Below are 56,226 nucleotides of genomic sequence, written 5' to 3' on the forward strand. Positions count from 1 at the left end.
TCTCGGGGTTTTTGTGTATATCTCCCCCCCCCCCCCGCTCCCGCGCCCCCCCCCCCCCCCGCGCCCCCCCCCCCCCCCCCGGCGGGGCCCCCCCCCCCCCGGGGGGGGCCCCCCCCGACGCGAGCACTCCTCTCGGGCCTTTCCGCCGCTCGGGCGAGATTCAGTCGGCGGGCCTGCCGAACCAGCGGGAGAGGTGGTCGTCCAGGTCCTGCTGATCGTCGCCGATCCAGGCGACGTGACCGTCGGGACGCAGCAGGACGCACGGGACGTCCAGCTCCGCGGTGGGATCCGCGAGGTGATCGACCCGGTCTGACCAGCCACCGACGGTGAGGCGTTCGGTGCGATCCAGCAGCAGGCCACGGCCACGATGCAGCAGCCCGTAGAGGTGGCCCTGTCGCACGTCGATGTCGTGCATGCGGCGGCCGAGCAGGTCGGGGCCTTCGCCGAAGTCGTAGCGGATGCCGGTCGCGGTGATCTTTTCGGTCAGGTGGCGGTTCACCTCGTCGAAGTCCATCAGTTCGGTGAGCAGCCTGCGCACGGCCTGCGGGCCCGGTTCGCCGGACAGCAGTTCCGTCTGGGCGCGGGTGTTGTCCAGCACGTCCTCGGCGACCGGGCGACGTTCGGCCTGGTAGCTGTCCAGCAGCGCCTGCGGGGCCCAGCCGCGGATCTGTGCGGCCAGTTTCCAGCCGAGGTTGAACGCGTCCTGAACGCCCAGGTTGAGGCCCTGCCCGCCGATGGGTGGATGGATGTGCGCCGCATCGCCGGCCAACAGCACCCGCCCGACCCGATACCGTTCGGCCAGCCGGGTGGCATCCCCGAAGCGGGACGTCCAGCGCGGGGAGTGCACGCCGAAATCGGTTCCGGCGACGGCGCGTAACCCTTGTTTGAAATCCTCAAGGGTGGGCGGCTGCGCGCGGTCGCCGACTCCCGGCGCGGGGACCACGACGCTGTAGATCCCTTCGCCGAAGGGCCGGAGCCAGAACGGCCGATGGGTCTCGCGGACTTCGGTCACCCTGGCGGCGATCTCCGCCTGCGACATGCCCACTCCCATCTCGCCCATCAGCGTCTCGGTCCGTGAGGGCTCGCCGGGGAAGCCGACACCGAGCAGTTTGCGCACCGTGCTGCGCCCGCCGTCACAGCCGACGAGGTAGCGCGAACGCAGCCGCGTGCCGTCGGCCAGCTCGACGGTCACCCCCTCGTCGTCCTGCTCGAAACCGGCGACCGCGCACCCGCGCCGGACCCGCGCGCCCAGTTCGATCGCGTGCTCTGCGAACAGGCGCTCGATGACCGGCTGTGGGATACCCAGCAGATAGGCGTACGCGGAATCCAGGCCCTTGGGCACGGGTTTGGGGATGGCGGCGAAGAGACCGCCGGCCGGACGTCGTCTTCCGTGCTGGAGCAGGCGCTCCAGCAGTCCGCGCATCGCCATCAACTCGAGACTGCGAATATGCAGGGCGACTATGCGGACGAACGACGTGGGCTCGATCTCCTTCTCCAGAACGAGTACCCGCACGTCGTGCAGTCGCAGTTCGGCGGCGAGCATCGCGCCGGTCGGCCCGCACCCGGCAATGATCACATCGAAGACGAGGGGCGCGCGATCGGCGCCGGAGACCGGTGACCGGAGAACTCCGGGGACGTCGCCCGCGGTGGAGCCGCGCTCGCCCTCGTCGTTCGACGGCGGCTCGGCGGTGGCCTGCTGAGAGTGCATAGGTGTTGCCTTTCGGGAGTGCCTTGTCAAAGAGGCGCTCCCGGCGACACCTACCTCGATCGCCCGGCCGTGACGGGAAGGGGGAGCACCCACGTCGATACAGCGTTCATGGGTCTCACCTCCTCGGGCGGTGTCACGGTCAGCCGCAAACTACAAGCCCGAGCGTCATCCCGTCCATTCCTTTTCCTCACCACCTCACCGTCGCCGCCCCACAGGGGAAAGCCGGGTCAGAAGCAGTGCGACGACCGCGGCGGACGAGAGGACGGCACCGAAACCGATCATCGTCACCTGCGGTGCGAAGGACCGCAGGGCGAGGCTGAACAGGATGGCGGGCAGCCCCATGCCGACGTACGAGATCACGAAGAAGACCGCCAGCACCCCCGCGCGAGAATGCGGCGCCGCGACGGCTGCGGCCCATCCGACGGCGACCTTGAACAGCAGGCCCGCACCCGCCCCGGACATAACCAGGGCGACCAGGTAGAGCCAGAGGACGGGACGGTGGAGCGACAGCGCGACCAGGGCGAGTCCCGAGGGGAAGGACAGCAGGCCCAGCAGGGATAGCCGCCCCTGTGGCTGGGAGCCGAGGAGGATCTGGGCCGTCGCCGCCGCGCCGAACATCAGGAACGGCGCGATCCCCGAGACGAGAGGAGAGGTGACGCCCAACTGGTCCCTGAGCATGATCGCGCCGAGCGAGGAGATGAGGCCGAACACGGCGAACGACACGAAACCCAGGGCGGCGGACGCGGCGAAGCCCGCCTCGCCTCCCGTCCTCAGCGCGAACCTGGCGGGCCGGTCGCGGGCACGTCTCGCGACGTCGACGGTCTCCGGCATGAAAAGCACCAGGATCGCCATCACGGTCATGGTGACCGCGAAGACGGCCTGCGCGGTGACCAGCGGCGTGGGCCCCCACTCCGCGACGACCCCGGCGATCAGCGGGCCCAGCGCCAGTCCGCCCAGATTCGCCGCGGTGGCGACCACGCCGGGCATGGCCGAGGTCCGGCCGGGATGCGCCCGGTCGTACAGCTCGTGCAGGTACGCGGTCGCCGTCGAGGCCATCAGCCCGACGGCCACACCGGTCAGCAGGCGGCCGAGAAGCAGTCCCGGCAGGGCGGGCCAGGCCGTCAGGACGACGGCGGCGAGGACCGCCACGAGCAGGGCGGGCACGATGGCACGGCGGCGGCCGAACCGGTCCGACAGGTGGCCTATGGCCAGAAAGCTCACGGCGGAGCCGACGACCATGATCGCGAAGGCGACGGTGACCGTGGTCGGGCCGAACCCGTCCCTGGCCTGGTAGAGCGGCCACAGCGGGGTCGGCGCGGTACCGAATCCCATCTGGGCCGCGAACGCGGCGGCCGCCAGCCAGAATCCCGTGGCGGCGGAGACCCGGCGCCGCGGCGCCGCCGGCGCCTCCCTGGGAGGCGCCGGTGATCGGACGGGCATGCTCGGCTCCTGGTCACGGTCGTCGGGCGTCGGGAAGGACACCTGGTCACGGTCGTCGAGTGTCGCGCAAGACATCCGCGTGCCATGGGACACGCTCCCCGGGCCTGCCCATCAGGCACCGTCGTATTCGCGATCACCCAGGCGAAACACGAACCGCCTTCGTAATCATTCCGGGACGGCGAACCCCACGGGCCGCGCGCCCACGCATCGGGAGGATCACCTGCCGCACGCCGCGAGAGGCCGCTCAGAGCGCCCTGACCGAGCCGTGGGACACCTGACTCCGAAAGGCACGATCGAACTGATCCTCGACCTGGTGAACGCACCCGATTCGACGTCTACCCCACGCTCAAGTGACGGGCTCCGCGACGCGTCTCGTCACCGGGACCACCTGAAGACGATCGGTGACTCTCATTGGATAGCTTAATCGGGGCAGGGTGAAGAGGTACCAACCGATCCCCAAGAAGGAGCTCCCATGCAGACACGCCGCATCGGCGATGTCCAGGTCAGCGAGATCGGTCTCGGCGGAATGCCGATGTCGATCGAGGGGCGCCCCGACGAGCAGCGTTCGATCGCGACGATCCACGCCGCGCTGGAGGCGGGCGTGACGCTGATCGACACCGCGGACGCCTATCACATGGGCGCGGACGAGGTCGGCCACAACGAGTCCCTGATCGCCCGCGCGGTCGCCGGTTACGGGGGTGACACGTCCGACGTGCTGATCGCCACCAAGGGCGGCCATGTGCGCCCCGGCGACGGCTCGTGGACCCTGGACGGTTCGCCCGACCACCTGAAGAAGGCCTGCGACGCGTCGCTCGCGCGCCTCGGCGTCGAGGCCATCGGGCTCTACCAGTTCCACCGCCCCGACCCGAAGGTTCCGTACGCGGAGTCGGTCGGGGCGATCCGCGACCTGCTGGACGCGGGCAAGATCCGTTTCGCGGGCGTCTCGAACGCCGACCCGGACCAGATCCGGCTCGCCAACGAGATCCTCGGCGGGCGGCTGGTGAGCGTGCAGAACCAGTTCTCGCCGTCGTTCCGCTCCAGCGAGCCCGAGCTGGAGCTGTGCGCGGAGCTGGGTATCGCGTTCCTGCCGTGGAGCCCGCTGGGCGGGATCTCGCAGGCCGGAGAGCTGGGCTCGCGGTTCGCCGTGTTCGCGGACGTCGCACGGGCGCACGGGGTGAGCCCGCAGCGGGTGTGCCTGGCGTGGATGCTCGCCAAGGCGCCGGTGGTGATCCCGATCCCGGGTTCCTCTCGTCCCGAGACCATCCGTGACTCGGTCGGCGCGGCCGACGTGAAACTGTCCGCCGAGGAGACGGCCCGCCTCGACGCGGCCTGACGAGACGCGCTCGGGCATGGGGAGCGGCCCCCGCGATGGTGCCGCTCCCCATGCCCGTCCGATGGACCCGCGCCGCTGCGGTACCGCTCCTGCCAGGCGCGTCCGGCGTACACTCACCCGCTCGTGTCCGTCAGGCCGGTCGGCACGAACCGTCGTCCCGACCGGCCTCACGCGTTCTCGATCATTGAACGCGTACGGCGGGCCACTAGGAGGAATAGACCTCGAAGGCGGAGATCTGCCCGGCGGGCCAGCCGGTGTTCCCTGTGATGTTCAGCCGTACGTACCTCTTCGCCGTCGCCGGGAAGGTGATGGTTACGGTGTTGCCGGTGGCCGGGTCGAAGACGTGGCCCCGCGACGGCACGACCGTCTCGAAGTCGCCGCCGGACGAGGCCTGCACCGACAGCGTCTGGGTACGCGTTCCCCAGGCCGCGGACGGCGGCAGCCTCAGCACCAGGCGCCCGACGGAGGCCTGGGCGCAGAGGTCAACGGTGATCGACTGAGGGAAGGTGTGGTTGGCGCTCTCCCAGTAGGTGTTCGCGTCGCCGTCGACCGCGTTCGCCGCCACGTAGTTCTGGGTGACGCTGCTCGCGCTGACCACCTTGTTCCTGGCGAGGTCTCCGGTGCCGGGAGAGCACCCGGGTGGGGGCCCGGTCGCCGCGGTCACCGTTCCTGAGGGCGGCGAGGTGTTCTGCGCGGCGTCCCTGGCGACCACGTAGAAGCTGTAGGAGGTCGACGGAGTGAGACCGGTGACGGTGAACGACGTTCCCGCGGTGCTGCCCACCTTGACGTCGGTGGCGCCCGCCTCGCGGTAGACGTCGTAGCCGGTCACCCCGACGTTGTCGGTGGCCGCGGTCCAGCCCACCGTGATGCTCGTGCTGGAGGCCGGGACGGCGCGCGCGGCACCCGGCGCGGTCGGGGGCTGGGTGTCTCGCGTGCCGCCGGTCCTGCGGGTCTCGAACTCCGTCGCCCAGTACTTCGTCCGGTCCAGGTAGGCGGTCTCCGCCGCGGTCCCCGTCCTGCCGTAGGCACCCTCGAAGGTCTGGTAGCCGAACCCGGCGGGCGGGGTGGAGTCTGCGGGCTCGATGGAACTACCCTCGTGCCACTCGTTGAACGAGGTGATGGAGACCCAGGTCGGCAGGCCGCCCTTGGCCGGGTCGAGGGCGTTGGACCACTCCAGGTCGTAGGTGGCACCGTTGGCGCGGCCCAGGGTCGGGGTGGTGTTGCCCGGCACCGCGCGGTCGTCGATATAGCCGGGAGCCACCGAGGGCGCCCAGATCAGGTTGTTCTGCTTGGCGTACGCGCTCGCGTTGGCCCAACCGGGCGCGGTGGCACCGGCGATCCCGTCGTAGGTGTACATACCGGAGAAGTGCGCGATCTTCGACGTGTCGGTGGTCTGGGCGAGCACGATGTTGCCCGCGGTGACCTGGTCGAGCGCGGCCCAGTCGGTGATCCTCAGGCTCTCGAAGACGTAGAACGCCGCCCGATCGCCGTGCTCGGCGTCACGGTAGAAGGCCGGGTGGGAGCCGTAGCGGGTGTTGATGTAGCGGATGTCCTCGACGGTGGAGGCCGCCGTGCGCCCCTCGTACGGCTCCAGGTGCCAGGCGACCTTGACGCCGTACCGCGCGGCGGCGTCCATCACGCCCCGGGTGAGCCTGTCCTCGAAGCTGTCGCGGCCCCACCAACTGTAGACGATGACGCCGACCCCGGCCTGCTTGATCCACTGCATGTGCCTGGTGACGGCGCCCGCGTAGTCGCCGGAGTCGTAGGCACCCAGGCTGGGGTACAGGTCGGCGCCCACGTCGTTGGGTGGGGTGCGTCCCCCCTGCTGCCAGTGCCGCCACTCCCCGCTCGTCTGGGGGTTGCCGTACCAGGAGTAGTAGAAGAGATGGACGTTGGAGGACTGTTCGGGCACGGCCGCGCCCCGCGCCGGGAGCGGTGCCTGGGCTCCGGCCCAGCACAGGGTGGCCAGCAGGAGCGCGAGGACCATCTGGGCGCATCGCCCGGTATGGCGTAAGCGACTGACAGATTGATCGGATGTCTTCATCGGCTGACCCTTCGTCACGCGGGGCCGGATCGCCGCGGTCGACGGGACATGTGGTCGCCGCGATCCAGCCGGTGGGGGGCGGAGAGACTGCCACCGTCACCGACGGAGATCGGCGAGCGGCGCTGCGAACACCATAGGATGACAGGCAGATGTCTGCAATGTTTCTACTTCTTTTCGCAAAAATACGCCCGAAGAGTGGCTTTATATGACGCGACAACCGACAGGGGGAGATGAGGACGCGTGGAGCAAAACACCGACCTGGAACGGTCCGATGTTTCACCTTCCCGAATCGCCGCCGGAAGACAGCCGGAAGGAACGGGGAGAGCGCAGAGCCACAGCCCCGGGTGTCGGGAACCTGTGGTTTTTCGCAGGTGAACCCGGCGGAATCTCCCAGTGGTCCGGACGAGGCAACGTACGTAGCGTCGACCGGTGCCCGAATTTAAGATCATCAACAGCCCTGTCCCCCGACATCTCCCGACGGCCCGCGCCGTCACGCTCGCGGTGCTCCTCCTGACGGCGGTGACGACCTTCGCAGGTACGAGCGCCACCGGGGAGACCGGAGAGAGCCGGAAGACCCGCGAGGCCGAGCAGATCGGTCCCGCGTCCGTCGACCGTTTCGTGAACGCCTACCGGGAGGCGACCGGCCTGCCGGGGGTCGCGGTCGCCGTCACCAAGGGGGACGAGGTCGTCCACGTCGCCGGTTACGGCCATACCGCCTCCGGTGATCCCGTCACGGCGGACACCCCCATGGCGATCGCGTCACTCAGCAAGTCCTTCACCTCCCTGGCCGTCATGCAGCTGGTGGAGAAGGGAGTGGTCAGGCTCGACGAGCCGGTACGCGTCCGGCTCCCCGAGTTCGTGATGGCCGATCCGCGGGCGGCGCGCATCACCGTCCGCCAGCTGCTGGACCAGACCTCGGGCATGGCCGACGAGGCCTTTCCGGAAAGAAGCCTGCCCCAGCCCCGCTCGCTCCGCGAGGCCGTCGCGCGGCTGGGAGACGCGAGGCTGGCCGCCGCCCCCGGAACCCGGTGGAGCTATCACAACACCAACGCCCAGGTCGCCGCTCGGCTGGTCGAGGTGGCGAGCGGCATGACCTTCGCCGGTTACCTGCGAGAGCACGTGTTCGGCCCGCTCGGCATGCGGAACAGCACCACGATCGACACCGAGCGCGACCTCCCCGCGAGCGCGCGGGGCCATCTTCACCTGCTGGGCGCCACGCTCGCCGTTGCCGAGCCCCCGGGGTTCGGCAACGGCTCCGGCGGGGTGATCAGCAGCGCGAGGGACATGGCCCGGTGGATGATCACGCAGAGTGGCGAGGGGACAGGCCCCGGCGGCGTCCGTGTCGTCTCCGCCGCGAGCGTCGCGGAGATGCGCACCCCGTCCAGGATCAACGACTCCTACGCCCTGGGCTGGTCGCTCGGCACGACCGCGAAGGGCTCACCGGTCGTCGGACACGGCGGCGACCTGCTCACCGCGACGGCCCAGCAGACGCTCCTGCCCCGGTCCGGGTACGGCATCGTGGTCATGTCCAACACCGGTACGGCGTACGGCGACAGCGACGCCGTCGCGGACGCGCTGGTCGCCATGGCCGAGGGAGAGGAGCCCGAGGCGCCCCCCTCGGTCTCCCCCTTCCTCGTCATCGATCTCGCCATGGCGCTGACCGCCGTCGCGACGCTTCTCATGGCGGGACATGGGCTGGCCCGTTCCCGCCGGTGGGCCGGCCGGTACTCCGGTCGCCCGGTGTGGCGCGCGGCGGCGCGGCTGCTGCCGTACGCGGCGCCGGGGGTGCTGTGCCTCACGATCACCGATGTCTTCGGAGTGCTGGCCAGGGGAAAGGACATCACCTGGATGCAGGTGACCTATCTCTACCTGTCCTTCATGATCTGGCTCGTTCTCGCCACCGGGGCCTGCGCGATCCTGGTCCTCGTACGGATCGGCCATCTGCTGCGGACACGCCGCACGCCCTCGCCCGGCTCCGGGGAAGGCGATCACAGCTCCGCTCAGCCGTCCAGACCTTCCAGATAGCGCAGGATGGCCAGGACGCGCCGGCTGTAGCCGGGGGTTCGCGACAGCCCGAGCTTGTCAAAGATCGCGTTGATGTGCTTCTCCACCGCGCTCTGGGACACGTGCAGACGCTCGGCGATCGCGCCGTTGACAAGGCCCTGGGCCAGTTGCTCCAGTACCTGGGTCTCCCGCCGGGTGAGCCTGCTCAGCGGGTCGGCCCGAGTGGTGCGGACGAGCAGCCGCCTGACCACCTCCGGATCGAAGACCGCCCCGCCCGCGCGGACCCGCTCCAAGGACTCCAGGAACTCGCCCACCTCGGTCACCCGGTCCTTGAGCAGATATCCCAGCCCTTCCGGGGTTCCGGCGAGCAGCCGGGCGGCGTAGGCCGTCTCGACGTACTGCGACAGCACGAGCACGCCGACGTCCGGCCACCGCTCCCGGATCGTCAGTGAGGCCCGCAGCCCTTCGCCCGCCTGTCCCGGCGGCATGCGCACGTCCACGATCGCCACGTCGGGGCGGTGCTCGTCCACGGCCCCGAGCAGCCCCGCCGAGTCGCCGACCGCCGCTACCACCACGTGCCCCGCCTCCTCCAGGAGGCGGATCAGGCCCTCGCGGAACAGCACGGAATCATCGGCGAGGATCAGGCGCATGACCGCTCCGGGCGTTCGGCCCCATTGCGGGGCAGGGTCGCCGTGATCCTGGTCGGGCCACCCGAAGGGCTGTCCACCTCCAAGGCGCCGTCCAGCGCCAGAACCCGCCGCTCCAGCCCGGACAGCCCGCCACCCGCGGGATCGGCCCCGCCCCTGCCGTCGTCGGTGATCTCCACGGTCACCGTGTGCTCGTCCTCGCTCAGAACCACCAGGACGCCTTGGGCGCCCGCGTGCTTCGCGGCGTTGGCGATGGCCTCGCGGGTTACGAAGTAGACGGCCGTCTCGATCTCGGAGACCGGGCGTTCCGCGAGGCCGTAGTGGACGGTCACCGGCACGCCCGCTCGTTCCGCCACCCCGGCCAGGGCCGCGCGCAGGCCCAGCTCGTCCAGAGCGGCCGGGTAAACACTCCAGGCCACGTCGCGCAGTTCGTCCAGGAGGCGGCGCGATTCCACGTATGCCTGGTCCACGAGGGCGGCGACCGCGGCCGGGTCGGCGCCGTGCCGCGCCCTGCCCAGCAGCATTCCCAGGGCCACGCCCCTCTGCTGGACGCCGTCGTGCAGGTCGCGCTCGATGCGGCGGCGCTCGTCGTCGACGGCCCGTACGATGCCGCTACGGGTGACGGTCAGTTCCTCGATGCGGCGGCGCATCGCCTCCCGCTCCCCAGGACCGGCGAAGTACGCGGCCAACCGCCGCTCCGCTGTCACCGTCGCGGCGCCCCACAGCGCGGACAGCCCCAGCAGGACCAACCCGTAGACGGTGCCCAGCGGCCCGCTGTCGACCGTCAGACGCACGCCGGGGTATCGCAGCGAGACCGGGGACGACGCGCCGGAGAGTAGTTCCCCGACGCCGCCATACAGGAAGAGCAGGCCGACGAAGAGGCCGGCGAAGGTCAGATAGCTCGCGAACGTGCCGAACGTCGCCCGCAGCGCGAGGTAGCCGACGCCACTCCCGACCGGCACCCCACCGGTGTCGTATCCGAACCACGCCGCCAGCCGGGCGCGTTCCAACGCGACCAGCCATGCCATCCCCACCTCCGCGAACCGCCGGGCGGCGCGTCGGCCCCCGGACCACGCGGCCAGGATCACGAACAGAACGGCCGCGACGCACAGGAAACCCAGCTCGGCGAGGCCCGTCACGGCCCCTGCGGCCAGACCGGTGACGCGCCGGGCCGCCCTTGTGGCCGGTGTCCCCGACCGGGCGGGACGAGGCAGCGGCCGCGGCATGGCGTTCGTCATCGGCGTCGTCGACATCAGACGAATTGTATTGACCTTCCTTTGAGCCCTTCGGAGCCCGAGCCCCACGCGGGCGATCATCACAGGATCCAATACCTACACAAAACGACCGAAAGGCCCCACCAGCACGAATTCGCGTTGACCGGCCACCGGGGATTGGCCATATTTGCGCAATGATTCATCTACGTCCCCTCGCGGGAGCGATCCTCGCGTCCGTCCTGCTGACCGGCTCCCTCGCCGCCCCCGCCTCGGCCCAGGAGACCATCACCGTCTCCTCCACCGAGGCGGCCGCGCGACCGGGTAACGGCAAGATCCTCTACAACCGCATCAGCGGCGGCCGGGGCAAGCTGAAGGTGAAGAACGGCAACAGCAGGGACGCCGTCATCACACTGGTCCGCGGCAGGTCCAAGGCGATCAGCGTCTACGTCCGCGCCCGGTCCACCGCCACCGCCACCGGTGTGCGGGACGGCAACTACACCATCTTCTTCACCTCCGGCCACCGGTTCGACACCTCCCGGGGCAGGTTCGCCCAGTCCCCCTCCTACCAGCGCTTCACCAGCCGGCTGAGGTTCACCACGACCAGGACCAGCTCGACCGTCTGGACCCTCACCCTCAACCCGGTCAGGGGCGGCAACGCCAGGACGACCGGTGTCAACCCGAACGACTTCCCGTCCTGATCCGCCCCGACCCCATCCGCCCCTGTCCCGTCCTCACGGACTCGGTCGGATACAGCGGGCTCAGGTCCCCGCTCCCCCACCCGTACTCCATCACCACGGCAACACCCGCAGCGTCGCCGGCCACAACCGCAGGGCCGCCTTCCCCTGAGGGAAGGCGGCCCTGCGGTTGTTCGGAGGCGGAACGGGACCCAGCACCTGTAGGCGGCGGAGCCGATCAGCTCCCGGCGAAGGACGCGACGGCGAGCCAGGCGACGCAGCACACCGTCGCGGGACGTACCTTGAACTGCACAGGTTGTTGTATCCGACCAGACCTGGGGAAGGTGTGAACGCCATGGAAGCCGCTACCGTGGAAGGCACCGTTGAGGTTGTCGAGGCCGAAGAAGAGCTCGTTCTGACCGACGACGACGAGGCGCCCGCAGCCCTGGAAGCGAGCGTCGGAGCCAGCACCGACCCCGTCAAGGACTATCTCAAGCAGATCGGCAGGATCTCCCTGCTCAACGCCGAGCAGGAGGTCGAGCTCGCCCGGCGCATCGAGGCGGGGCTGTTCGCCACCGAGCGGCTCAACGAGGGTGCCCGGCTCCAGCCCGACGTGCGCGCGGAGCTCGAATGGCTCGCGGAAGACGGCCACCGGGCCAAGAACCACCTGCTGGAGGCCAACCTGCGCCTGGTGGTGTCGCTGGCCAAGCGCCACACCGGCCGGGGCATGCTGTTCCTGGACCTGATCCAGGAGGGCAACCTGGGGCTGATCCGCGCCGTGGAGAAGTTCGACTACACCAAGGGATTCAAGTTCTCCACGTACGCCACCTGGTGGATCAAGCAGGCGATCACCCGGGCGCTCGCCGACCAGGCCCGCACCATCCGCATCCCCGTTCACATGGTCGAAGTGATCAACAAGCTGGCGCGTGTGCACCGGCAGATGACGACCGACCTGGGCCGCGAGCCCACTCCGGAGGAGCTGGCCGTGGAGCTGGAGATGACCCCCGAGCGGGTCGTCGAGGTCCAGGGATACGGGCGGGAGCCGATCTCCCTGCACAGCCCGCTGGGCACCGAGGGCGACAGTGAGTTCGGCGACCTCATCGAGGACTCCGAGGCGATCACCCCCGAGGACGCGGTGGCCTCCGCGCTGCTGCAGGAGCAGTTGCACACGATCCTGGAGGCGCTGTCGGAGCGTGAGGCCGGGGTGGTGGCGATGCGGTTCGGGCTCGGTGACGGGCGGCCCAAGACCCTTGAGGAGATCGGACGCGCCTACGGGGTGACCCGCGAGCGCATCCGGCAGATCGAGTCCAAGACCATGACGAAGCTGCGCCACCCCTCGCGCTCGCGGGCCCTGCGTGACTATCTGACCTGACCGCTCCCCGGCCGTCCCGCGTCCACACAGGCAGGTGACGCTCAGCCGGCCGTACGGGCGACGAGGGCGGTGACCGTCTCCTCCAGGCCCGACGGCGGTCGCCCCAGCAGGCGCGCGAGGTCGGAGCCGGTCGCGGCGAGGGCACCGGCGCGTACCGCGGGGAACACGCCCCCCAGCCAGCCGGCCTCCGCGTCGGTGATCTCCCGATGCTCGATCGGCCTGCCCAGAACGCGGGTGAGAACCTCGGCGAGCTCCGGATAGGTCCACAGCGGACCGAGCAACTCGTAGGTCGCGTTCTCGTGCCCGGAACCGGTGAGGGCGGCACTCGCGGCCAGCGCCAGGTCACGGAACCTCGCGGTGTTGAGCGGCCGGCCAGCGGTGGAGGAGGTGATCTCACCCTCTTTTCCCGCCTGGGCCAGCGCGGCGCCCAGGAACGCCTCGGAGTAGAGGGCGTTGCGCAGCACGGTGTAGGCCGGACCCGCCTCGCGGAGCGCCCTCTCCGTCGCCGTGTGGTCGGCGACGGGGCCACGGCCGTCCTCCGCGCCCACGGCGCTGGTGTAGACGACGCGGAGCACCCCCGCCCTGACGGCGGCGTCGACGACGGTGCGGTGCTGTCGCACGCGGACTCCGGGCGTCATGTCCGGCCCGGACACCAAGAGCAGCACCTCGATCCCGGCGAGCGCGGCGTCGACGGACGCGGCGTCGTCATGATCACAGTGCCGCACCTCGACACCGCTGCCGAGCAGGTCCTCCGCCTTCTTCGGGGTACGGGCGAGCGCGACGAGGTCTCGGGCGGGGACCCTGGCGAGCAGGTCCTCTATGACGAGCCTTCCGAGATTTCCCGTGACACCGGTCACAGCGATCATGGTCAACGGCGTTTCCTCTCCTCTTCCGCGGCTTCCCTGCGGCCTTTCCACGGGTTTCCCGCGCCCCCTCCCGGAGTCCGCACCGGTTCCGCGCGGACGGTCCCGTCGACGGCCCGCTGACGGCCGGGAGATGCCCGGGGAGCGTACCGGCGAAGGCGCACCGGCCGCCTCGGATTTAATTCCCGCCACGACGAGCCCCGCGGCACGAAGGATCGCCGAACCGAACGGACACGCTGTCTCGCGGGAACGGGCCGCCACCCGCGCCCGACGAAGGGAACTGCCGTCTCCCGCCGTGGCGCGCCGTTCAGGCCTCCCGGGCACCCGAGGGAACGACCTTGCCGAGCCCCCAGGCGACGAGGCCGGTGATCGCTCCGACGATCACCCCGGTGAAGACACTGCTCACCGCGGCGAAGAGGCGGAGGATGAGGGACTGTACCGCCGGGTCGACGTCGCCCAGGTTTCCACCGAGTACGGGCGGGTTGTCGCCGAAGGCGGCCTCCCAGAGCACCTGATGTCCCACGGCCAGGAAGACGCCGTAGAACAGGCCCACGACAAGGAGGGTGAGGAAGGGGTTGGGTACTCGTTTCCAGAGGACGACCGCGATCCAGACGATCGGAGGCACGAAGACGAACAGGGCGTTCACGAAGGTGCCCTCGTGGATGATGTCCAGGTCGTGAAGCACGACCCGGGGCGCGGCGAGAAGAGCGAGGCCGATCACGGCGATCAAGGGCAGCCCGAGCGCCGGGCGCCTTCGGGCGAGCGGCCCACGCGGCGAGGTGTTGTGAGAGGTCATGGCCTCAAACTAGAAAGCGTGAGGGGCGCGGCACATCCGTGTCCGATCTCGACACCCGTACGTCGGAAGGCGACTTTCCGTGTCGCCTCACGTGGACTGCGGAGCGTCGCGACGGCGCCGTAGGGTGGCTGCGTGGTCGAAGAACAGCGTGTTCAGGCACGAACGAGACTCCCGCCCTGGGCGGTCGACGCCCTGATCGGCGTGGGTGTCACCCTCGTGCTGTCGATCGTCATCTCCTCCGGCCAGGGCGGACGGCAGAGCCCGGACCCGATCGCCCATCTGTGGGCCGTGGGCCTGGGGGCGCTGATGCTCGTCCGGCGGCGTCACCCGACGGCCGTGCTCGCCGTCACCGCCCTGGGTTTGTTCGCCTACTACGCCGCCGGCCACCCGGCCGTGGGAGTGGCCGTTCCCGTCGCCGCGGCGTTGTTCTCGGCGGCCGAGTTCGGCCGGCTCGTCCACGCCGTCGTCACCGCCACCGTCGTGATCGCGGTCTCGCTGTTCTTCCGCCTCATCGAGGGTGAGGACTTCTCGTTCGTCGTCGGCTACGAGCTGGCCGGGCACGTCCTGCTCATGGCCGCGGCGATCGCCCTGGGAGACGGCCTGAGGTCGAGAAGGACCGTGCAGGCGGGGGCGAGGCGGATCGCCGAGCTCACCGCCCAGCGCTACCGGCAGGAGGCCGACGCCCGACTTCACGCCGAACGCCTCGCCATAGCGCGAGAGCTGCACGACTCGATCGGTCACACGACCTCCGTCATCTCCCTGCACGCCGATGTCGCTCGCGAGTCGCTCGGCCACGACGAGTCGCGGACCCGGGCGGCTCTCGATCTGATCAAGTCCACCAGCACGTGCACGATGAGCGAGCTGCGCAGGACCGTCGCCCTCCTCCGCGCCCCTGACGAGAATCCGAGGTCGGTCCTCTCGCTGTCGAGCGTGGGCTCACTGCGTGAGACGGCCGCCGCGGCGGGGATCGACCTCGACCTCGAGATGCGTGTCACCACCGAGCTTCCCGCGACGGTCGACGCCTGCGCGTTCAGAATCGTCCAGGAGGCGGTCACCAACATCGTCAAGCACTCGCGCGGCACCCGCGCCCGCGTCGTCGCGCTCGACGACGGAGCGGTCCTGCGCCTGTCCGTGACCGATGACGGCCCCGGGCAGGACCCTGACAGCGGAGCGGGGCACGGCATCGCCGGGATGCGCGAGCGCGCGGAGACGCTCGGCGGCACCCTGACGGCCGGGCGCGAGTCCACGGGTTTCACCGTCCGAGCCGTCCTTCCTCTGGAGCAGGCATCATGATCAGGGTGGTCATCGCCGACGATCAGGAGCTCGTACGCGCGGGCCTGCGAGCACTCCTCGAAAACGATCCGGACATCACCGTCGCCGCAGAGGCGTCCGGCGGACGCGCGGCGCTCTCCCTCGTCCGGGAACTCCGCCCGGACGTCGTGCTCATGGACATCCGCATGCCCGGCATGAACGGGCTCGAGGCGACCGCGGCCATCCGCGCCGATGGCTCCCTGGACGGCTCACGGGTGCTGATCCTCACCACCTTCGACGACGAGGAGGACATCGTCGAGGCCGTCACGCTCGGCGCCGCCGGCTACCTCCTCAAGGACACTCCGTCGGAGGACCTCCGCAAGGCGGTGCGCACGGCCGCCGAAGGGGGGAACGTGCTCTCCCCCGCGATCGCCCGGCGCGTCATGGAACGCCTCGCCCGGGCCCCGAAACCACCCGTGCCCGACCCTCGGCTCGCCACCCTCACCGAAAGGGAACTCGCCGTCCTGACCCGGATCGGGTACGCCGAGACCAATGACAGGATCGCCGCGGCCCTCTTCATCAGCCCGGCCACCGTACGCACCTACGTCAGCCGGATCCTGACCAAACTCGACGCGCGGGACCGCACGGCGCTCGCCGTCATCGCTCACCGCTCGGGCCTCGGCACCACACCCCCGCGCGGGCCGCTTCCGAGCTGACCCAGCTCCGCCTGCGCGGCCGCCGCCTCGCGCCGTTCCCGGCCCGGCACCGGTTGAGGTGGATCAGGTCACGATGCCCTCACGCATCCTGGTAATCGTATTCTGCGATCAAGGAGGATTACATGACGGAATCTATTGCCGCGGAGTTCGAAGCGCTCGACGAGCGGTTCGCCGATGTCGGGGGCGACAAGCGGATCGAGCGGATCTACCACGGTTGCCGGTGGGCCGAAGGTCCCACCTACGTCCCGGCGGGTCGCTATCTGCTGTGGAGCGACATCCCCAACGACAGGATTCTCCGATGGGACGAGATGACGGGAAACGTGGGTCCCTTCCGCGCTCCCGCGGGCTACAGCAACGGTCACACCCTCGACCGGCAGGGCCGGCTGATCTCCTGCGAGCACGGCGCCCGGCGAGTGACCCGCACCGAGCACGACGGCTCCGTCACCGTCATCGCCGACCGTTGGCAGGGCAAGCGCCTCAACAGCCCCAACGACGTGGTGGTCAGGTCGGATGACTCCGTGTGGTTCACCGACCCCAGGTACGGCATCGCCAGCGACTACGAGGGCCACCACGCGGAGAGCGAGATCGGCAACGATCAGGTTTACCGTCTCGACCCCGCCACCGGAGAGATCACGGCGGTGGCCGACGACTTTGCCCGTCCCAACGGCCTGGCCTTCTCGACGGACGAGTCCCTGCTCTACGTCGCCGACACTCAGCGCGGGCATCTGCGGGCCTTCGAGGTACGGGGCGCCAATCTGGAGAACGGCAGGGTTCTCGCGGAATGCTCGGCGGGCGGTCTCGACGGGATCAGACTCGACACCGCCGGTCGGATCTGGGCGGCGACGCACGAGGGAGTGCACTGCTTCGCCCCGGACGGCACCTTGATCGGCAAGCTCAGGCTTCCCGAGAAGACCTCCAACCTGGTCTTCGGCGGCCTCAAGCGCAACTGGCTGTTCATGACGGCCTCCACCTCCGTCTACGCCATCATGACCAACGTCCGCGGAGCATGATCTTCCGAAAGCGGGACGGCGGCCGGCTCACGGATGCGACCGATGCACCGGGAAGCCTGGCGGAGTCACCGAGCACGCGGGGAGAACATCGAGTCCAATGGGGCGCGTCCCCCTCTGACCTCGTAAACTCCGTGAACCCATCGAAATGGATCGGCGCGAATCCGGACCGGTGGCGCCGCGCCGCATTTCCCCCCGGCCTGAAGGCCGGAGTGTCCACCCCGGAGGTATTCGATGCACGTCCCCCAGGACCCCGGGTCCGAGGCGACGCCCCTCCAGCCTTCCGGCCCGCCGCCTTACCGGCCAGGTGTCCCCGACCCGTCCGGCGCGTACGGTCCGCCACCGGGCGCGTACGGTCCGCCCGTGGACCACTACCCGCCCCCGCCGAGGCACGACCCCTGGATGGTGCCGGCGCCGCCCGGCAGCCGCTACGACCTGCTGGCGCGCACCCGCCTGCACGCCTGGTGGCGCCCGGTACTGGGCACGGTCGCGGGACTCGCGGGCCTCATGCTGGCCGGACTCGCCGTCATCCTCGGCGGTGCGACGCTCAGCGTGATCGTGGGCGCCGAGATGGGCGGATCCGAGGAGCAGATCTTCACCGATCCCGTGCTCGACCTGGGGATCAACCTGCTCTCGATCGCGGTCGTCCTGCCGATCGTGTACGGCGTGGTGGCGTGGATCCAGCGGCGCCCGCCGGGCACCCTCTCCTCGGTCACCGGCCGCCTGCGGTGGCGGTGGATGGCGCGATGCACGGCGGTGGCGATCGGCGTCGTGGTTCTGGGCCAGGCCGCCGTCGCCGTCACCTACGTCGCCACCGGGGAGGACCTCGGCGAGCTGTTCGGCTGGGTCGGCTGGGAGCGCTTCCTGCCCGTTCTGGTCGTCACTCTGCTCCTGGTGCCCTTTCAGGCCGCCGCCGAGGAGTACGTCTTCCGGGGATGGCTGATCCAGGCGTTCGGCGCCTTCCTCGCCAATCCGTGGCCGGGCATCCTGCTGAGCACCGCCGCCTTCACCGCGGTGCACGCCTATGTCGACTGGGGCATCGTCGATGTTTTCGCCTTCGGTGCGCTGATGGGCTGGCTCGCGGTACGGACCGGCGGTCTGGAGGCGGCCATCGCCCTGCACGTGGTCAACAACGTGCTGGCCTTCGGGGTCAGCGGAGCCGACGGCAGCCTGCCGGAGGCGCTGAAGCAGGGGTCGGTGCCCTGGCAGACCCTGGCGGGAACGGTCGTGCAGCTCGGCCTCTACGCGATCGTGGTCCTGGCCATGGCGAAGAGGCGGAGGATCGAGACCGTCTCCCCGTGACTTCCCGTGACTCCCCCTGAGCCTGGTTTCCCCCGCTTCCCCTTTGAGCCCCGGCCCCGCTGATCCCCGCACCGCACCGTGTCAGAACGGCCTGTCCCCCGATCGCCCGCCTTCGGGCGCAGACGCCCTGTCGTCCGCGTGGAAACCGGTCGGCACCACGTACTCCCACCCCTCTCGCCAGTCGAACGGCGCGTCCACCAGCTCCTCCAGCTTGCGGCCGTCGAAGAGGTGGTCAAGCGCCCATCTGTTGGCGGAGTGGGAGATCACCAGGACACGATGGCCGTCCCAGGTGGCCGCGAGGTCGCCGAGGAAGTCACAGGTCTGCTCCACTACCTGACGGTAGCTCTGCCCACCCGGCCACGGGAGGTCGATGTGACGTGACCGCTCGTCGGCGAGCCGGATGACCGGCATGCCGTTGAGTTCGCCGTAATCGCACTCGCGGAGCCGCGCGTCCCGGTGGACCGGGATGTCGGAGCCACCGAAGGCGATCTCGGCGGTCTCGACGGCGCGCCCCAGATCGGAGACGAACACGACCGAGATTCCGTCATCACGACGGCGCTCCCCGAGTTCACGGGCGAATTCGCGACCGCGCGGCGAGAGTGTGCCGGGAAGCCAGCCGGTGGCGATTCCCGCCTCGTTGTCGGTGCTGATCGAGTGCGTCTCGTAGACGAGCTCCACTGCCATCGCGAAACCTCCAAGATCTCCAGTCCGTCACACCGTCGGCGACGGACCAACTGATCACGACTTCATACACCACGAAATCATCCGAGCACGGACAAGCGAGAGACATTCCGGGTGTCCGCTTCCGGACACCTCCGCCTCCGGCGCCGCGCCCGTGCGGCCGATCCGGGCGACGTGTCCGGGCTACCCTCAAGGCTTCTTGACATCTTATATGCCAACTTGGCTATATTGCTGAAGTGGCAACCACATTCGAAGTACTGGCCGAGCCCCGGCGCAGGGAGATCCTCGATCTGCTCCGTACCGGCGAGCGCCCCGTGGGCGACCTGGTGGAGCGGCTCGCGTTGACACAACCGACGGTGTCGAAACACCTGAGGATCCTGCGCGAGGCGGGCCTGGTCGAGGTCAGGCACGACGCGCAGCGCCGGTGGTATCGGCTGCGGCCCGAGCCGCTCGCCGAGATAGCCGCCTGGCTTGAGCCCTACCGGAGCATGTGGAACGAGAGCCTGGACTCGCTCGAACGCCGCCTCGACGCCATGCCGGAAGAGATCTAACGAGACCCAGGAAATCCGGCAAAACCTAAGAAAGGGCGACATAGTGGAAGAGCAATTGGCGACCCTGCGGACCGTCGGCGACCAGCCGGTGCTGCGCTTCGAACGACGGCTGGCCCACTCCCCGGAAAAGGTCTGGAAGGCCGTCACCGACCCTGCCGAGATGGCCCACTGGTTTCCGGCGACGGTGGAGACCGAGAAGTCCGTCGGTGCGGCGATGCGCTTCACCTTCGAGGGCGAAGACGACTCCACTCACGGCCAGATCCTGGAACTCGACCCTCCGAAGGTGTACGCGTTCCGCTGGAACCAGGACGTGCTGCGCTTCGAGCTTCTCCCCGACGGGCCGGGCTGCCTGCTCGTCCTCACCCACACGCTGGGAGGCGGCTGGACCGGCAGGCTGACCGCGGGCCGCACCGCGGCGGGCTGGGACCTCTGCCTGGCCGCGCTGCTGTCCAGGCTGGACGGCGAGCCCTTCGAGCGGCCTCCGGGCTGGAGTGGCCGGATCGCGGACTACGTTGAGATCTTCGGCCTGGCCGAGGGGGAGACGCGAAAGAACGGAGACGGTCACCTCGTGAGGTTCGCGCGCGACCTGATCTGGAAGCCCGTCGAGGAGGTGTGGAACATCCTCGCCGCAGGGGAGACCCTCCGCCCTGGCGTGGAGCCCCCGACGTGGTTCACGAACCCGCATGTGCCCGCGGGTCCCGTCAGGGAGGTCGGAGCGCCGCGCGCCCTGGAGTACGAATGGCTCCATGAGGGCGAGCCCGCGGGACGGGTGCGCTGGGAGCTGGCGCACGACCCCGCGCAAGGCACCCGGGTCGTGCTGACGCAGACGCTTCCCGCCCGGCTGGCCGATGTTCGCGCGACGGCGCTCGCCGCCTGGCAGGCGCACCTGGAGGTGTTCTTCACCGTCGTCCAGGGCGAGGCCCCGCACCCGCCGCAGGGCCGCGTCGAGGAACTGCGGAAGCTGTACGAGCACCGCCTGGGCTGACACCCGGACGCGGCATGAAACGCCGGAGGCCGGATGGAACCGCCGCCGCGTCGCGGCGGAGCGTCCAAGCCCGTGGATCGTTTTCGAGTCCGGGACTTCCCACGTGACCCCACCCGCACCCGGCGTCTCGCGTCGAGCGCCGACGCCGGGCGGTTCACAACAGCCGTCTCTGCACGACGTCGGCGATGACCGTGGTCACGACCCTGCCGACCTCTCCCGCCTCAGGTGGGGCGCCCGCCCGCCCGGCGAATATCAGGTGCCCGGCCCCGACCAGTGAGATCGCGAGCGAGTCGACGTCCGCGTCGACCGCGATGCGGCCCATCTCGCACTCGTTGGCGAGGTAGGAGGCGATCATGGCCGCGGCTTCCGCCATGACCGGGATTCCGTGGGGCGGCCCGGCCTGGCGTAGCCGGGCGCGCAGTTCGTCGCGGAAGACGACGAGACCGACGATCGACACGGTGACCGGGTCGAACAGTTCTCTCAGCGCGCCGGTGAGGTTGCCGTCCACGGTGCCGGTGCCGGCGGAGTCGCGCAGGGCGGCGGCCTGGTCGCCGATTCTCGCGATGCGCTCTCGCACGAGTTCGGCGAGGAAGTCGTCGAAGTCGGCGAAGTGCCGGTGCAGGACCCCCTTGGCGACGTCCGCCTCGGTGGTGACCGCGCGGCTGGTCAGCGCGTTCGGCCCGTCCCTGAGCAGGACGCGCTCGGCGGCGTCGAACAGGTGCCTGCGCGCGTCGCGGATGTGCACCCCGGTCGGCACAGCGCGTCCCTCCATCTCTTGACGGCCTTCACCCGATTGACGAGTGGGCATGTGCCCACTAAAGTGGGCGTATGCCCATTATATCGCGGGAACCGCCCAGCCCTTCCGGTAAAGAGTCCCACAACGCCAGGCGGATGGCGGAGTCGTTCGGAGTGGACGCCGAACGCTACGACCGGACCCGGCCCCGCTACCCCGACGCCCTGGTGGAGCGGATCGTCGCCGCCGGTCCCGGACCCGACGTCCTCGACGTCGGCTGCGGCACCGGCATCGCGGCCCGGCAGTTCCAGGCAGCCGGCTGCCGGGTGCTCGGGGTCGATCCCGACGCGCGGATGGCCGAATTCGCCCGGCGCACCGGGATCGAGGTGGAGGTGTCGACGTTCGAGGCCTGGGAAGACGCCGGCCGGACGTTCGACGCGGTGGTCGCGGGCCAGACCTGGCACTGGGTGGACCCGGTCGCCGGCGCGGCCAAGGCGGCACGGGTGCTGCGGCCCGGAGGCAGGTTGACGGTGTTCTCTCACGTGTTCGATCTCCCGCCCGTTGTCGCGGAGGCCTTCGCCACGGCCTACCGACGGGTGGTGCCGGACTCGCCGCTCGACTTCCAATGGCAGAAGCGCCCCTCGGACCCCTACCAGGCGCTGTTCCCCAGGTTCGCCGACGGAGTGAGGGAGGCCGGCGGATTCGGCGAGCCGGAGCGGTGGCGATTCGAGGAGGAGCACTCCTACACGCGCGACGAGTGGCTGGACCTGCTGCCCACCAGCGGCGCTTTCACACTGCTTCCGGCGGACCGACTGACCGAGGTGCTGGAGGCCGTCGGAACCGCCATCGACGCGATCGGGGGCGGCTTCTCCATGCCCTACACCACGCTGGCGGTCACCGTGGGGCGCACCGGCGTCGCCTGACCCGGCTTGAAGGACGGGCCGCGACGATGTCCGGCCGCCGGAGTGGGCAAAGGAACGGAACGGGAACCCCGAAAAGGGGAACGCTCCGGCGCGACGCCGAAGCCGCCCGCGAGCGCGCTCACCGAAGCGCATTCACCGGTGGGCGGGGGTCAGCGTCCGGCCCCCTCGGTGATCCTCGGCAGATCCCCCCAGGAGACACCCGGGGGCGGAGCGGTCGCGCAGACGACGTAGTGGTGCGGGGCCATGGCCGACATACGGCCGGACAGCAGGCTCAGGCAGGCCGAGTGCAGTGCCTCCGGAGTGGTCTTCGCCGATGTGAAGCACACCAGCCGATGCCCGAGCCGTCCGTCGGCCTCGGCGGTGACGACCGTTTCCGCGGCGCGAGCCACCTCGCCGTCGCCGGCCGACCGGGCGAGCGCGTCCCTCACCAGGCGTTCGACCTCGGTGAGACGGACCCAGCAGCCGTCGATCAGGAGCCAGCCTTCGTCCCGGGGAACCGGGACGACGCCGGTGAGGGCGGTCAGCTCGCTCAGCGGCACGTCCCGATCACCCGCCTCGATGAGCAGCCGCGCGATCCCCTCGCCAAGGGCCCGCGCGTCGTCGCGGGGCAGGCAGCGCGGGTCGGCCCACAGGGTGACGTCGAGCTCGCCGTGCAGCCGGTGAACCCAGAGCGAGGTGCGTGTGGGCAGAGTGGCCGGTGGAAGCCAGACCGAGTGAACGTCCTCCCCGGTACGGCTGACCCGCGCACCCCGGCCGGGGACGCTCATGTCGTTGAACACGAGGTCCCTGGCGAAGAAGAGACCCCGCTCCCGCTGGACGTCCTCCATCACCCGGATGAGGGCGTCCGAGTCGAACCGGCTGTTCTGGTACGCGGCCATCGTCGCCGAGCGCGCGCCGTGCAACACGGTGTCGAAACCGTCCTCGCCGATCTCCACCGGGATCAGCGCGTCCTGGGCGAGCGGTCCGACGTACTCGCGTAACTCCGGCCGGAAGCGGTTCGCCGAGATGGACAGCACCACGACCGTCCGCAGGCGGGCCCGCACTCCGGCGAGTGCCGCCAGGGCCGCGAGCACCACCGCCGACGGGCTCGCCCCGGTACGCGCGGAGATCCGCCTCAGCGCCCCGGCCGCCGGAACCGAGCGCACCCGCAGCCGGGGAAGCACCCAGTCCGTCTCGCCGTCCACGGCGACCGTGAGCGTGGACCGGGGCACCCCGCGCAGGTGGCCTTCCCAATAGCGCAGCGCCGCCTGCGCCCGCCGCAGACCGGCCGGAGTGCCCTCGGCCGCCGCGACGTCGAGCGGCTGCGGCGCGGTCACCGGCGCGAGCGGTTTGCCGAGGAGGAGTTCGTCCCACTCGGTGAGCAGTACGGCCAGCCCGGCCGCGTCCATCGCGCTGTGCGTGGTCACCAGGACGACCTGCCGGGGTACACCACCGGAGGTGATCACGGCGATCCGGAGCGGGATCTCCGCCTCCAGCGCGAAGCGCGTCCCGTGAAGCCGGCGCGCGACCTCTTCCGCGAGGTCGGCGTCGGGCGTCTCGGCGCGGATCCGAGCCGGTCCCCCGCCCTCGGCTCCCGCCGCACCACGCACTCTCCCGCCGGTGGCTCCCTCCGTGCCCTCCGGCCCTCCGGCCCATCCGCTCTCCGTGTCCTCCTCGCTCACCGGAGCGTCCGCCCGGTTTCCGGCGGCGTCCGGTCCGGCCGGGGGATCGCCGGTGTCGTGTACCTCGACGACCACTCCTCCATCGGCCAGAACCCACTGGAGGCCGTCATGGAAGGTCGTGCGCAGGGACTCGTGCCGGGTCACCAGCCGGATCACCGCCTTGGTGATCACGGCGAGCGTCGTACCCGGCTGGAGTGCCCGCACGACGCGGTAGTTCATGTGCTCCGGCGGGTCGGTGAGCATGCAGCGGACCATGTTGGCCTGCCCCGTCGTCAACGGACCGTGGCGCGCCGTCAGATCGGAGAAACGTACGGCGTAGGAGTGCTCCGGGAGGTCAGGTCGGTGCGGGAGCCGGAACCGTTCCTGCCCGGACGAGAGCGGTCGTGCCACGGGGAGCCGCCAAACCGGAAAGTCCGTTATTGAAAAGTTTACTTACAGTTTCGGGGGTGACGTCAGTGAATCACGTCCGTGGGAGAGGCGGCAACCCCCTGCGGGCGCACCACCGGCCCACCCGGCTCGCGCCCGCGGCGAGCGAATGAAGATTCCGCCACCCCTCATTGTTCCGCCGGAAATATGAATGTCAGGGAAGGATTTCGGCCAGCCACGCCGACTGCGCGGCGAGGTGGTGTGCCTGGCCGCCCTCGTGGCCGTTCCACTCGTACGCCAGGACCTCCTTCGTACCGCCGTAGTGGTTCACGCAGGCGTAGACGCCGGAGGGCGGGCAGATCTCGTCGCGCAGGGCGACCCCGAAGTGCGCCGGGCAGCGCGCGTCCCTGGCGAGGATCGCGACGTCGAAGTAGGCGAGCGCGGCGAAGGCCTGGTCGACGAGACGGTGATGCGTGTGGCACCACGTCACCAGCTCCGGGAACGGCCCGTCCGTGGCGACCTGCGTCGATCGCTTGATGTGACACAGGAACGGCACGTTGGGCATGGTGGCCGCCACGTCCGTGCGCAGCGAGGCGGCGACGAGGGCGAGCGCGCCGCCCTGGCTCGTGCCGGTGGTCACCAGGCGGGCCGGGTCGGCGCCGGGCAACTGGGCCGCGGCCTCCACCGCGCGGACCGCGTCGGTGAACAGCCGCCGGTAGTAATAGTGGTCCCGGTCGGGCAGCCCGTCGGTGAGGAAGCCCGGCACGTGCGGTCGTCCGGAAGCCCCCAGGTCGGCGGTGTCACCCGTTCGCCACGCGCTGCCCTGGCCGCGGGTGTCCATGATCAGGTGCGGATGCCCGGCCGATGACCAGTACAGCCACTCGTGCGGCAGCCCCCGGCCGCCGCCGTAACCGACGTACTCGACGATGGTCGGCAGGAGCTCGGCCCGGTCGCGCGGAACCAGGTACCACGCTTTGATCGGGTGCCCGCCGAACCCCGCGAAAGTGACGTCGTAGACGTCGACCGTACGCAGCGGAGTGTCCCGCACGAGTCTCGCCTCCACACTCAGCGGAAACTCCTCCGCGGCGGCCAGCGTGGCCGTCCAGAAATCGTGGAGATCCGCCGGGGGGAAAAGTTTCGGGCGGTAGTTTTCGAGTTGCTCCACAGCTATCTCGGTGAACATCTCGGGGTTGCTCAAGGTCGGCTCCGGGTGGCTTGGATCACATCGATTCGAGCGGTCGCCGTGAATTCGTCGAGGATCACGTCCTCCGACGAGCCATAGGCTCAGCCACCATAGCGGCCGAGGGAGAAAGCCCGGCAGGTGGCGTCGAACAGGGGACGGCTCACCGTCAAGGCACTGTGGCCTCCCGGATATGGCGGGTCTCCGCCGCGGGTCAGACGGAAGGCGGAGGGGCCTCGCCACGGCTGTTGACCTCGGCCGCGATCCGGCTGGCGCGCCGGCCGATCAGGAGCAGCCCGCCGACCAGGAGCGTGAACTGCAGGGCGATGATCGCGTAGCCGACCGCCTCCGGGAGATCGAACAGCGCGGCGGCGACGACGGAGGCCGCGAGCACCAGCCCCACGGCCGCCGCCAGCCGGCGCATCGGTGCCCTCGCCCACGCGTGCGCGGCGTTCCACGCCTCGCGGGAGGCGAGGGTCTGCCGGGTGCGAAGGCCGGCGAGCTGGTTTCGGGTGTCGGTCGCACCGGATTCGTCATGGAACGGGATCAGCAGGAGCGCGAGCGCGGGGAGGGTGAGGACGGAGGTCATGATCACCGGATCCATGTCTGGATGCTACCCGCCAGAGTCCTTCGGTGGTGAACGTCAGCAGGGCGGCGAACCGCTGTTGGACGGCCATGCCATCATGAGCAAATATGAAAAATGCGTCATTTTGGAATGATGTTGGCCGTCACCTGATCCGCTACGGCGCGACGTTCACCCCAAAGGTCATCGAACGGGCGGCGGGGGCGTATGTCTACGACGACGCCGGGACGGCGATCCTCGACTTCACCTCGGGTCAGATGAGCTCGATCCTCGGGCACTCCCACCCCGACGTGGTCGCGGCGGTCTCACGGTCGATCTCCTCGCTGGATCACCTGTACAGCGGCATGCTGAGCAGGCCCGTCGTCGATCTGGCCGGCCGGCTCGCGTCGACGCTTCCCGAAGGCCTGAGCAAGACCCTGCTGCTGAGTACCGGCGCGGAGGCCAACGAGGCCGCGATCAAGATGGCCAAGCTCTACACCGGCAGGTACGAGATCGTCTCCTTCGACCGGTCGTGGCACGGCATGACCTCGGGCGCCTCCTCCGCCACCTTCTCCGCCGGTCGCCGGGGATACGGCCCGCCCATGCCGGGCAACCTCACGCTCCCCTCGCCGAACGCGTACCGATCCCCCTTCCGTCACGCGGACGGGTCGTACGACTGGGAGGCCGAGCTTGAGTACGGGTTCGCCCTCGTCGACCAGCAGTCTTCGGGAAGCCTGGCCGCGTGCCTGGTCGAGCCGATCCTGTCCTCCGGCGGAATCATCGAACTCCCGGCCGGATACCTGCGGCGGCTGAAGGAGATGTGCGCCGAACGCGGGATGCTGCTGATCGCGGACGAGGCCCAGACCGGACTCGGACGCACCGGCGAGATGTACGCCTTCGAACGCGACGGCGTCGTCCCGGACCTTTTGACGCTCTCCAAGACCTTGGGCGCGGGCCTGCCGGTGGCGGTCGTCGTCACGTCGCCGCGGATCGAGGAGGTCTGTCACGAACGCGGGTTCCTGTTCTTCACGACCCACGTCTCGGACCCGCTCGCGGCGTCCGTCGCGCTGACCGTGCTCGACGTCATCGAACGCGACGGCCTCGTGGCGCGGGCCGCGATCCTGGGCAAGCAGCTCAACGAGCGGTTGCTGGACCTGCGTGACCGCTTCGAGGTGGTCGGCGACGTCCGCGGCCGCGGGCTTCTGCAGGGCCTGGAACTGGTGACGGACCGGCCGAGCAAGTCTCCGGCGGAGGCGCTCGGAAAAGTCTTGACCATGGCGTGCCTGGAGCGCGGGCTCCACGTCAACATCGTCCAGCTGCCGGGAATGGGGGGAATCTTCAGGCTCGCACCACCGCTCACGATCAGCGACTCGGAACTGCACGCCGGACTGGACATCCTCCAGGCGGCCCTGAAAGCGGTCGTCTCAGGAAACGGCGGGTGACCACAGGTCGCGATATGCCCGGGTAGACGCCGCTTCGCCGACGTGCCCGGGCTCCCCCTGGACGACCGTGCCCGACGACCACGACCTCTCCGTACCCCGCGCCCGGGTGGGGATAGCGTGGCGTCCATGAGTCGAGTGAATCGCGGATGAGGTGAGGGCCGAGGAGAGCGCGCTGGTGGCGGCCGTGCTCGCGGGCGACGATCGGACGTTCACCGAGCTTGTCGAGCGTCATCGGCGGGAACTGCGGGTGCACTGCTATCGGATGCTCGGCTCCTTCGAGGAGTCGGAAGACCTGGTGCAGGAGACGTTTCTGCGGGCGTGGCGCGGACGCGGGACCTTCCACGGCCGTTCCACCGTCCGCGCCTGGCTCTACCGGATCGCGACGAACGCGTGCCTGGACTTCCTCGACCGGCACCCCCGCCGTCCGCGACCTCGGGACGCGGGACCGGCGCAGCCGGGCTCGCCGCCGTTCGAGGTCCGATGGTTGCAGCCCTACCCGGATGAGCTACTGGAGCCGGTCGCGTCCGACGGCATGGAGCCTGACGCGGCCGCCGTCGGCAAGGAGACCATCGAGCTGGCGTTCCTCGCCGCCATCCAGCATCTGCCGCCCAGGCAGCGGGCCGTGCTGATCCTGCGCGATGTACTCGGCTGGTCCGCGAAAGAGACCGCCGCGCAGCTTGAGATCAGTGTCGACTCGGTCAAGAGCGCCCTGAAGCGAGCACGATCGACCCTGAGGACCCACCTTCCGGAACGACGTCTCGAATGGGCGCCGTCGACGGCTCCGACCGCTCAGGAGCGAGAACTGCTGCGACGCTTCATGGATGCCCACGACAAGGCCGACCCCGCCGCCCTGGCGAAGCTGCTGAGCGAGGAGGCGCGGATGACGATGCCTCCGCTCCCGTTCTGGTTCTCCGGCCGCGACGCGATCGAGTCCTTCGCCGCACATGCCTTCGGCCCCGATTCACCGCTGTATCGAGGACGGTGGCGGAGCATCCCCACGCGGGCGAACCGGCAGCCGGCCGTGGCGGGCTACATCCGGCTGCCGGGTGAGTCCGCCTACCGGGCTCAGGCGCTCAATGTGCTGAGGATCGCGAACGGTGAGATCTCCGAGATCACCGTCTTCGAACCGCACCTGCTGGCCGCGTTCGGACTGCCGCCGACGCTGCCCCCGGACGACGCGCCCTCGGACGGTGACCCCTTTCGGGAGCCTCACCCGTCTTAACGGTGGACGACCCCGATGAGCGGGGTCGACCACCGTTGGGGAGCACACTCGATGACGATCGACGAAGACGTGATGACGCTGCCACAGGGCGACGTTCGCCTGCTGGACAGTGACGTGGCGCGGCGCCTGCTCGCTTCGAAGGAGTTGGCACGGCTGGCGTACGTGGCGGCGGTGGATCATCCCGGTACGAGAATGGCCCGCATCGCCGTCCGCCCCACCTGGGTCGGGGTCCTCGACTTCCAGACCCGCCTGCCCGGAGGCGGCGGCGTGGAGGATTTCAAGCGCAGGGGCCGATCGTGAACCCGCCCACGGCACACTTCTCGGAGGGACCATCCAACATGAGCACCTACGTGTTGATACCCGGCGCCGCGTCCGACTCGTGGTATTGGCACCTGACGGCCGCCGAACTACGGGCGCGCGGTCATGACGTGGTCACGCCCGACCTTCCCTGCGACGACGATTCGGCCGGGCTCTCCGAGTACGCCGACGCGGTGGTCGATGCCGTCGGTGACCGTACCGATCTCGTCGTGGTCGCCCACTCCTTCGGTGGATTCACCGCACCGCTGGTGTGTGAGCGGATACCGGTCGAACTCCTCGTGCTGGTCACGGCCATGATCCCGGTGCCGGGCGAGCCGCCGGGCGACTGGTGGGCCAACAGCGGCTGGGAGCGGGCGAGGCGAGAGCGGGACGAGCAGGACGGCCGGGCACCGGACGACGAGACGGCCCTGTTCTTTCACGACGTCCCGTCCGGCCTGGTGGCGGAGGCTCGAAGGAGGAGCCTCGACCAGTCGGCCACTCCCTTCGCCGCCCCGTGGCCGCTCGCCGCCTGGCCGGCGGTGCCGACGGTGTTCCTCCTGTGCCGCGACGACCGCTATCTTCCCGCCGAGTTCATGCGCCGCCTCGTCAGGGAGCGTCTGGACATGATTGCCGAGGAGATCGACGGGGGTCACAACGTCGCGCTGAGCCGTCCCGGGGAACTCGCCGACCGGCTGGCGGCCCACCGCCGGACGTGAGCCGCGCCGGTGTAACGGTGACACCGGTGCGGCGGTGAAGGCCACCGTGCCCGATCACACGGCCGGCGCCCGTCGGGGGCAGGCCGCCTTCCCTCGAATCCGGCAAGGGACGGGGCTCTCAGTGGCGGACCGCGGTGAACAGGGCGTAGCTGATCTGCGGGATCTGCCCGAAGCGCCGGTATATCTCCCCGCAGACGGTGAGCTGCTCGGCGATCTCGCCTCCGAGTCGCATCACGGAGGCCGGGAGGAGGTCGTCCACGAGCCGGAAAGACCTACGGATATTTGCCCCTATGTCATGGAATATCTCGATCTTCAACCCGGCCCGGTCCATCTCCTCGTAGAACTCCTCGATGGTGGGCACGAAGTGCACATGAAAGCCGCGGGAGAGGTCCTCCATGGCCTCGGCGGCGTCGCCGGTGAGAGAGTCGAGCAGATACCACTCCCCCACCACGAACCGCCCGCCGGGACGCAGCACCCGGGCGATCTCGCCAAGGGCCGCCGCCGGGTTCTCCATGTGGACGAGGGACTCGATGGCGTACGCGGCGTCGAAGGAGGCGTCGTCGAAGGGGAGCCACATCGCGTCGGCGAGCTGGAAGTCGGCCCGCCCCTGCCCCTGACCCGCCTCGGGGCGGGCCTCTGCCAGCCGCACCTGGTACTCGCTCAGGGTGACCCCGGTGACGTGCACGTCGCGCGCGGTGGCGATGCGTACGGCGGGCCTGCCGGTGCCGGACCCCACGTCCAGGACGCGCTCCCCGGGAACGACCTCCAGGCGCTCGGCCACCAGGTCGGTGAGGTGGTCCGTCGCCTGGGCGGCGGACGCCTCGTCGTGCTCGTCCATCCAGTAACCGACGTGCAGATTGCCGCCGAACGCGTCGGCGCGGGAGTCGGTGAGCCGGTCGCGCGTCTCGCCGGTCACCTCGGGCGAGAATTTTTCCTGACGGGTCAATGGCCAACCTGTCTCTCGGGGACGGTCTGCGTGAAACTCCATGCCGGGAAGGCTCCACGAAAGACGCGCCTGCCCGGGAGCATGCCGCCGGGTGAGACCGCACGGTCACCCGCGACATCTCCTGGAAATCCAGGACGAACGTTCACCGTGCGATGTTCTCGGCTCCACCACACTTCACTTCGTGCGGTCGCCAGATTACTCAGGCCCCACTTCGGCAGGCGCCGGGCCGCCACCGCCTTTTCGGTAAACCTTCGGCCAGGAGACACCTACCTCGCGCGGACGCCGAGGAGACTCCCGCCGACGCCCCTCACATCGGGAAGGTCACCCCTTCCCGCCCGGCCGGTTCTTCCCGGAACACCGGCCGCCGTCCCGTCCGGCCGGCTCTCCCCGGGACTCCGGCATCGGGCTCAACCGGCCTTGCCGTCCGTCCCCGCCGCCTCCAGGAGCACCAGTGCCAGCCTGTCGGCGGCGTCGACGCGGCCGAGGGCTCCGGCGGCACCGGCCATCGCGGCGCGGGCCCGGGGGTCGTGCAGCAGGGCGTCGAGCTCGGCCAGGAGGTGGTCGGCGGTGGGACCGTCCTCCAGGAGAGCACGGGCGGCGCCCGCCTCGGCGAGGTAGCGGGCGTTCTGGCGTTGCTCGTCGGCGGCCGAGGGCACCAGGGGGATGAGAACGGACGGCTTGCCCACCGCGGTCAGCTCGGCGACCGTGCCCGCCCCGCTGCGGGAGACCACGACATCGGCCGCGGCGAACACGTCGGCCAGCTCGGCGCCGACGTAGGGCACCGGGCGGTAGCGGTCGCGCAACCCCACGGGAAGCCCCGCGGCGGTACGGGTGAGCTGCGCGATCCAGCCGGGGCCGCACTGGTGGATCACCTGCGCGCGGGCGAGCAGGTCGGGCAGGATCGCCTCGACCATGGTGTTGATCTGGCGGCTCCCCTGGGCGCCACCGGTCACATAGACCAGGGGCAGGTCGGCGGAGAGCCCGAAGTGGCGCCGTCCCGCGTCGACGTTGCCACGCAGCAGGTGCGGACGGACCGGGTTGCCGGTGACGACGGCCCGGTCGCGCACCCTCGCGGGCAGATGCTCGATCGAGGAGGGATGGGTCAGCGCGATCCGCCGCGCGAAGCGCGACAGGATGCGGTTGGCCAGGCCGAGGGAGGTGATCTGCTCGTGCATGACCAACGGCCGGCCCAGCACCCGCGAGGCGACCCCCAGCGGCACGCACACGTACCCGCCGGTCGACAGCACCACGTCGGGGCGATGGCGGGCGGCGATGCCGAACGCCTGGAACACGCCGACCGGGATCCGGAACATGTCCGCGAGGTTGGTCGCCAGCTCTCGCGGGTTGGGCGAGCGCCTGAGCTTCCCCGCCGTGATGGCGCGGAACGGGATGCCGTGCTCCGCCGCGACGCGGGCCTCCAGGCCGGCCTCCGTACCGACCCAGAGCACGTCCAGGTCGAGCCCTCGCGCGGCGGCGTGGTCGCGCAGGGCCTCGACGGTGGTCAGCGCGGGGTAGGTGTGACCACCGGTCCCGCCTCCGGTGACGAGCAACCGCAGGGTCCGGCGATTTCCGGCCTCCATATATGTATCCATCCTTCCAATGTCACGATGTTCCGCGCCCGCCCCTGCCCGGTACCCTCTCAGGTCCGTGCTCGATCCGCGCCCGGTCCACGTTCAGGGCCGCGCCGGTCTGCGTCGGCCTGCGTCGGTCCGTGCCCAGTCCGTGCCCGGTCCCCGGTCCGTGTTCACGGGCCGCGCCGGAGCGCTCAGGGGCCCCGGGCACGGTACCCGAGGTCCCAGCGAAGATCCACTTTGCCCTTCGTCACCGCACGGTCGCGCCCCGTGGTTTCCGACACGCCCGTCATCCGGGAGCGTCACCCGAACGGCCATCAGAATTCGTGGTGATGAGTACGGTATGTGACATGGATCTGACGGGTGAGCATTTCTCCGGGGCGTCGGAGCGTCTCGGTGACGCGTTGAAGGTGCTTCGGCAACAGGCCGGGGCCGGCGCGGAGGCACTGAACTATTTCGGCGACCTCACGGAGGAGTTGCACCCGATCGGATCCTGGTTACGTCGACCGGCCCAGGCCAAAGAGTGGCCGCACCACATCATGCCTCCCGTCTACGGTCTGCTGTTCGCGCAGGCGTGGTCGCTGGCGTTTCCCGGCGAGACGCCCTCGGTCTTCCCCGACGGGGCGGAGCGAACGGAGTCGGGGTGGATCGTGCACCGGGCCACGATCTGGTTCGGCGACACGTACGTTCCCGGCGGGCTCGACGTGAAGGCTCCGCTGATCGTGATCGGCGGACTGGCGGTGGAAGGGCTTCTCGACGACGGCGACGCCTCGGAGAGCTACCTCGCGGTCACCGGCGACCTGCGTGCCCGCGCGATCCACAGCGCGGCCGACCACCTGGTGCTCGGCACGGTCGCGGCGGGAGTGATCTTCTGTTCGGGCAACGACGGGGTCCTCGTCGTGGGCGGGGACATCGTGACGGACCTGTTCGTTCCCGCCGAGCACGCGTACGAGCACTACGGCCTGCTGCGGGCCGGAGTCATCGGTGCCGGTGACCGTGCCGACATCGTGGCCGAGCGGCTCGCGCCGTGGCTGCCCTCGGGGTATGTCCGTCTCGGCGGGCACGGCGCGCCGGTGGACGGGTGGCGCGTGCTGCAGGAGGCGGCCGCCGGGCGCTCACCGGTGCTCGCCCAGCCCCGGCCGGTGATACTCCCGCCCCCGGCGCTCCTTCTCTCGGCCCTGGCCGCGCCCACCGGGGTGGAGGAGCTCGACCTGTCAGGCAGCCGCCTGCACCGCATCCCCGAGGACATCTCGGCCCTCACCTCTCTGACCCGGCTGGATCTGGAGCACACACCGCTGACCGGCCTGGACGGCATCGAGGGCCTCCGCACCCTGGAGCACCTGTCGATCAGGAACACGCCCGTGCGGTCGCTGGCTCCGCTCCAGGCGCTGAAGGACCTCCGCCACCTCGACGTCTCCTACTGCGACGACGTCCAGGACTGGAGCGTGCTCCTCGACCTGCCCGCGCTCGACACCCTTGTCGCGCACGGCTGCACCCTTCCCTCCCACGCACGCGCCCAGCTCGTCACCAGGCTCGGAGAGCGGATCATCGGGCAGGGGCCGGGCCCGCTCGGCTGACCGGCGTCCGGTCCGGGAGCGAAGCCGTGCGCGGACGCGAAGCCGTGCGCGGACGCGCCGGCGGCCGCCTCCGGCGCGCGGCGTGCGGGGCGGGCGATTCAGCCCTGGGAAAACAGCGGGAAAGTGTCCCGTCGATTAAATTTCCCCGCGGGGAATGGGGACCCAGGTCTTGCATGACAGGCTCCGTCCACCTAACGTCACGTGTCACGTTAGGAAACTTTCCTAATAAAGAGCCATGATCTGCCCCTGTCCCCCCACGCAAGGAGCGATGATGCGGCGCACCACCCCAGCCCTGGTGCTGACCGGGCTACTGACGTTACTGTTCACCCTGATCGTCCCCTCCGTCGCCCACGCGGACACCGCGACGTTCACCAAGGCGCAGGATTGGGGCAGCGGCTACAGCGGTCAGTACACGGTCAAGAACACCGGGACCGCCACGCTGAACGGCTGGACGGTCTCCTTCGACCTCCCGTCGGGCACGAGTCTCGGAACGTACTGGGACTCCCTGATGACCAGCAGCGGCAGCCGGTACACCTTCAAGAACCGGGAGTACAACGGCACCCTCGCCCCCGGGGCGAGCACCACCTTCGGCTTCATCGCCTCCGGTTCCGGCTCACCGGTCAACTGCACGCTCAACGGCGCCCCCTGCGGCGGCGGGCAGAACCCCGGCGACACCACGCCGCCGAGCGTGCCGTCCTCCCCGCGCAGCACCGGCACGACCTCCGGCTCCATCAGCCTGGCCTGGAACGCCTCGACCGACAACAGCGGCACGGTCAAGGACTACCGGGTCTACGAGGGCTCCGCCGTGGTCGCCACCGTGACCGGCACGACCGCCACGATCTCCGGACTGGCCGCCTCGACGACCCACACCTACACCGTCACCGCCCGCGACGCCGCGAACAACGAGTCGGCGAGGAGCGCGTCCGTCACGGCGACGACCCAGGCGAGCGGCGGTGGCGGCACGCCGGTCGCGGCCAACGGGCAACTGCGCGTCTGCGGCACCAAACTGTGCAACAAGAACGGCAAGCAGATCCAGCTGCGCGGCATGAGCACCCACGGCCTGCAGTGGTACCGCCAGTGCGTCACGACCGGCTCGCTGACCGCGCTGGCGACCGACTGGAAGGCCGACGTCGTCCGCCTGTCCACGTACGTGCAGGAGGACGGCTACGAGACGAACCCGCGGGCGTTCACCGACCTCGCGCACACGCTCATCGAGCAGGTCAGCGCGCAGGGCATGTACGTCATCGTGGACTGGCACATACTCACTCCCGGAGACCCCAACTACAACCTCGCCCGAGCCAGGACCTTCTTCACCGAGATCGCCCAGCGGCACGCCGCCAAGCCGAACGTCATCTACGAGGTCGCCAACGAGCCGAACGGCGTGAGCTGGGGCGCCATCAAGAGCTACGCCGAGCAGATCATCCCGGTGATCCGGGCGCAGGACCCCGACGGGATCGTCCTCGTCGGCACCCGCGCCTGGTCGTCGCTCGGGGTGTCCGAGGGCGCTTCGGAGACCGAGGTGACGGGCAACCCGGTCAACGCCACGAACATCATGTACACCTTCCACTTCTACGCGGCCTCGCACGGCACCGAGTACCTCAACACGCTCTCCCGTGCGGCCGACCGCATCCCCATGTTCGTCACCGAGTTCGGCACGCAGAACTACGCCGGGGAGGACACCAACGACTTCACCATGTCCCAGCGCTACCTCGACCTCATGGCGAGCAAGAAGATCAGTTGGGTGAACTGGAACTTCTCCGACGACCACCGCTCCGGCGCGGTCTTCAAGACCGGTACGTGCGACGCCGGAGGCCCGTGGACCGGCACCGCGCCACTGAAGGAGGCCGGCGTCTGGATCCGTGACCGGATGCGCACCGCCGACGACTTCTGACAGGACGGGACCAGAAAGAACCCGCGGGAACCCAGATGATCGAAGGGGGTCGGCACCTGAGCCGACCCCCTCATCCGAAGTACTCCGGACGATGTAACCGTCAGGGCGGATCAGAAGCCCGACGCCGGAGAACACCGGCAACGACCACGGGATATCGGTTTTCCACCGGCGAGGGTTTCCTGCCAGCATTGGGGGATGCTGAGGATCGGGCAGGTGGTGCTGGGCGTCACCGACATGGACCGCGCCGTCGGGTTCTGGACGCGGGCGCTGGGCTACGTGCCCCGCGAAGGCCAGGCCGGGGACGACTGGACCGTGATCGAGCCGACGAAGGGGACCGGCGTCCCACTGGCGCTCGACGTGACGCGGACGCCGGTTCGAAAGCATCCTCGGACGCACCTCGACCTGTTCGCCTCCGACGCCGCCGAGCAGGCCGTCGAGGTGGAGCGGCTGGTGTCACTGGGCGCCGAACGGGTCGCCTGGGACCTCTACCCGGACGACCCCGACTTCGTGGTCCTCGCCGACCCCGAGGGCAATCTCTTCTGCGTCATCGACCTCAGTCACGGCTGAGCGACGAAAACCGCATTCTTCCATCACCAGGGGGACTTCCTTCGTGCACGCCATGCAGTACGAGATCGGGCTGCCCGCCGACTACGACATGGGGATCATCCGTGAGCGGGTGGCGACCAGAGGGCACGCACTCGACGGTTACGCCGGGCTGGGGCTCAAGGCGTACCTGGTCAGGGAGCGAGGCGTCGACGGTTCCACGGTCAACCAGTACTCACCCTTCTACCTGTGGAGTTCCCTCACCGGTATGAACGGCTTCCTATGGGGCGGAGGCGGTTTCCAGAACATCGTGCGAGACTTCGGCAGGCCCGTGATCCGGCACTGGACCGGCGCCGGCTACGAGCGGGGGCTTTCGTCGGAGACCGTTCCCCGCGCGGCCTCGCGCCGCACCGACCCGATCCCCGCCGACACGGACCCCGCCACCGCGGTCGAACGGGCACTGGCCGAGCTGCGCCGATACTCCGGCATGGCGGGCGTGCACTCCGCGGCCCTCGCCGTCGATCCCCGGCACTGGGAACTGGTGCGCTTCACGCTGTGGGAACACGAGGTCGCCGCCGACGAGGAAGGGACCGCCTATCGAGTGCTGCACCTCTCAACGCCACACCTGGGCGACATCGCGACGGGCCGCCACTGGTAGGCGGGGACGAGCGCCTACGCGACCCCGGCGGGTGAGCGGTCGGTGGCGATGCGCAGGGCGAGCCCGCCGAGCACGGCGCCCATCAGGTAGCGCTGCACGCGCATCCAGGTGGGCCGCCCGCCGAGAAAGGTCGCGACCGAACCCGCGGTCAGCACGATCAGCGTGTTGACCGAGAGGGCGACGACGATCTGGGTGGCCCCCAGCAGCAGGCTCTGCGTGCCGGGGTCCCCCCGGGTGGGATCGACGAACTGCGGCAGCAGCGACACGTACAGGATGGCGATCTTGGGGTTGAGCAGGTTGGTGACCAGCCCCATGGAGAACAGTCGTCGCGGCGGGTCCGCGGGAAGGGCACCGGGCGCGAAGACCGGCCGGGCGCCGGGCCGGATCGTCCTCCAGGCCAGCCACAGCAGGTACGCGGCGCCCGCGAGCTTGATCCCGACGTAGACGGCGGGCACCATCGCGAAGATCGCGGCGATCCCGGCCGCCGCCGCGAGCAGGTAGACCAGGAAGCCCGCCGCGACACCCGCCAGCGAGATCATTCCGGCCAGGCGCCCCTGCGTCACCGACCGCGACACCAGATAGATCATGTTGGGGCCGGGGGTGAGCACCAGGCCGAGGGCGACCGCGGCGATGCCCGCGAGAGCACTGACAGAGATCATGACCACATCATCGAGCACCTTCTCCGCCAAAAGAATGGCCAATTCCCGCGATTGGCATCAAGAAGACGTTGCTGGCTCAACCTTGACGCACAAAGCTATTAGCAATAGCTTAAAAGCTATGACGAATAACAAAAGAGTGGACGCGGTGGGCACGGAGTTCCTGGACGTGGCAGGCGGACGGCTGGCGTACGAGGTCAGCGGGCCACAGGACGGGCCGCTGGTGGTGTGCGCGCACGGCATGGGCGACACCCGCGGGGCGTTCCGGTTCCTGGCGCCCCGGCTGGCGGAGATGGGTTACCGGGTCGCCGCGGTCGACGTGCGCGGCCACGGCGAGTCCAGCACGGGCTGGCCCGACTACAGCCCCCAGTCGGTCGGCGCCGACCTGCTGGCCCTGATTCGCCACCTGGGCGGCCCCGCCGTCCTGGTCGGCAGCTCCTCCAGCGCGGGAGCGGCGGCGTGGACCACGGCGACCGCCGCCGAGGGCGAGGTGAGCGCCGTGGCCATGCTCGCGCCCTTCGTCGGGCAGCCGCAGCTCAGCCTGATACTGCGGCTGGTGAAGGACCTCGTCATGGCGAGCCCGCTTCTGTGGGGGATGTACTACCGCTCGCTCTATCCCACGGCCAGGCCCGCCGACTTCTCCGGCTACCTGCGCGAACTGAGGGCCACGCTGCGCGAGCCCGGCAGGATGGCCGCCGTCTCGGGGGTGGTCGCCCCCTCCGAGGGCCACTGGACCGACTGCGCCCCCCGCATGACCTGCCCGGTGCTGATCGTCATGGGATCGAAGGATCCCGACTTCCCCGACCCCGCCGCCGAGGCACACCTGGCGAAGGAGGTGCTGCGGCCGTACGCCGCCACCGCCAAGGTCGCGATGATCGAGGGCGCCGGCCACTACCCGCACGCCGAGATGCCCGAGGCCACCTTCGCCGCCCTGGCGGGTTTCCTGACCGGAGCGGTCCGTGCCTAGGGCCGGCCTGACCTCCGGTGCGGTGGTGGACGCGGCGCTGGCCCTGATCGACGAGGAGGGGCCCGGTGCGCTGACGCTCGCCGCGGTGGCCGCCCGCACGGGAGTGGCCGCCCCCTCGCTCTACAAGCACGTCCGGGGCCTGCCCGAGCTGCGCAAGCTCGTCGGCCTGCGCGTGATGGACGACATGACGGCGAGGCTCGGCACGGCGGCCATGGGCCGGAGTCGCGACGAGGCGACGGCGGCCCTGATGCGCGCCTGGCGGAGTTACGTGGTCGACTTCCCGCACCGCTACGCGGCCTTCCCCGACAACCCGCTGATCGATCCCGAACTGGTCGACACGGGGACCCGCCTGATGGAGGTGATCCTCGCCGTGCTGCGCGGCTACGGCCTGGAAGGGACGGAGGCGATCCACGCCACCCGCTGCCTCCGCGCGGCCGTGCACGGCTTCGCCTCCATCGAGGCCGTCGGCGGTTTCGGCCTGGGAGAGAACCTGGACACCAGCTACGAGACGCTGATCGCCATGGTCGTCTCGGGCCTGCCCCGGCCGCCCACGCCCTGAACGCCGCGCGAGGCCGCCATGACCCGCTCCGGCCGCGCGAAGAACGATGCCCCGGGCCTCGGCCCCGCGGAAGCGCCCCCGCTCCGGTCGCACGGAAACCCACACCACCTGGACCTCCGCCCCGCGGAAGTGACGCCTCCCACTCCGGCCGTCGTGGGAACGACGGGCTCAGGCTTCGAGGAAGCGGATGTCGCGGGACGTCGCCTCGGGGGCGACGAAGTCGAGCATGCGTGCCCCCTCCACCTCCAGGTCCGCCCGCTCCCCCTCGCTCACCGGCGCGAAGAGCTCGACCTCCAGGATCGCCTCGCCCCGTTTTCGCGTCACCTTCCACATGCCCCGTACGAAACCGTCGACCAGCACCGTCGCCTTGATGATGCCGTTCACGGTGAAGATCCGCCTGCGGTACTCCTCCTCCGTGATACGGGTCCTGGTCCGCTGGGCGAACGACAGCAGCGTGTTGTCGAACTCCGGCAGGTAGCGCACCGGGGCGGGAGTCCCGGGGTCCGGGCGCGACGCCTCCGGCAGGTCGAACAACTCCGCGCCGTCCTCGGTCGCGAAGGTCCGCAGGCCCATCCCCCGGACGATCTCCCGCAGGCGGGTCATGCCCGACCACTGCTGGACGTCCATCACCGTGGCGGGACCGTAGGCGGCGAGGTAACGGCGAATCGCCTCCTCCGCGGATACACGGCTGGGCCGCTCGTCCTGGGAACGGCCCAGCCACGCCTCGGCGGTGGTGTGGGCGGCCTGCCCGCCCACACCCCAGATCCCCCTCGGCGGGACCTGGACCAGAGCCAGCGTGTTGCGCACCCCGGCGGCCAGGTCGGAGGCGGGAGCCTCCGGCCACCGCTCCCGCAGGAGCGCACCGAGCTCGCGGAAGGTGAGGGGGCGCTCCTCCACCAGCTTCCGCCCCACGGCGGCGAGCTCGTCCAGGTCCACCCCCGCCAGGCCCCTGCCGTGCGCGGGACCGCGCAGGCCCCGCGCCAACATGGGGCCGAGCAGCGGGCGCAACACCAGGCAGTCGTCGGCGGTGACCAGGTGGATGGTGGAGCGCATGAGCGACAGCCGCACCACCAGGCGCTCGTTGATCAGCCGGGCGAGATCGTCGTGGGCGAACCCCGACAGGCGGGTCCACAACCCGATGTAGGGAGGATTCGGCGCCTGGGCCTGCATGCCGTACAGATGCCGGACCGCCTCCAGCGCGGACAGCTCCGCACGAGCCAGCAGCAGCTGCCGCTCCAGCGTGGCCCGGTTGAGCGCGCGCCGGCTGAGCACCTCGGGCATGCGTGTCCTCTCGTGACGCGTCACGATGTCGCGGCCCCGGGGCCCGGCGACCCGTGATGTCCGTTCGCGGATCCGCGCCAGGATATCGCCGGCGTCCGACAAAACATCCCGGGTGATCAGAGGGTCGGTGGCACCCACACGTACGGTGTCACCGTCGTGATCGCCTCCAGGCCCAGCCTGGCGAGGATCGGGCGGTTGTCGTCGGAAGCGTCCACCTGCACCAGGCGGAAGCCCCGCCCCGCCGCCAACTCCGCCCGGTAGGACACCATCGCCCCGTAAACCCCCCTGCCCCGCCACTCCTTCAGGGTCGAACCGCCCCAGAGCGAGACGAAGTCGGTGCCCTCGTGAAAGCGCGCCCACGCCGCGCACACCACCTGCCCGTCCGCCTCGGCGATCACCACCGCGCACGGATCCCCGGGCCCGGCGAGGTCGCGCTCCAGCATGCCGGGCAGCCAGCTGTGATCGGCGTCCCAGACCGTCTCCTCCAACTCGCGGATGCGCTCCAGATCGTCCCGCCCCGTCACCTCGCGCAGCCGTATCCCCACGGGCGCCGCCTTGGTGTCGGCCAGCTCACCGGCCTCGCCGACGAACACCGTCTCCCGTTCCCCCGGCTCGAATCCGGCCGCCGCGAGCCGCTCGGGCAGGTCCGCGGGCAGGTCGTAGCCGTGGTACTTCCACTCGACCTCGCGTCCGACCCGGGTGAAGAAGTCCCGCTGACCCACGATGAAGGCGTCGAGTTCGGCGCCCGCCAGACCACCCAGGTCCCGATATGTCAGGAAACCCTGGCCATGACCGTTCGACACGGTCCTCAGCAGCGGCCCGATCCGCTCGGCAGTGCGACCCGGCATCGGCCTGGCCCGCAACTGCTCGTCGTACGCCCTGAGATAGGCGGAAGCCCGTGATGAAATGTTCATTGCGAACAGCCAACCACACACTCATCGCCTCCGACATGCCCATGGGCCTGGACACGGTCTGGGGCTTTCTGCCTCATCCTGGCTCCTTTACAGCGTAGATTCCCACAGGCGGCCGCTAGGATCCGCATGGTGAGCGTGCCAGCCGTCCCCGCCTCGCCCGGCCCGTCCATCGAGCCCGCGCGAGATCCCTATCGGGTGTATCTCGACTCGCTGACCAGCCCGGAGTCCCGCCGCACCATGCGCGGCTGCCTCGACAGGCTCGCCGCGCTCGTCTCCGGCGACGAGGTCTCCTCGGGCGCCGGTCAGCCCTGGCACCTGCTGCGCTACGAGCACACCGTGCGCATCCGCGCCCTGATGACGGAGCGCGGCTGGTCTCCGTCGTACGTCAACAAGCACCTGGTCGCGCTGCGCAGGGTGCTGCGCGAGGCCTGGCGGCTCGGCCTGATGACCGCCGAGGAGTACCAGCGCGCCGCCGACCTGCCGACCGTCGAGCACACCCGCCTGCCCGCGGGCCTGCACGTGCCGCCCGAGGTGGTGGGCGCCGCGCTCGCCGCGTGCGACCGCGACGACTCACCGGCGGGGGTCCGCGACGCCGCCCTGCTCGCGGCGCTCTACTCCACCGGCTGCCGCCGCGCCGAGATCGCCGGGCTCGCGCTCGCCGACTACGATCCCGGGTCGCGCTCGCTGCGGGTACGCGGCAAGCGCGACAAGGAGCGGTTGGTCTACCTGACCACCGAGGCCCTCGCCAGGATGGAACGCTGGCTCGCGGTGCGAGGCCGCCCCGCCGGCGCCCTGTTCTGCCCCATCAGCAGGCTCGGGCGACTGCGGGTCAGGAACGGCGGGCCCGCCCCCATGACAGGGCAGGCCGTCGCCGACATCCTGGCCAGACGCCTGGCCGAGGCGGGGGCCTCGGCGCGCACCCCGCACGACTTCCGGCGCACCTTCATCGGCGAGTTGCTCGACGCCGGGGTGGACCTGGCCACCGCGCAGGCCCTCGTCGGCCACTCCTCCCCCGCCACCACCGCGCGCTACGACCGTCGCCCGGAACGGCGCCGCCGCGAGGCCGTAGACAGGATCACCCTTCCCGCGCCCAAGCCCCTCTGACCACCGGCGAAGGTCCGCCTCCGGAGGATGGCCCCACTCTCATCCGGCCCTCGGCCGTGGACCGGGCGAAAGCCGGCCCGCACCGGCCCTCGCCCGGTCGAGGGCCGGTCGAAGACCGGTCCGCATCCGTCCGGGGACCCGCACGGCCGCCGCCGACGCCCCCTCTCGCGGCATCGTGGCCGAGATCTGATCCCGACACGTTTCACCGGGCGCGCCATAACTGTCGGTGGCGACCCCTACTATGAGCCACCTCAAGGAGGGATAGCCGCTCATGGTGGACGCACTGCGGGTTTCGCTGCTGGTCACGACCGATCTGCCGCCCGATACCGACCTGAAGGAGTTCGGGCGCCTGCTGGCTGATTCCGTGCTCACGCTCCAGCGGGACGAGGTGACATACCCCGCGCTCCTGCGTGGCGGGGTGTTCTGGCTGGACCGGCCGCTGCCGCCGTCCGACGACGGGCTTTCCCGCGCGGCGGCCGAGGAGTTGCGGTTCGCGGCGCTGCTGGGCCATCTGTCGGTGGCGCACCCACCCGGTTCGGCGAGGGAGACGGTCGCCGACGCGGGCCGGGCGATCACCGCAGCCGTCGCCGTCCGGTACGGCGACCTGGGCAGCCCGCCCGCCGTGATGGCGATCCGCAGCGAGGACGTGCGCGAGCGCACCCCCCGTTCGGCCATCCTCGTGGGATCGGAGGCGGCCGTGGACCCCCTGCCCGAGGCGGTGCCGTCCCTGAGCGCCCCCGTCTGAGCGGGGTGGCCTGCAGGCCGTCCGGCCGGGGAAGGACCACCCCGCTCCGGCGGTGCGGCGCCGTGGGCGGCGAGTGCGCTAGTCGTTGTCCTGCTCGACGGCGGTCCACAGGAAGGCGCTGCTGCCGGTGATCTGGCTGCTGCGGGAGTCGAACGTCGCCAGGCCGTTCACCGCGTCGTCGTCCTCGGCCGCCGTCACGGTGAGAGGCTGAGGGACGTCCCAGTTGTCCGGGGTGAAGGTCAGCGGCGGTCCGGCGGACAGGTCCGTGTCGCCGGAGACCCGCGCGCTGCCCACGATGACGTTGCCCGGGGGCTGCTGGCTGAGCCGTACCTGGACGCTGGCCGTGCCGCCCTCGGGCACCGTGATTTTGGAGGGGGAGAGGAGGATCCGCAGCCGCGGGGGGGAGGGCGAGGGGCTGGGTGAGGGGGCGGGACTCGGCACCAGCCTGACCGTGCACGGCACGCCGTTGAGGGCGAAGTCCGTCGGCGGCGGGTTGCCGCCGGTCCAGGTTCCGTTGAAGCCGATGCCGAAGGTCTTTCCGGAGCCGAGCGATCCGCCCCACGCGGGGTTTCCGGCGGTGACCTGCTGGCCGCTCTGGCTCCACTGCGCGCTGAAGCCACTGGTGATCCGCTGGGTGCTCGGGAACGTGAACGTCAGCGCCCAGCCCGAGATCGGGTCTCCGGTGTTGGTGATGTCGATGAAGGCGGTGAAGCCGCCCGACGAGGTGCCCCAGCTGTGCGAGGTATAGGTCACCTCGCAACCGGCCGCCGCGGCGGCGGAGGTGGCCGTTCCGCCCATGACGGCCCCGGCCGCGAGGAGCACGGTGGCCGCGGCCGACGCCAGAACCCTGTTCTTTGACGAGCCCTTACCAAGTCTCACGAATGATTCTCCTCCTGTTGAGGCACCCCGTTGACTGCCGCCCGCCCCCGTCGGCGGTTCCAGGTTCGGACGGTTTCCGGAGGATGTACAGATACCGTCATCGTCCCTACGGTCATCGCCTCCCCGCGTCCGTGTGAGGCCTGGGGAAGGGCCTTCGAGAGCTCGGGAAACGCCGCCCTCACACCCGTTGTCCAGTTGGGGACAGCAGGCGGAAGCGGGTGAAAGATTCACGTCCCGCGAATAAGGGACGTCTCGCGGCTTCGTACCGCCGAGGCGGTGCTCGCCGCCCGCCCACCGGTGAACACCCGCCGAACACGGGTGACGGCGGGCTCGGCCGACGGTTCTCCGGAAGAGCATCGAAGAGCTGCGACCTGCGGATCTTCGGGTCCCGCGACCGCGCGGGACACGCCGGTGCCCTCAAAGCGGAATAACCAGCGGCAGACGTCGGTTAGAGTGATCGTGCCGATGTGGTTTGTGTCCCCCGGGCCGCAAATTACCGCCTTCACGGAATACCGTTCGGCTGGAGCCGTGTTGTGCCTCTCGCCGAGGAGGCGACCGCCACATCGGCACCAAACGTCACGCCCCGCGGGCCCCTCCGGCCCGCGGGGCGTTTCTTTTTCTCCCTGCTCCCTTCGTGCCTGGTGAGCGGTTTCATCGGACTCGTCACGGAAAAGCGCGATGGTGTTGGAGGAGGGCTACAAACCTGTGAGCTCCGCTTGTGTGGGTGCGTACAACCGTTGGCCGTCGGGCCACCGCCTAGTGTTGTGTAACCCGTCCCATGAGGAGAGCCCGTGCTCTATCGCCTGACCAAGATCGTCAGCGCTCCGATGCTGCACCTGCTCTGGCCGACCACGGTCACCGGACACGAGCACGTCCCCGTCTCGGGTCCGGCCATCATGGCCTCCAACCATCTGTCGATCCTCGACTCGACCTTCCTGCCGCTGGTGCTCAAGCGCCAGGTGCGCTTCGTCGCCAAGGCCGAGTACTTCACCGGCAATCCCGTCACCGCCATGTGGATGCGCGCCACCGGTCAGATCAGCATCGACCGGCAGAGCCCCACCTCGGCCCAGGACATGCTCGACGCGGCGGCGGAGGTGCTCAGGAAGGGCGAGCTGTTCGGCATCTACCCGGAGGGCACCCGCTCCCCCGACGGACGCCTCTACCGGGGCAAGGTCGGCGTCGCCTGGCTGGCCCTGGCCACCGGCGCTCCGGTGGTCCCGGTGGCGATGGAGGGCACCGGTGAGGTGCTGCCGATCGGGGCGGCCAGGCCCAGGCTGGGCCGGGTGAACGTACGCATCGGCAAGCCGATGACCTTCACCGGCTCGGAGACGAGCGCGCGCGACCGGCGCAGGGTGACCGACGAGATCATGTTCGCGATCCAGGAGCTTTCCGGCCAAGAGTACGCGACAAGCTACGCACCCAGCCGTTCACAGACCAAATGATCTTTTATGGACATATGTCGCGTTAGCGCACGCTAGGCTGCGGCCCTTGGGCGAAAAGATCTGGGGGGATCAGGTGGCACGGGGCAGAACGATCGCGATCACGTCGGCAGCCGTCGTCCTGGTGGCGGGGGCCGCAGGGGGCGGCGCCTGGTGGTACCTGCACACCAGGGGAACACCCCAGGAGACCGCGGAGCGGTTCGTCGGCGCCTGGCAGCGCGGCGACCTGGCGGGCATGCGCGCCGAGTTGGGAGCGCCGGACCCGGCGTTCCCGGCGGCGTACGAGAACATGCGCAAGGCCCTGGCGGTGCAGAGCACCACGGTGCGGCTCGACGGGGTGAGCGAGACCGGGGACGGCACGGGACAGGCCGCCTACACCGCCACCCTGAAGCTCAAGGACGTCGGTGAGTGGAGTTACTCCGGCAGCGTCGACCTCGCGGTCGTCGACCGGCACTGGCGGGTCAGGTGGTCGCCCAAGGCCGTCCACCCCGACCTGACCGCGAACACCGCCTTCGCGCTGAAGACGAAGTGGCCGGAGCGAGCCGCGATCACCTCGGCGAACGGCGGCCGCATCGACGGCTCCGACGCGGGCGGCTCGGTGCAGCAGATCGTCGGCTACCTGGAGAAGGCCACGGCGAAGAGCGTCGCGAAGCTGGGCGTGCCCTACAAGGTGGGCGACGCGGTCGGCGCGAGCGGACTGCAGCACACCTTCCAGAAGCGCCTGGCCGGCACCCCGGACACCGAGATCGAACTCGTCGGCGCGGACAAGAAGACGATCAAGACGCTCGACACGATCAAGGGTGAGGCCGGCGAGGATCTGGAGACCACTCTGGACACGCGGGTCCAGCGGGCCGCCGTCGGAGCGGTCCGCGACCTGAAGAAGACCGCCGCCCTGGTCGCGATCAGGCCCTCGTCGGGCGAGATTCTCGCGGTGGTGAACAACGTGGGCGGCTTCAACCGTGCCCTGGACGGCAACTACCCTCCCGGCTCGACCTTCAAGGCGGTCACCGCCGTGGGACTGCTGGCCGAGGGAATGAGCCCTCGTGATCGGGTCACCTGCCCCAAGGACGTCACGGTCGGCGGTCTGCCGATCCGCAACTCCAACCACGCCGCCTACGGTTCGGTGTCGCTGTCCGACTCCTTCGCCTACTCCTGCAACACCACCATCGCCCCGCTGACCAAGGAGCGGCTGAGCGCCGACAAGTTGCTGAGCACCGCGGAGCTGTTCGGTTTCAACAAGCCGCTCAACATCGGCGTCGCGGCCGCCAAGGGCAGCTTTCCCAAGGCCGAGAGCGACGCCGAACTGGCTGCGGAGTCGTTCGGCCAGGGCCGGATCACCGCCAGCCCGCTGATGATGGCCTCGGTCGCCGCCGCGCTCGCCGACGGCACCTGGCGTCCGCCGACCCTGGTCCCCTCGCTCAAGCAGGAAGTGCAGCCGCAGGCCCTTCCCGAGGAGGTCATGCCGAGCATGCATCAGATGATGTCCGCGGTCGTCACCAAGGGCACCGCCAAGGACGCGGGCCTGCCCCGGGGCACCCGGGGAAAGACCGGGACCGCAGAGTACGGCGAGCAGGGCGATCTGAAGACGCATGCCTGGTTCATGGGGTTCCGCGGCGAGGTCGCCTTCGCGGTGATCGTCGAGGGAGGCTCGGGCGGCGGCGCGGTCGCCGCCCCGGTGGCCGCCGACTTCCTGCGCGCTCTCGGCTGATCTCGCGCGAGCCGTCCGTTGCCGGACCTCCGGCCGCACCTCGTTGGGCGACGCGGCCGATCCGGCCGTTTGCGCCTACCCGCCGGTCACCCCGCCGGAGCCGTACTCCGCCCTCGTGAACTCGCCGCTTGAACACACGCCGCGACCGGCCGCCGACCGAGCCTCCGCACCACCCGCCGTCTTCACTGCGAACGCTCGGAGTGCTCCGAGCGGTCGGGCGATCGCGACATCGACCGACGGACGAAGGTGGCGGCCACCATCACAACGGGAGCGCCGCGACCGCCTCGTGACGTAGCACCATGATGAGAAGCGTGGCGATCAGTGTCGCGATCAGCAGCCAGCTGAACATGATGATCACCGTCGAGCGGCGGAGACGCCGGGAGGACCGGCTCCGCCCCTTCCTCGCGCCACGCCTGCGGCCGCCGCCCTCCTTGCGCTGGACGCGCTCGTTGAACGACTCCAGCCGCGCGGCGAGTCGTGGATCCTCGTCGATGAGGTGCCGCTCGATCTGCAGCAGCATGCGCTCCTCGTCTTGTGACCAGGCCATGCATCACCTCCCCGGAACGCAAGCCGTGTGCGGACGTTCTGCCCAATCGTGAAGATCATTATCCTTTCCGAGAGCTTCGATTTACCCGTTCTTTTCCTGGACGCAATCTGAGCACGCGATCATGCCCTCTCACGGGGGCGATACGGCGCCGGCAGGGGTGTCGGGCGATTCCCAGCCTTCTCCGCGATCTCGACATTCCACCGCCCTCGGCCTTCCCTTCGCACCACCCGGCAGATCACTTGACGCCACGTCCACGCCCCCGACGGCGGGGGCGGGGGCGGGACATGAGTGGGAGCCCTTGACCGGGCCGCCCGCCGACCTCGCGAGAAGGGTGACGATCTTCGCGCCGGTGACATCACCCGCCTCGTACGGCGGCTCACCGCAGGAGGCGGGGATGTCACCGGCACAGTCCGTACCGGATCGTCACGCGGTGCGGGGACATCACCGGCACGGCCCGCATCGAATGGCCGTCCGACGCGGCTCGCACCGGATCGCACGGAGCCCGGTTCAGCCGAGCGGGGCCGTCACCGTTCCCGCGCCGACCGTCTTGCCGCCCTCGCGGATCGCGAAGCCGAGACCGGCCTCCAGCGCCACCGGCCTGCCGAGCTCCACGGTCACCTCGACCGTCTCGCCGGGCAGCGCGAGGCCGGCGTCCCCCAGGTCCATCCGGCCCGGTACGTCGGTCGTCCGCAGGTAGAACTGCGGCCGGTAACCCGTCGCGACGGCGCCGCTGCGCCCGCCCTCCTGCCCGGTCAGGAGGTAGACGCGGGCGGTGAAGGCGCGGTGGGCGCTCTGGGAGCCGGGTGCGGCCAGCACCTGACCGCGCCGCACCTGCTCGCGCCGGACCCCGCGCAGCAACAGCGCCGCGTTGTCACCGGCCTCGCCCCGCTCCATGGTCCTGCCGAAAGTCTCGACCCCGGTGACGACGGCGGTGAAACCCTCGCCGAGCCCGACGGCCTGGACAGTGTCACCGACCTTGACCGTGCCGCGCTCGATCGCCCCGGTGACGACCGTGCCCCGCCCGGTGACGGTGAGCACGTTCTCCACCGGGAGCAGGAACGGGGCGTCGGTGTAGCGGACCGGCACCGGGACGTGGTCGTCGACCGCCTGGAGCAGCGCCTCGACCGACGCCATCCACTCCGGGTCTCCTTCCAGCGCCCGAAGCCCGGAGACCCTGACGACGGGCACGTCCAGGTAGCCGTGCTCGGCGAGCAGCTCCCGCAGCTCCAGCTCGACGAGGTCGGCCAGCTCCGGGTCGGCCCCGTCGGACTTGTTGAGCGCGACCACGACGTGCTCGACCCCCACCCGCCGCGCGAGCAGCACGTGCTCGCGGGTCTGCGGCATGATCCCGTCCAGCGCGGACACCACCAGGATCGCCCCGTCGAGCTGCGCCGCTCCCGTGATCATGTTCTTCACGTAGTCGGCGTGGCCCGGCATGTCCACGTGCGCGTAGTGCCGCGTGGCCGTCTCGTACTCGACGTGGGAGATGTTGATCGTGATGCCCCGCGTCGCCTCCTCGGGAGCGCGGTCGATCCGGTCGAACGGCACGTACCTCGCGCCGCCCCGCTCGCTGAGCACCTTGGTGATGGCCGCGGTGAGCGTGGTCTTGCCGTGGTCGACGTGTCCCATCGTGCCGATGTTGAGGTGCGGCTTGTTCCGCACGTAGGCCTGCTTGGCCATGACTGTTCTTTCCCTCGATGCTCGCCTGTGGTGGCGACCCGTGCTCGGCCGACCCCTCCCCGCCGGGTCACCCGGGACTCACGGGAAGGGGTCAGCGCTCCGCGCCGTCGAGCCGCGGTGCGGCGGACATCGGGGCACGCTCCGGCGCGCCCGCGGTGGCGGGCGTCGCGAGAGTGGCGTGCCGGAACATGCGTTCATGGTCGGGTACGACCGGATGGGATCGCAACCGGATTTCCGGCCCGGTGCGCGGCGAGTGGGGCACGGCGGTCGGAGCACAGGACTTCGACATGCGGCCCGGCACTCGACGGGTCCCATCACGCCGTCCGGACACGCTCCGTGTCCAGCAGGACACCGAACGTGGATGATTGATGCCCGCAAAGGGTATTAAACCTCCTTGAATGCCTAATCGAAGGCATCGTCCATCAAGCACAACGGGGGAAAAGATGACGGACGCCAAGGAAGCCAAGGATTCCAGGAACAAGGCCGCGAAGAGCTCGGGGAAGAGCAAGAAGGCCGCGATCAAGGCGACACGAGCGGCGAAGGAGGCGAGGAAACACTCCGAGCAGCCCGAGGTCAGGGTGCCGGCGGCGGAGCCCGCCCACCCGGGTGGGCGGGCGGTCCAGTAGCCGAGGGTGTGAGACCGTGATCGGGTGATCGGGGTTCCACCCCGATCACCCGATCATGGTTTGGCGCGATGTCCGCCTGCCCGCCGACGGTCCGCGGACGATTCTCGCCCATGAGCGACGATTCCATCCCGTCGCGGGAGTCACCTCTTCCACCGGCGCCAAAACCTCCGGCCCGGTGGCGACACCTCATCGGCAGACGGCTTTCCCGATGACCTCCGGTGACTCAAGACGACTTCAGGAGACGAAGATGTCCACGCAGAAGCCCGCACGACCGCTCGACCACGCCTTCACGGCGCCTATTGAGAAGGACGGAGCCTTCGCCACCTTCGTGACCGTGCCGGACTCCGCCGAACTCCTCGGTACGAGGCGAGCCGTGAAGGTCGGTGGGACGATCGACGGCCACCCGTTCACCGCCACCCTCATGCCGTCGGGCAACGGCCCGCACTGGCTTCCCATCAGGGCCGCGCTGTGCAAGCTCATCGGCAAGGACCAGGCCGGCGCCGAGGTGACGTTCCACCTCGACCAGCGGTTCAGCTGACCCCGGGCGGAGCGGCGGGCTCGTGCCGCCCTGAGGGAGGTGTCCGAGTCCTGGTCGCGAGTCCGGGGCCGGTCTCCCGTGACGCGCCGACGGATCGGCCGATGCCGCGGCGTCGACGGGCGTGCGTCGTCCCGGCAAGGGGGCGGGTGACCGTCCCCGGGTGCTCGGGTCCCCGGGACCTCGGGGCGCTCCCGGCTCAGGGCAGTGACGCGGGCAGTCCGAAGGCGGCGAAGTGGCCGGGGTCGACGAACGAGGTGATGTCGGTGATCCGATCGCCGCGCAGGGTGAACACGTTGATCGACCAGGCGAGGTGCGCGGCGGCGCCCTCGTCCCAGAGGTAGCAGCCCACTCCCGGCTGGCCGTTCGCGCCGACCGGAAGGTGCCGCCAGCTTCCGCAGGTCGTCAGCGGGACCCGTACGGCGAAGTCGGTGACGGCCTCCAGACCGCGGTACCAGTGCGCCATCGGCGGCATCGACCAGGTGACGTCCTCGGTCAGCAACGCGACCAGGGCGTCGGTGTCGCCGCGTTCCAGCGCGGAGGAGTAGTCGGCGACGATCTCCCGTACGCGGGCGTCTCCGATCTTCCGCAACGTCGGCTGCTGCGTGCGGGGAAAGACCTTGTCCGCGACGACCCTGCGCGCTCGCGCCAGGGCGCTGTTCACCGACGTGGTGGTGGTGTCCATCGTGAGGGCGATCTCCGCGGCGGAGAAGCCGAGGACCTCGAACAGCAGCAGTGCCGCCCGCTGGTTGCCCGGCAGGTGCTGCAGGGCCGCGACGAAGGCGAGCTCGACGGCTTCGCGCTGCTCGTAGCGTGTGTCCGGGCCCACGGGGGCGTCGGTGAGACCGGCGTCGGGGTAGGGGCTCAGCCAGGCGACGTCGGTCAGCGGGGGGTCGCCGAGCACGGCGCGGTCGCTGGAGGGGCCGAGGTCGACGGGCAGTGCCCGCCTGCCACGGGCGCCGACGACGTCCAGGCAGGTGCGGGTGGCCACGGTGTAGAGCCACGAGCGCAGCGAGCTTCGGCCCTCGAAGCGCGCGAGTCCCCGCCAGGCCCGTAGCAGGGCGTCCTGCAGGGCGTCGTCGGCGTCGTGGGTGGAGCCGAGCATGCGGTAGCAGTGGGCGTGCAGCTCGCGGCGCAGGGGCTCCACGAGACGGGTGAACGCCGCGTCGTCCCCGGCACGCGCCCGGACCAGATCGGTGTCCCCGTCGATGTCCCCGTCGATGTTTCCGTCGCGAGCCGGATCGGTGCCCCCGTCGCGGCCCGGGGCGAGGTCCTCGTTCCCGGCACGCGTCCGCGCCGGACCGGCATCCCCGGAACCTTCCGCCGTCATGTCCGCGAACCGCGAAGAAATCTCCCTCACGAACGACGATTCTGCCCCACGCAGGGAGTCTCTACTTCGACCGAGCACCACAGCACCGTTCCAGACTGTTCCAGGAGATCGCGATGAGCCGCACAACCGTCACCACCGGGTCCCTCAAGGTCCCCGGCGCCACGCTCCACTACGAGGTGCGAGGGCAGGGACCCCTCGTGGCGCTCGTCGGCGCCCCAATGCACGCCGATCACTTCGCGCCGCTGGCCGACCTGCTCGCCACCGACCACACCGTGCTCACCACCGACCCCCGGGGCGTCAACCGAAGCTCCCTCGACACCCCCGGCCAGGACTCGACCCCGCGGCTGCGCGCCGACGACCTCTCCCTGCTCCTCGCCCGTCTCGACGCCGGCCCTGCCGCGGTCTTCGGCTCCAGCGGCGGCGCCGTCACCGCGCTGGCGCTCGCCGTCGCCCATCCCGAGCGGGTGCGTACCGTGATCGCGCACGAGCCCCCGCTGAACCGTCTGCTCGACAACCCCGACGAGCGCGACGCGGCGGTCGAGGACATCATCGCCACCTACGTCTCCGGCGACGTAGCGGGTGCCTGGACGAAGTTCATGATCAACGCGAACATCCCGCTGCCCGACTTCGAGGAGTCCACAGGCGGCCCCACACAGGCTCCGGCCGAGCCCGATCCGCAGCAGGCGGCGGACGAGCGCTTCTGGTTCCTGCACGAGATGCGCGGAACCACCCGCTGGCAGCCCGACATCGCCGCGCTGCGGACCGGGTCGCCCCGCATCGTGGTCGGCATCGGGAAGGAGTCGGCAGGCCAGCTCTGCGATCACACGTCGACCGCGCTCGCCTCCGCGCTCGGCACGGAGCCGACGTACTTCCCCGGTGGCCACATCGCCTTCCTCGACGATCCCGAGGGATTCGTCCCCCGGCTGCGTGAAGTCCTGCGAGGCGACTGACCGGACGGCGACGCCGTGGGCGCGTGTGGCCACGTGCTCGCATGTGACGGATCCCACCGACGGGGGCGGGATCCGTCACGGCGGGAAGATCAGGCGAGGTTCAGCTGCCAGGAGACGCCGAAACGGTCGTTGGTCCAGCCGAAGCGCTTGCTGAAGCCGTAGGAGCCGAGCGGCATCAGCGGTTCGCCGTTCTCCGACAGCGCCGCGTACAGGCGCTCGATCTCCGCATCCGACTCGCACTGCACGTACAGCGAGACCGACGGGGTGAAGCCGAAGGCGTGCTCCACGTTGCTGTCGATGGCCATGTACTGCCCGCCCGCCATCGTGAACGTGGCGTGCATCACGCTGCCCTCCGCGCCGGGGCCCTCGGGGCCGTAACGGAGGAGGCTGAGGATCTCGGCATCGTCGAACAGCGACGTGTAGAACGTCATCGCCTCCTCGGCTGCGCCCTGGAACATCAGGAAAGTGGTGATCTTCTGCGACATCGGAGCTCCTGTCGGAGGGGGGTGGATGAGAGTGTCCGCCGTCACGGGAACGTTCCGCTCGCCGACGGCTTCGGCGCCGGACCCGGCGGCCAGAAACATCGAACACGTGCTCGGCAAATATTTCAGGCTAAGCTTATATAAGTCAAGTTCGATATATCGGAGTGTCGTCCGCTTTCGCCGCGCGACGCTCACCTGGTCACGCCCATAGGAGATCCAGGACATTTGTCATGATTGACGCTGGATCGATGGATCTGCCGCGGAAAACGCGCTCTCCGTAGCGTCGTCCACATGACAGACGACACGAATGACACGAATGACACAGTGTCACTCAAGGACGTGACCAAACGCTTCGGGGCGGTGCGCGCCGTGGACGGTCTCAGCCTCGGCATCCCCCCCGGGCGCACCGTCGCCCTGCTCGGTCCCAACGGCGCGGGAAAGTCGACCACGATCGCGCTGCTGCTCGGGTTGCTGGCCCCCGACTCCGGAACGGTGCGCGTCCTCGGAGGCACCCCCGAGGACGCGATCCGGAGCGGGCGGCTGGCGGCGATGCCCCAGGAGGGCGGCCTCGTTTCCCGGACCACGGTCCGCGAGCTGGTCGGATTCGTCTCAGGGACCTACCCGGCGCCGCTCCCCCTACAGGAGGTGCTGTCGATCGCCGGGCTGGAAGGGCTCGCCGGTCGCAGGCTGGAGCGGTTGTCGGGCGGCCAGGCACAGCGGGTCCGCTTCGCGCTCGCGCTGGCCGGAGACCCCGAACTGATCCTGCTCGACGAGCCGACCGCGGCGCTGGACGTACGGGCCAGGCGGGAGTTCTGGGAGAGCATGCGCGCCTTCACCGCGCGCGGCAGGACGATCCTGTTCTCCACCCACTACCTGGAGGAGGCCGACGAGTACGCCGACCGGGTCGTGGTGGTCGACAAAGGCCGGATCGTGGCCGACGGCACCAGCGGGGAGATCAAGCGGCTGGTCGCGCTGTCCACGGTCAGCGTCACCGCCGCCGGGGACGGCGCCTTCCTGGAACGCCTGCCCGGGGTCGTCTCCGTCGAGATCCGGGGGGAGCGGGCCCACCTGCGTACCCGCGACGCCGACGCCACCGTCGTGGCACTGGCGGCGGCGGGAGGCGTACGAGACCTCGAGGTCGTCCCCGCCGCGCTCGAAGACGCCTTCCTCGCATTGACAGGACAGGCGGGCCAGGCGGAGCGGGCAACGGAAGCGTCGGAGGTGAAGGTCTGATGTTCGGCTACATCCGCCTGGAGGTCACCAGAATCCTCCGCGACCCCGGATACGTGATCATGGGTTTCGCGATGCCCGTGACGATGTACCTCGTCTTCACCAACCTCGGAGTGGCGGGCGACGACCGCGTCTGGGCCGCCCTCTACATGATGGTCAACATGGCCGCCTTCGGCGCGATCGGCTCGGCCTTCAACAACGGCGCCGGCATCGCCGAGGACAGGACCGCGGGCTGGCTGCGGCAGCTGCGGACCACTCCCCTCGCCCCGGTACGGGTGGTCGCGGGCAAGGCGGCGACCGGTGTGCTCATGGTGCTGCCCGCGATCACCGGGGCGTGCCTGTCGGCGGCGCTGCTCAACGGGGTACGGCTGGAGGTCTGGCAGTGGATCTCGATCGTACTCCTGCTCTGGGTGGGTTCCCTGCCCTTCACCCTGCTCGGCATGGCCCTCGGCTACCTGTTCAGTGGCCAGACCGCCGCCGTGTTCACCATCGCGGCCAACATGACAATGGCGATCGTCGGAGGGCTGTGGCTGCCCACCGAGGGCTTCCCCTCCTGGCTGAGGGTCGTCGCACAGTGGACGCCGAGCTTCGGCTACGCCGACCTGCCGCGTAAGGTCGCCTTCGGCGAGACGCCCGGGGCCGGCACGGCGCTGATCCTGACCGGCTGGCTGGTCGTCTTCGGAATCCTGGCGGTGTACGGCTACCGCCGGGCAGGGCGCGTGCGATGAGCCGCGTGATGGGAGTGGCCGGGTGAACGGGAAGGCGGAGCGGCCCCGGGAGACGCCGGGGAAGGTGCCGGGCGGGGAAAAGGCCCGGAAGGGGCAGGGGAGGGTGACGAGGCGGGAAGGGCCGGGAGAGTTCGCCTTCTACCCGTGGCTGCTGCTCGCCTACCCCCCGATCAGCGACCTCGCGGCGGGCCACGTGCGGCCGACGGCACCGGCCGCGCTGGGCGTCGCCGTCTTCGCCGTCCTGTACGTGCTGTGCGTCCGGCTGTCCTTCCACAATGGGCGGCGCGCGGCGACCGTGGCGCTGGCCGGGCTGCTCACGGTTGCCTTCCTGCTGCTGGCGGGCTTCGCGCACAACTGGTTCTACCTCGCACCGCTGATGACCATCGCCTGTGGGGTCGTGCTGCGCGGCCGATCCGTCTACGTCATCCTCACCGCGCTCACGCTCGCGCTGGTGGCGGTGATGTGGCGCGCGGGGGCGAGCTGGCAGAGCATCTCCCTGGCCAGCTGGGGGACGACCACCGGCGGTCTCGTGGTCAGCGTCGTCCTGAAGCTGTTCTCCGTGATCGCCGAACTCCAGGAGACCCGCGAGGAGCTGGCCCGGGTCGCGGTGGCCGAGGAGCGGCTGCGCTTCTCCCGCGACCTGCACGACCTGCTCGGGCACACCCTGTCGGTGATGGTGGTCAAGGCGGAGGCCGTACGACGGCTCGCCCCCCGCGACGCCGAGGCCGCGGCACGGCAGGCGGCCGACATCGAGGCCGTCGGCAGGGAGGCGCTCACCGAGGTGAGGGCCGCGGTCACCGGCTACCGGGGCCGAGGGCTCGACGCGGAGCTGGCCTCGGCGCGCACGGCCCTGGCCGACGCGGGTATCACCGCCACCGTCACCGTCACCGGGGAACGGCCCGCGCCGGAGGCCGACGCCCTGCTGGGCTGGGCCGTGCGGGAAGGGGTGACCAACGTGGTCCGCCACAGCGCCGCGGGCACCTGTGAGAT

General features: G+C 70.2%; 52 protein-coding genes and 1 pseudogene (1 of these 53 only partly in view). 31 read left to right on the forward strand and 22 right to left on the reverse strand.

Going from position 1 to position 56,226, the window contains the following annotated elements:
* Positions 1–160: 160 nt before the first annotated feature.
* The gene (gene rox, locus ABZ664_RS26895) at positions 161–1,708 is read right to left on the reverse strand and encodes a rifampin monooxygenase (RefSeq protein WP_362515570.1); all 1,548 of its coding nucleotides are present in this window, start codon (positions 1,706–1,708) and stop codon (positions 161–163) included.
* A gap of 195 nt (positions 1,709–1,903) precedes the next feature.
* On the reverse strand, positions 1,904–3,190 hold the full coding sequence (locus ABZ664_RS26900) for an MFS transporter (protein ID WP_362515573.1): 1,287 nt from the start codon (positions 3,188–3,190) through the stop codon (positions 1,904–1,906).
* Between the two features lie 430 nt (positions 3,191–3,620).
* Between ABZ664_RS26900 and ABZ664_RS26905 the strand changes: the two genes are divergently transcribed.
* Positions 3,621–4,481, forward strand: a complete 861-nt coding sequence (locus ABZ664_RS26905) for an aldo/keto reductase (protein ID WP_362515575.1) — start codon at positions 3,621–3,623, stop codon at positions 4,479–4,481.
* Between the two features lie 205 nt (positions 4,482–4,686).
* On the opposite strand, the gene ABZ664_RS26910 is transcribed toward ABZ664_RS26905, so the two are convergent.
* A complete protein-coding gene (locus ABZ664_RS26910; RefSeq protein WP_362515577.1) occupies positions 4,687–6,468 on the reverse strand; it encodes a discoidin domain-containing protein in 1,782 nt (593 codons plus the stop codon).
* Between the two features lie 486 nt (positions 6,469–6,954).
* Here ABZ664_RS26910 and ABZ664_RS26915 point away from each other — a divergent pair, with 486 nt between their 5' ends.
* Positions 6,955–8,550, forward strand: a complete 1,596-nt coding sequence (locus ABZ664_RS26915; RefSeq protein WP_362515579.1) for a serine hydrolase domain-containing protein — start codon at positions 6,955–6,957, stop codon at positions 8,548–8,550.
* Here the strand turns inward: ABZ664_RS26915 and ABZ664_RS26920 are convergent.
* Both ABZ664_RS26920 and ABZ664_RS26925 read right to left on the reverse strand, forming a co-directional pair.
* Complete coding sequence (locus tag ABZ664_RS26920; protein ID WP_362515582.1) at positions 8,526–9,179, reverse strand: response regulator transcription factor; 654 nt, start codon at positions 9,177–9,179, stop codon at positions 8,526–8,528. The genes ABZ664_RS26915 and ABZ664_RS26920 overlap by 25 nt on opposite strands.
* Positions 9,170–10,429 (reverse strand): histidine kinase, encoded by a 1,260-nt coding sequence (locus tag ABZ664_RS26925; protein WP_362515584.1) that lies wholly within the window; start codon positions 10,427–10,429, stop codon positions 9,170–9,172. Before ABZ664_RS26925 ends, ABZ664_RS26920 begins: the two co-directional genes overlap by 10 nt.
* A 155-nt stretch (positions 10,430–10,584) precedes the next feature.
* On the opposite strand from ABZ664_RS26925, the gene ABZ664_RS26930 reads away from it, so the two are divergent.
* Positions 10,585–11,088: a hypothetical protein gene (locus ABZ664_RS26930; RefSeq protein WP_362515586.1), complete on the forward strand. Its 504-nt coding sequence runs from the start codon at positions 10,585–10,587 to the stop codon at positions 11,086–11,088.
* 376 nt (positions 11,089–11,464) lie between these two features.
* Positions 11,465–12,436 (forward strand): annotated as a pseudogene (locus ABZ664_RS26935) (RNA polymerase sigma factor); the annotation flags it as partial.
* Between the two features lie 41 nt (positions 12,437–12,477).
* On the opposite strand, the gene ABZ664_RS26940 reads toward ABZ664_RS26935, so the two are convergent.
* Entirely contained in the window at positions 12,478–13,302 is an 825-nt protein-coding gene (locus ABZ664_RS26940) for an NAD(P)H-binding protein (protein WP_362515889.1), read from the reverse strand.
* A 304-nt stretch (positions 13,303–13,606) separates the two neighbouring features.
* Positions 13,607–14,095 carry a hypothetical protein gene (locus tag ABZ664_RS26945; RefSeq protein ID WP_362515588.1) on the reverse strand — a complete coding sequence of 163 codons (489 nt, stop codon included), beginning with the start codon at positions 14,093–14,095 and terminating at the stop codon, positions 13,607–13,609.
* Between the two features lie 132 nt (positions 14,096–14,227).
* Here ABZ664_RS26945 and ABZ664_RS26950 point away from each other — a divergent pair, with 132 nt between their 5' ends.
* From ABZ664_RS26950 to ABZ664_RS26965, 4 genes are all read left to right on the forward strand, one after another.
* Positions 14,228–15,388 carry a histidine kinase gene (locus ABZ664_RS26950; protein ID WP_362515590.1) on the forward strand — a complete coding sequence of 387 codons (1,161 nt, stop codon included), beginning with the start codon at positions 14,228–14,230 and terminating at the stop codon, positions 15,386–15,388.
* Positions 15,385–16,062, forward strand: a complete 678-nt coding sequence (locus tag ABZ664_RS26955) for a response regulator transcription factor (RefSeq protein WP_362515593.1) — start codon at positions 15,385–15,387, stop codon at positions 16,060–16,062. Before ABZ664_RS26950 ends, ABZ664_RS26955 begins: the two co-directional genes overlap by 4 nt.
* A gap of 122 nt (positions 16,063–16,184) precedes the next feature.
* Entirely contained in the window at positions 16,185–17,072 is an 888-nt protein-coding gene (locus ABZ664_RS26960; RefSeq protein ID WP_362515595.1) for an SMP-30/gluconolactonase/LRE family protein, read from the forward strand.
* Between the two features lie 231 nt (positions 17,073–17,303).
* A complete protein-coding gene (locus ABZ664_RS26965; RefSeq protein ID WP_362515597.1) occupies positions 17,304–18,371 on the forward strand; it encodes a type II CAAX endopeptidase family protein in 1,068 nt (355 codons plus the stop codon).
* Positions 18,372–18,452: 81 nt separating this feature from the next.
* Here ABZ664_RS26965 and ABZ664_RS26970 read toward each other — a convergent pair whose 3' ends face one another.
* Entirely contained in the window at positions 18,453–19,055 is a 603-nt protein-coding gene (locus ABZ664_RS26970) for a histidine phosphatase family protein (RefSeq protein WP_362515599.1), read from the reverse strand.
* Positions 19,056–19,288: 233 nt separating this feature from the next.
* Between ABZ664_RS26970 and ABZ664_RS26975 the strand changes: the two genes are divergently transcribed.
* Positions 19,289–19,603 (forward strand): metalloregulator ArsR/SmtB family transcription factor, encoded by a 315-nt coding sequence (locus ABZ664_RS26975; protein WP_362515601.1) that lies wholly within the window; start codon positions 19,289–19,291, stop codon positions 19,601–19,603.
* Positions 19,604–19,646: 43 nt separating this feature from the next.
* Positions 19,647–20,588: an SRPBCC family protein gene (locus ABZ664_RS26980; RefSeq protein WP_362515603.1), complete on the forward strand. Its 942-nt coding sequence runs from the start codon at positions 19,647–19,649 to the stop codon at positions 20,586–20,588.
* 154 nt (positions 20,589–20,742) lie between these two features.
* Here the strand turns inward: ABZ664_RS26980 and ABZ664_RS26985 are convergent, their stop codons facing one another.
* Positions 20,743–21,360 (reverse strand): TetR family transcriptional regulator, encoded by a 618-nt coding sequence (locus tag ABZ664_RS26985; RefSeq protein ID WP_362515606.1) that lies wholly within the window; start codon positions 21,358–21,360, stop codon positions 20,743–20,745.
* Between the two features lie 56 nt (positions 21,361–21,416).
* On the opposite strand from ABZ664_RS26985, the gene ABZ664_RS26990 reads away from it, so the two are divergent.
* Positions 21,417–22,244, forward strand: coding sequence for a class I SAM-dependent methyltransferase (locus tag ABZ664_RS26990; RefSeq protein WP_362515609.1), 828 nt, complete (start codon positions 21,417–21,419; stop codon positions 22,242–22,244).
* A gap of 149 nt (positions 22,245–22,393) precedes the next feature.
* On the opposite strand, the gene ABZ664_RS26995 is transcribed toward ABZ664_RS26990, so the two are convergent.
* The 3 genes from ABZ664_RS26995 to ABZ664_RS27005 all read right to left on the reverse strand — a co-directional run bounded on the left by ABZ664_RS26995 (position 22,394) and on the right by ABZ664_RS27005 (position 26,055).
* The gene (locus ABZ664_RS26995; RefSeq protein ID WP_362515612.1) at positions 22,394–24,295 is read right to left on the reverse strand and encodes a hypothetical protein; all 1,902 of its coding nucleotides are present in this window, start codon (positions 24,293–24,295) and stop codon (positions 22,394–22,396) included.
* 190 nt (positions 24,296–24,485) lie between these two features.
* The gene (locus ABZ664_RS27000; protein ID WP_362515614.1) at positions 24,486–25,469 is read right to left on the reverse strand and encodes an acetylxylan esterase; all 984 of its coding nucleotides are present in this window, start codon (positions 25,467–25,469) and stop codon (positions 24,486–24,488) included.
* A 196-nt stretch (positions 25,470–25,665) separates the two neighbouring features.
* Complete coding sequence (locus ABZ664_RS27005; RefSeq protein WP_362515616.1) at positions 25,666–26,055, reverse strand: SdpI family protein; 390 nt, start codon at positions 26,053–26,055, stop codon at positions 25,666–25,668.
* 89 nt (positions 26,056–26,144) lie between these two features.
* Between ABZ664_RS27005 and ABZ664_RS27010 the strand changes: the two genes are divergently transcribed.
* From ABZ664_RS27010 to ABZ664_RS27025, 4 genes are all read left to right on the forward strand, one after another.
* Positions 26,145–27,455: an aspartate aminotransferase family protein gene (locus ABZ664_RS27010; protein WP_362515618.1), complete on the forward strand. Its 1,311-nt coding sequence runs from the start codon at positions 26,145–26,147 to the stop codon at positions 27,453–27,455.
* Positions 27,456–27,606: 151 nt separating this feature from the next.
* Positions 27,607–28,677, forward strand: coding sequence for a sigma-70 family RNA polymerase sigma factor (locus tag ABZ664_RS27015; RefSeq protein WP_362515621.1), 1,071 nt, complete (start codon positions 27,607–27,609; stop codon positions 28,675–28,677).
* Positions 28,678–28,728: 51 nt separating this feature from the next.
* Positions 28,729–28,977: a hypothetical protein gene (locus ABZ664_RS27020; protein WP_362515623.1), complete on the forward strand. Its 249-nt coding sequence runs from the start codon at positions 28,729–28,731 to the stop codon at positions 28,975–28,977.
* Positions 28,978–29,015: 38 nt separating this feature from the next.
* The gene (locus ABZ664_RS27025; protein ID WP_362515625.1) at positions 29,016–29,690 is read left to right on the forward strand and encodes an alpha/beta hydrolase; all 675 of its coding nucleotides are present in this window, start codon (positions 29,016–29,018) and stop codon (positions 29,688–29,690) included.
* A gap of 118 nt (positions 29,691–29,808) precedes the next feature.
* On the opposite strand, the gene ABZ664_RS27030 is transcribed toward ABZ664_RS27025, so the two are convergent.
* Positions 29,809–30,636, reverse strand: a complete 828-nt coding sequence (locus ABZ664_RS27030) for a methyltransferase domain-containing protein (protein WP_362515627.1) — start codon at positions 30,634–30,636, stop codon at positions 29,809–29,811.
* A gap of 407 nt (positions 30,637–31,043) precedes the next feature.
* The gene (locus ABZ664_RS27035; protein ID WP_362515630.1) at positions 31,044–32,216 is read right to left on the reverse strand and encodes a UDP-N-acetylglucosamine--N-acetylmuramyl-(pentapeptide) pyrophosphoryl-undecaprenol N-acetylglucosamine transferase; all 1,173 of its coding nucleotides are present in this window, start codon (positions 32,214–32,216) and stop codon (positions 31,044–31,046) included.
* A gap of 341 nt (positions 32,217–32,557) precedes the next feature.
* On the opposite strand from ABZ664_RS27035, the gene ABZ664_RS27040 reads away from it, so the two are divergent.
* The 4 genes from ABZ664_RS27040 (at position 32,558) to ABZ664_RS27055 (ending at position 36,876) form a co-directional block, all read left to right on the forward strand.
* Positions 32,558–33,784, forward strand: a complete 1,227-nt coding sequence (locus ABZ664_RS27040; RefSeq protein WP_362515632.1) for a hypothetical protein — start codon at positions 32,558–32,560, stop codon at positions 33,782–33,784.
* A 271-nt stretch (positions 33,785–34,055) separates the two neighbouring features.
* Positions 34,056–35,675: a cellulase family glycosylhydrolase gene (locus ABZ664_RS27045; protein ID WP_362515636.1), complete on the forward strand. Its 1,620-nt coding sequence runs from the start codon at positions 34,056–34,058 to the stop codon at positions 35,673–35,675.
* A 195-nt stretch (positions 35,676–35,870) separates the two neighbouring features.
* Positions 35,871–36,242, forward strand: coding sequence for a VOC family protein (locus ABZ664_RS27050; RefSeq protein WP_362515639.1), 372 nt, complete (start codon positions 35,871–35,873; stop codon positions 36,240–36,242).
* Between the two features lie 52 nt (positions 36,243–36,294).
* Positions 36,295–36,876 carry a DUF4865 family protein gene (locus tag ABZ664_RS27055; protein ID WP_362515892.1) on the forward strand — a complete coding sequence of 194 codons (582 nt, stop codon included), beginning with the start codon at positions 36,295–36,297 and terminating at the stop codon, positions 36,874–36,876.
* 14 nt (positions 36,877–36,890) lie between these two features.
* On the opposite strand, the gene ABZ664_RS27060 is transcribed toward ABZ664_RS27055, so the two are convergent.
* Complete coding sequence (locus ABZ664_RS27060) at positions 36,891–37,535, reverse strand: LysE family translocator (protein WP_362515642.1); 645 nt, start codon at positions 37,533–37,535, stop codon at positions 36,891–36,893.
* A gap of 118 nt (positions 37,536–37,653) precedes the next feature.
* Here ABZ664_RS27060 and ABZ664_RS27065 point away from each other — a divergent pair, with 118 nt between their 5' ends.
* Together ABZ664_RS27065 and ABZ664_RS27070 are read left to right on the forward strand one after the other, a co-directional pair.
* Positions 37,654–38,499: an alpha/beta hydrolase gene (locus tag ABZ664_RS27065; protein ID WP_362515646.1), complete on the forward strand. Its 846-nt coding sequence runs from the start codon at positions 37,654–37,656 to the stop codon at positions 38,497–38,499.
* Positions 38,492–39,058, forward strand: a complete 567-nt coding sequence (locus ABZ664_RS27070; protein ID WP_362515650.1) for a TetR/AcrR family transcriptional regulator — start codon at positions 38,492–38,494, stop codon at positions 39,056–39,058. Before ABZ664_RS27065 ends, ABZ664_RS27070 begins: the two co-directional genes overlap by 8 nt.
* A 168-nt stretch (positions 39,059–39,226) precedes the next feature.
* Here the strand turns inward: ABZ664_RS27070 and ABZ664_RS27075 are convergent, their stop codons facing one another.
* The gene (locus ABZ664_RS27075) at positions 39,227–40,339 is read right to left on the reverse strand and encodes a winged helix DNA-binding domain-containing protein (RefSeq protein ID WP_362515653.1); all 1,113 of its coding nucleotides are present in this window, start codon (positions 40,337–40,339) and stop codon (positions 39,227–39,229) included.
* Positions 40,340–40,455: 116 nt separating this feature from the next.
* Positions 40,456–41,253: a GNAT family N-acetyltransferase gene (locus tag ABZ664_RS27080; RefSeq protein ID WP_362515656.1), complete on the reverse strand. Its 798-nt coding sequence runs from the start codon at positions 41,251–41,253 to the stop codon at positions 40,456–40,458.
* A gap of 126 nt (positions 41,254–41,379) precedes the next feature.
* On the opposite strand from ABZ664_RS27080, the gene ABZ664_RS27085 reads away from it, so the two are divergent.
* Together ABZ664_RS27085 and ABZ664_RS27090 are read left to right on the forward strand one after the other, a co-directional pair.
* Entirely contained in the window at positions 41,380–42,357 is a 978-nt protein-coding gene (locus tag ABZ664_RS27085) for a tyrosine-type recombinase/integrase (RefSeq protein ID WP_362515659.1), read from the forward strand.
* 271 nt (positions 42,358–42,628) lie between these two features.
* A complete protein-coding gene (locus ABZ664_RS27090) occupies positions 42,629–43,102 on the forward strand; it encodes a hypothetical protein (RefSeq protein ID WP_362515662.1) in 474 nt (157 codons plus the stop codon).
* Between the two features lie 78 nt (positions 43,103–43,180).
* On the opposite strand, the gene ABZ664_RS27095 is transcribed toward ABZ664_RS27090, so the two are convergent.
* Positions 43,181–43,981 (reverse strand): cellulose binding domain-containing protein, encoded by an 801-nt coding sequence (locus ABZ664_RS27095; RefSeq protein WP_362515664.1) that lies wholly within the window; start codon positions 43,979–43,981, stop codon positions 43,181–43,183.
* A gap of 791 nt (positions 43,982–44,772) precedes the next feature.
* Between ABZ664_RS27095 and ABZ664_RS27100 the strand changes: the two genes are divergently transcribed.
* Both ABZ664_RS27100 and ABZ664_RS27105 read left to right on the forward strand, forming a co-directional pair.
* Entirely contained in the window at positions 44,773–45,423 is a 651-nt protein-coding gene (locus tag ABZ664_RS27100) for a lysophospholipid acyltransferase family protein (RefSeq protein ID WP_362515666.1), read from the forward strand.
* Positions 45,424–45,469: 46 nt separating this feature from the next.
* A complete protein-coding gene (locus tag ABZ664_RS27105) occupies positions 45,470–47,128 on the forward strand; it encodes a penicillin-binding transpeptidase domain-containing protein (RefSeq protein WP_362515668.1) in 1,659 nt (552 codons plus the stop codon).
* Between the two features lie 259 nt (positions 47,129–47,387).
* On the opposite strand, the gene ABZ664_RS27110 is transcribed toward ABZ664_RS27105, so the two are convergent.
* Together ABZ664_RS27110 and tuf are read right to left on the reverse strand one after the other, a co-directional pair.
* On the reverse strand, positions 47,388–47,675 hold the full coding sequence (locus ABZ664_RS27110) for a DUF3040 domain-containing protein (RefSeq protein ID WP_362515670.1): 288 nt from the start codon (positions 47,673–47,675) through the stop codon (positions 47,388–47,390).
* A 507-nt stretch (positions 47,676–48,182) separates the two neighbouring features.
* Positions 48,183–49,355 carry an elongation factor Tu gene (gene tuf / locus ABZ664_RS27115; protein ID WP_362515672.1) on the reverse strand — a complete coding sequence of 391 codons (1,173 nt, stop codon included), beginning with the start codon at positions 49,353–49,355 and terminating at the stop codon, positions 48,183–48,185.
* Positions 49,356–49,798: 443 nt separating this feature from the next.
* On the opposite strand from tuf, the gene ABZ664_RS27120 reads away from it, so the two are divergent.
* Together ABZ664_RS27120 and ABZ664_RS27125 are read left to right on the forward strand one after the other, a co-directional pair.
* Positions 49,799–49,981 carry a hypothetical protein gene (locus ABZ664_RS27120; RefSeq protein ID WP_362515674.1) on the forward strand — a complete coding sequence of 61 codons (183 nt, stop codon included), beginning with the start codon at positions 49,799–49,801 and terminating at the stop codon, positions 49,979–49,981.
* Positions 49,982–50,228: 247 nt separating this feature from the next.
* Positions 50,229–50,519: a DUF1905 domain-containing protein gene (locus tag ABZ664_RS27125; protein WP_362515676.1), complete on the forward strand. Its 291-nt coding sequence runs from the start codon at positions 50,229–50,231 to the stop codon at positions 50,517–50,519.
* Between the two features lie 196 nt (positions 50,520–50,715).
* On the opposite strand, the gene ABZ664_RS27130 is transcribed toward ABZ664_RS27125, so the two are convergent.
* A complete protein-coding gene (locus ABZ664_RS27130; RefSeq protein WP_362515678.1) occupies positions 50,716–51,876 on the reverse strand; it encodes a sigma-70 family RNA polymerase sigma factor in 1,161 nt (386 codons plus the stop codon).
* Between the two features lie 83 nt (positions 51,877–51,959).
* Between ABZ664_RS27130 and ABZ664_RS27135 the strand changes: the two genes are divergently transcribed.
* The gene (locus ABZ664_RS27135) at positions 51,960–52,796 is read left to right on the forward strand and encodes an alpha/beta hydrolase (RefSeq protein WP_362515680.1); all 837 of its coding nucleotides are present in this window, start codon (positions 51,960–51,962) and stop codon (positions 52,794–52,796) included.
* Positions 52,797–52,885: 89 nt separating this feature from the next.
* Here ABZ664_RS27135 and ABZ664_RS27140 read toward each other — a convergent pair whose 3' ends face one another.
* Positions 52,886–53,281, reverse strand: a complete 396-nt coding sequence (locus ABZ664_RS27140) for a VOC family protein (RefSeq protein WP_362515682.1) — start codon at positions 53,279–53,281, stop codon at positions 52,886–52,888.
* Positions 53,282–53,569: 288 nt separating this feature from the next.
* Here ABZ664_RS27140 and ABZ664_RS27145 point away from each other — a divergent pair, with 288 nt between their 5' ends.
* The 3 genes from ABZ664_RS27145 to ABZ664_RS27155 form a co-directional block, all read left to right on the forward strand.
* Complete coding sequence (locus tag ABZ664_RS27145) at positions 53,570–54,511, forward strand: ABC transporter ATP-binding protein (protein WP_362515684.1); 942 nt, start codon at positions 53,570–53,572, stop codon at positions 54,509–54,511.
* Positions 54,511–55,236, forward strand: a complete 726-nt coding sequence (locus ABZ664_RS27150; protein WP_350947201.1) for an ABC transporter permease — start codon at positions 54,511–54,513, stop codon at positions 55,234–55,236. Before ABZ664_RS27145 ends, ABZ664_RS27150 begins: the two co-directional genes overlap by 1 nt.
* 103 nt (positions 55,237–55,339) lie before the next feature.
* Positions 55,340–56,226, forward strand: partial view of a histidine kinase gene (locus tag ABZ664_RS27155; RefSeq protein WP_362515687.1) — the 5' portion only. Its footprint extends 166 nt past the window's final position; the window shows 887 of its 1,053 coding nt (coding positions 1–887); it begins with the start codon at positions 55,340–55,342; the stop codon falls past the right edge of the window.

Origin of the sequence: Streptosporangium sp. NPDC006930, assembly GCF_040635605.1 — a bacterium.
Taxonomy (GTDB): domain Bacteria; phylum Actinomycetota; class Actinomycetes; order Streptosporangiales; family Streptosporangiaceae; genus Streptosporangium.

What these genes read in the sequence shown, in the direction of transcription:
- rox (WP_362515570.1), bottom strand. Translation starts at nt 1,708, where the DNA reads ATGCACTCTCAGCAGGCCACCGCCGAGCCGCCGTCGAACGACGAGGGC.
- ABZ664_RS26905 (WP_362515575.1), top strand. Translation starts at nt 3,621, where the DNA reads ATGCAGACACGCCGCATCGGCGATGTCCAGGTCAGCGAGATCGGTCTC.
- ABZ664_RS26910 (WP_362515577.1), bottom strand. Translation starts at nt 6,468, where the DNA reads ATGGTCCTCGCGCTCCTGCTGGCCACCCTGTGCTGGGCCGGAGCCCAG.
- ABZ664_RS26920 (WP_362515582.1), bottom strand. Translation starts at nt 9,179, where the DNA reads ATGCGCCTGATCCTCGCCGATGATTCCGTGCTGTTCCGCGAGGGCCTG.
- ABZ664_RS26925 (WP_362515584.1), bottom strand. Translation starts at nt 10,429, where the DNA reads ATGTCGACGACGCCGATGACGAACGCCATGCCGCGGCCGCTGCCTCGT.
- ABZ664_RS26930 (WP_362515586.1), top strand. Translation starts at nt 10,585, where the DNA reads ATGATTCATCTACGTCCCCTCGCGGGAGCGATCCTCGCGTCCGTCCTG.
- ABZ664_RS26940 (WP_362515889.1), bottom strand. Translation starts at nt 13,302, where the DNA reads ATGATCGCTGTGACCGGTGTCACGGGAAATCTCGGAAGGCTCGTCATA.
- ABZ664_RS26945 (WP_362515588.1), bottom strand. Translation starts at nt 14,095, where the DNA reads ATGACCTCTCACAACACCTCGCCGCGTGGGCCGCTCGCCCGAAGGCGC.
- ABZ664_RS26955 (WP_362515593.1), top strand. Translation starts at nt 15,385, where the DNA reads ATGATCAGGGTGGTCATCGCCGACGATCAGGAGCTCGTACGCGCGGGC.
- ABZ664_RS26960 (WP_362515595.1), top strand. Translation starts at nt 16,185, where the DNA reads ATGACGGAATCTATTGCCGCGGAGTTCGAAGCGCTCGACGAGCGGTTC.
- ABZ664_RS26965 (WP_362515597.1), top strand. Translation starts at nt 17,304, where the DNA reads ATGCACGTCCCCCAGGACCCCGGGTCCGAGGCGACGCCCCTCCAGCCT.
- ABZ664_RS26970 (WP_362515599.1), bottom strand. Translation starts at nt 19,055, where the DNA reads ATGGCAGTGGAGCTCGTCTACGAGACGCACTCGATCAGCACCGACAAC.
- ABZ664_RS26985 (WP_362515606.1), bottom strand. Translation starts at nt 21,360, where the DNA reads ATGGAGGGACGCGCTGTGCCGACCGGGGTGCACATCCGCGACGCGCGC.
- ABZ664_RS26990 (WP_362515609.1), top strand. Translation starts at nt 21,417, where the DNA reads ATGCCCATTATATCGCGGGAACCGCCCAGCCCTTCCGGTAAAGAGTCC.
- ABZ664_RS27005 (WP_362515616.1), bottom strand. Translation starts at nt 26,055, where the DNA reads ATGGATCCGGTGATCATGACCTCCGTCCTCACCCTCCCCGCGCTCGCG.
- ABZ664_RS27010 (WP_362515618.1), top strand. Translation starts at nt 26,145, where the DNA reads ATGAAAAATGCGTCATTTTGGAATGATGTTGGCCGTCACCTGATCCGC.
- ABZ664_RS27020 (WP_362515623.1), top strand. Translation starts at nt 28,729, where the DNA reads ATGACGATCGACGAAGACGTGATGACGCTGCCACAGGGCGACGTTCGC.
- ABZ664_RS27025 (WP_362515625.1), top strand. Translation starts at nt 29,016, where the DNA reads ATGAGCACCTACGTGTTGATACCCGGCGCCGCGTCCGACTCGTGGTAT.
- ABZ664_RS27035 (WP_362515630.1), bottom strand. Translation starts at nt 32,216, where the DNA reads ATGGAGGCCGGAAATCGCCGGACCCTGCGGTTGCTCGTCACCGGAGGC.
- ABZ664_RS27040 (WP_362515632.1), top strand. Translation starts at nt 32,558, where the DNA reads ATGGATCTGACGGGTGAGCATTTCTCCGGGGCGTCGGAGCGTCTCGGT.
- ABZ664_RS27045 (WP_362515636.1), top strand. Translation starts at nt 34,056, where the DNA reads ATGCGGCGCACCACCCCAGCCCTGGTGCTGACCGGGCTACTGACGTTA.
- ABZ664_RS27050 (WP_362515639.1), top strand. Translation starts at nt 35,871, where the DNA reads ATGCTGAGGATCGGGCAGGTGGTGCTGGGCGTCACCGACATGGACCGC.
- ABZ664_RS27055 (WP_362515892.1), top strand. Translation starts at nt 36,295, where the DNA reads ATGCAGTACGAGATCGGGCTGCCCGCCGACTACGACATGGGGATCATC.
- ABZ664_RS27060 (WP_362515642.1), bottom strand. Translation starts at nt 37,535, where the DNA reads ATGATCTCTGTCAGTGCTCTCGCGGGCATCGCCGCGGTCGCCCTCGGC.
- ABZ664_RS27065 (WP_362515646.1), top strand. Translation starts at nt 37,654, where the DNA reads ATGACGAATAACAAAAGAGTGGACGCGGTGGGCACGGAGTTCCTGGAC.
- ABZ664_RS27075 (WP_362515653.1), bottom strand. Translation starts at nt 40,339, where the DNA reads ATGCCCGAGGTGCTCAGCCGGCGCGCGCTCAACCGGGCCACGCTGGAG.
- ABZ664_RS27080 (WP_362515656.1), bottom strand. Translation starts at nt 41,253, where the DNA reads ATGAACATTTCATCACGGGCTTCCGCCTATCTCAGGGCGTACGACGAG.
- ABZ664_RS27085 (WP_362515659.1), top strand. Translation starts at nt 41,380, where the DNA reads ATGGTGAGCGTGCCAGCCGTCCCCGCCTCGCCCGGCCCGTCCATCGAG.
- ABZ664_RS27090 (WP_362515662.1), top strand. Translation starts at nt 42,629, where the DNA reads ATGGTGGACGCACTGCGGGTTTCGCTGCTGGTCACGACCGATCTGCCG.
- ABZ664_RS27110 (WP_362515670.1), bottom strand. Translation starts at nt 47,675, where the DNA reads ATGGCCTGGTCACAAGACGAGGAGCGCATGCTGCTGCAGATCGAGCGG.
- tuf (WP_362515672.1), bottom strand. Translation starts at nt 49,355, where the DNA reads ATGGCCAAGCAGGCCTACGTGCGGAACAAGCCGCACCTCAACATCGGC.
- ABZ664_RS27120 (WP_362515674.1), top strand. Translation starts at nt 49,799, where the DNA reads ATGACGGACGCCAAGGAAGCCAAGGATTCCAGGAACAAGGCCGCGAAG.
- ABZ664_RS27125 (WP_362515676.1), top strand. Translation starts at nt 50,229, where the DNA reads ATGTCCACGCAGAAGCCCGCACGACCGCTCGACCACGCCTTCACGGCG.
- ABZ664_RS27135 (WP_362515680.1), top strand. Translation starts at nt 51,960, where the DNA reads ATGAGCCGCACAACCGTCACCACCGGGTCCCTCAAGGTCCCCGGCGCC.
- ABZ664_RS27140 (WP_362515682.1), bottom strand. Translation starts at nt 53,281, where the DNA reads ATGTCGCAGAAGATCACCACTTTCCTGATGTTCCAGGGCGCAGCCGAG.
- ABZ664_RS27145 (WP_362515684.1), top strand. Translation starts at nt 53,570, where the DNA reads ATGACAGACGACACGAATGACACGAATGACACAGTGTCACTCAAGGAC.
- ABZ664_RS27150 (WP_350947201.1), top strand. Translation starts at nt 54,511, where the DNA reads ATGTTCGGCTACATCCGCCTGGAGGTCACCAGAATCCTCCGCGACCCC.